At 71.8% G+C, this 56,100-nt stretch carries 53 protein-coding genes and 4 pseudogenes (2 of these 57 running past the window's edge); 40 read left to right on the top strand and 17 right to left on the bottom strand.

The genetic code is table 11. The features are described 5' to 3' along the window. The 3 genes and pseudogenes from ACIQAK_RS23310 to ACIQAK_RS23320 all read left to right on the top strand — a co-directional run. Positions 1–1,067, top strand: a pseudogene (locus tag ACIQAK_RS23310) (glycine betaine/L-proline ABC transporter ATP-binding protein); its annotated part reaches 8 nt to the left of the window's first position; the annotation flags it as partial. 469 nt (positions 1,068–1,536) lie between these two features. Beyond that, positions 1,537–3,525, top strand: a complete 1,989-nt coding sequence (locus ACIQAK_RS23315; protein ID WP_366391371.1) for an ABC transporter permease subunit — start codon at positions 1,537–1,539, stop codon at positions 3,523–3,525. A 1-nt stretch (position 3,526) separates the two neighbouring features. After that, complete coding sequence (locus ACIQAK_RS23320; protein WP_366391372.1) at positions 3,527–4,501, top strand: ABC transporter substrate-binding protein; 975 nt, start codon at positions 3,527–3,529, stop codon at positions 4,499–4,501. A gap of 132 nt (positions 4,502–4,633) precedes the next feature. Here ACIQAK_RS23320 and ACIQAK_RS23325 read toward each other — a convergent pair. Then, positions 4,634–5,273: pseudogene (locus ACIQAK_RS23325) on the bottom strand (cytochrome P450); the annotation flags it as partial. Between the two features lie 428 nt (positions 5,274–5,701). Here ACIQAK_RS23325 and ACIQAK_RS23330 point away from each other — a divergent pair. Next, complete coding sequence (locus ACIQAK_RS23330) at positions 5,702–5,917, top strand: DUF6243 family protein (protein WP_366391373.1); 216 nt, start codon at positions 5,702–5,704, stop codon at positions 5,915–5,917. Positions 5,918–6,092: 175 nt separating this feature from the next. On the opposite strand, the gene xylB is transcribed toward ACIQAK_RS23330, so the two are convergent. Further along, positions 6,093–7,574: a xylulokinase gene (xylB, locus tag ACIQAK_RS23335; protein WP_366391374.1), complete on the bottom strand. Its 1,482-nt coding sequence runs from the start codon at positions 7,572–7,574 to the stop codon at positions 6,093–6,095. A 243-nt stretch (positions 7,575–7,817) separates the two neighbouring features. On the opposite strand from xylB, the gene xylA reads away from it, so the two are divergent. Then, on the top strand, positions 7,818–8,984 hold the full coding sequence (gene xylA, locus ACIQAK_RS23340; protein ID WP_366391375.1) for a xylose isomerase: 1,167 nt from the start codon (positions 7,818–7,820) through the stop codon (positions 8,982–8,984). Between the two features lie 44 nt (positions 8,985–9,028). On the opposite strand, the gene ACIQAK_RS23345 is transcribed toward xylA, so the two are convergent. The 4 genes from ACIQAK_RS23345 to ACIQAK_RS23360 form a co-directional block, all read right to left on the bottom strand. Then, the gene (locus ACIQAK_RS23345) at positions 9,029–10,276 is read right to left on the bottom strand and encodes an ROK family protein (protein WP_366391376.1); all 1,248 of its coding nucleotides are present in this window, start codon (positions 10,274–10,276) and stop codon (positions 9,029–9,031) included. Positions 10,277–10,397: 121 nt separating this feature from the next. Then, a complete protein-coding gene (locus ACIQAK_RS23350; protein WP_401848871.1) occupies positions 10,398–11,015 on the bottom strand; it encodes a DUF305 domain-containing protein in 618 nt (205 codons plus the stop codon). A gap of 35 nt (positions 11,016–11,050) precedes the next feature. Then, on the bottom strand, positions 11,051–11,701 hold the full coding sequence (locus ACIQAK_RS23355; RefSeq protein ID WP_366391378.1) for a DUF3105 domain-containing protein: 651 nt from the start codon (positions 11,699–11,701) through the stop codon (positions 11,051–11,053). A gap of 131 nt (positions 11,702–11,832) precedes the next feature. Beyond that, a complete protein-coding gene (locus tag ACIQAK_RS23360) occupies positions 11,833–12,267 on the bottom strand; it encodes a hypothetical protein (protein ID WP_366391379.1) in 435 nt (144 codons plus the stop codon). A 115-nt stretch (positions 12,268–12,382) separates the two neighbouring features. Here ACIQAK_RS23360 and ACIQAK_RS23365 point away from each other — a divergent pair. After that, positions 12,383–12,579: pseudogene (locus ACIQAK_RS23365) on the top strand (FUSC family protein); the annotation flags it as partial. Between the two features lie 49 nt (positions 12,580–12,628). On the opposite strand, the gene ACIQAK_RS23370 reads toward ACIQAK_RS23365, so the two are convergent. Next, on the bottom strand, positions 12,629–13,393 hold the full coding sequence (locus ACIQAK_RS23370) for an IclR family transcriptional regulator (RefSeq protein ID WP_366391380.1): 765 nt from the start codon (positions 13,391–13,393) through the stop codon (positions 12,629–12,631). 568 nt (positions 13,394–13,961) lie between these two features. Between ACIQAK_RS23370 and ACIQAK_RS23375 the strand changes: the two genes are divergently transcribed. The 6 genes from ACIQAK_RS23375 to ACIQAK_RS23400 all read left to right on the top strand — a co-directional run bounded on the left by ACIQAK_RS23375 (position 13,962) and on the right by ACIQAK_RS23400 (position 20,137). Further along, complete coding sequence (locus tag ACIQAK_RS23375; RefSeq protein ID WP_366391381.1) at positions 13,962–15,617, top strand: ATP-binding protein; 1,656 nt, start codon at positions 13,962–13,964, stop codon at positions 15,615–15,617. Then, positions 15,614–16,021: a roadblock/LC7 domain-containing protein gene (locus ACIQAK_RS23380; protein ID WP_006128841.1), complete on the top strand. Its 408-nt coding sequence runs from the start codon at positions 15,614–15,616 to the stop codon at positions 16,019–16,021. Before ACIQAK_RS23375 ends, ACIQAK_RS23380 begins: the two co-directional genes overlap by 4 nt. After that, complete coding sequence (locus ACIQAK_RS23385) at positions 16,018–16,389, top strand: DUF742 domain-containing protein (RefSeq protein ID WP_026241710.1); 372 nt, start codon at positions 16,018–16,020, stop codon at positions 16,387–16,389. The genes ACIQAK_RS23380 and ACIQAK_RS23385 overlap by 4 nt, the downstream gene beginning before the upstream one ends. Further along, the gene (locus tag ACIQAK_RS23390) at positions 16,370–16,984 is read left to right on the top strand and encodes an ATP/GTP-binding protein (protein WP_366391382.1); all 615 of its coding nucleotides are present in this window, start codon (positions 16,370–16,372) and stop codon (positions 16,982–16,984) included. Before ACIQAK_RS23385 ends, ACIQAK_RS23390 begins: the two co-directional genes overlap by 20 nt. Positions 16,985–17,119: 135 nt before the next feature. Then, a complete protein-coding gene (locus ACIQAK_RS23395; protein WP_366391383.1) occupies positions 17,120–18,691 on the top strand; it encodes a cytochrome P450 in 1,572 nt (523 codons plus the stop codon). Between the two features lie 99 nt (positions 18,692–18,790). Further along, positions 18,791–20,137, top strand: coding sequence for a 6-phospho-beta-glucosidase (locus ACIQAK_RS23400; protein ID WP_366391384.1), 1,347 nt, complete (start codon positions 18,791–18,793; stop codon positions 20,135–20,137). A 19-nt stretch (positions 20,138–20,156) separates the two neighbouring features. Here ACIQAK_RS23400 and ACIQAK_RS23405 read toward each other — a convergent pair whose 3' ends face one another. Together ACIQAK_RS23405 and ACIQAK_RS23410 are read right to left on the bottom strand one after the other, a co-directional pair. Next, positions 20,157–20,582 (bottom strand): hypothetical protein, encoded by a 426-nt coding sequence (locus ACIQAK_RS23405; RefSeq protein ID WP_366391385.1) that lies wholly within the window; start codon positions 20,580–20,582, stop codon positions 20,157–20,159. Further along, on the bottom strand, positions 20,576–21,034 hold the full coding sequence (locus tag ACIQAK_RS23410) for an ATP-binding protein (RefSeq protein WP_366391386.1): 459 nt from the start codon (positions 21,032–21,034) through the stop codon (positions 20,576–20,578). The genes ACIQAK_RS23405 and ACIQAK_RS23410 overlap by 7 nt, the downstream gene beginning before the upstream one ends. 208 nt (positions 21,035–21,242) lie before the next feature. On the opposite strand from ACIQAK_RS23410, the gene ACIQAK_RS23415 reads away from it, so the two are divergent. The 3 genes and pseudogenes from ACIQAK_RS23415 to ACIQAK_RS23425 all read left to right on the top strand — a co-directional run. Beyond that, complete coding sequence (locus ACIQAK_RS23415; protein WP_366391387.1) at positions 21,243–22,103, top strand: helix-turn-helix transcriptional regulator; 861 nt, start codon at positions 21,243–21,245, stop codon at positions 22,101–22,103. After that, a complete protein-coding gene (locus ACIQAK_RS23420; protein WP_366391388.1) occupies positions 22,103–22,339 on the top strand; it encodes a DUF397 domain-containing protein in 237 nt (78 codons plus the stop codon). The genes ACIQAK_RS23415 and ACIQAK_RS23420 overlap by 1 nt, the downstream gene beginning before the upstream one ends. A gap of 74 nt (positions 22,340–22,413) precedes the next feature. Then, positions 22,414–22,674: pseudogene (locus ACIQAK_RS23425) on the top strand (SAM-dependent methyltransferase); the annotation flags it as partial. Positions 22,675–22,684: 10 nt separating this feature from the next. Here the strand turns inward: ACIQAK_RS23425 and ACIQAK_RS23430 are convergent. After that, entirely contained in the window at positions 22,685–23,110 is a 426-nt protein-coding gene (locus ACIQAK_RS23430; protein ID WP_366391389.1) for a cupin domain-containing protein, read from the bottom strand. 52 nt (positions 23,111–23,162) lie between these two features. On the opposite strand from ACIQAK_RS23430, the gene ACIQAK_RS23435 reads away from it, so the two are divergent. Beyond that, complete coding sequence (locus ACIQAK_RS23435) at positions 23,163–24,128, top strand: helix-turn-helix domain-containing protein (RefSeq protein ID WP_366391390.1); 966 nt, start codon at positions 23,163–23,165, stop codon at positions 24,126–24,128. Between the two features lie 101 nt (positions 24,129–24,229). After that, a complete protein-coding gene (locus tag ACIQAK_RS23440) occupies positions 24,230–24,664 on the top strand; it encodes a YchJ family metal-binding protein (RefSeq protein ID WP_366391391.1) in 435 nt (144 codons plus the stop codon). A gap of 206 nt (positions 24,665–24,870) precedes the next feature. On the opposite strand, the gene ACIQAK_RS23445 is transcribed toward ACIQAK_RS23440, so the two are convergent. The 4 genes from ACIQAK_RS23445 to ACIQAK_RS23460 all read right to left on the bottom strand — a co-directional run bounded on the left by ACIQAK_RS23445 (position 24,871) and on the right by ACIQAK_RS23460 (position 29,685). After that, the gene (locus tag ACIQAK_RS23445; protein ID WP_366391392.1) at positions 24,871–26,964 is read right to left on the bottom strand and encodes an MDR family MFS transporter; all 2,094 of its coding nucleotides are present in this window, start codon (positions 26,962–26,964) and stop codon (positions 24,871–24,873) included. 57 nt (positions 26,965–27,021) lie between these two features. Then, positions 27,022–27,870 (bottom strand): hypothetical protein, encoded by an 849-nt coding sequence (locus ACIQAK_RS23450; RefSeq protein WP_366391393.1) that lies wholly within the window; start codon positions 27,868–27,870, stop codon positions 27,022–27,024. A gap of 135 nt (positions 27,871–28,005) precedes the next feature. Next, positions 28,006–28,269, bottom strand: coding sequence for a hypothetical protein (locus tag ACIQAK_RS23455; protein ID WP_366391394.1), 264 nt, complete (start codon positions 28,267–28,269; stop codon positions 28,006–28,008). 201 nt (positions 28,270–28,470) lie between these two features. Continuing rightward, entirely contained in the window at positions 28,471–29,685 is a 1,215-nt protein-coding gene (locus tag ACIQAK_RS23460; RefSeq protein ID WP_366391395.1) for a helix-turn-helix domain-containing protein, read from the bottom strand. A 643-nt stretch (positions 29,686–30,328) separates the two neighbouring features. Between ACIQAK_RS23460 and ACIQAK_RS23465 the strand changes: the two genes are divergently transcribed. From ACIQAK_RS23465 to ACIQAK_RS23560, 20 genes are all read left to right on the top strand, one after another. After that, entirely contained in the window at positions 30,329–31,261 is a 933-nt protein-coding gene (locus ACIQAK_RS23465; RefSeq protein ID WP_366391396.1) for a hypothetical protein, read from the top strand. Positions 31,262–31,460: 199 nt separating this feature from the next. Further along, positions 31,461–32,117 (top strand): hypothetical protein, encoded by a 657-nt coding sequence (locus ACIQAK_RS23470; RefSeq protein ID WP_366391397.1) that lies wholly within the window; start codon positions 31,461–31,463, stop codon positions 32,115–32,117. 310 nt (positions 32,118–32,427) lie between these two features. After that, the gene (locus ACIQAK_RS23475; RefSeq protein WP_366391398.1) at positions 32,428–33,969 is read left to right on the top strand and encodes a DUF6801 domain-containing protein; all 1,542 of its coding nucleotides are present in this window, start codon (positions 32,428–32,430) and stop codon (positions 33,967–33,969) included. A gap of 114 nt (positions 33,970–34,083) precedes the next feature. After that, positions 34,084–35,082, top strand: coding sequence for an ATP-binding cassette domain-containing protein (locus tag ACIQAK_RS23480; protein ID WP_366391399.1), 999 nt, complete (start codon positions 34,084–34,086; stop codon positions 35,080–35,082). Next, positions 35,079–35,933, top strand: coding sequence for an ABC transporter permease (locus tag ACIQAK_RS23485; protein ID WP_366391400.1), 855 nt, complete (start codon positions 35,079–35,081; stop codon positions 35,931–35,933). The genes ACIQAK_RS23480 and ACIQAK_RS23485 overlap by 4 nt, the downstream gene beginning before the upstream one ends. 3 nt (positions 35,934–35,936) lie before the next feature. Beyond that, a complete protein-coding gene (locus ACIQAK_RS23490; RefSeq protein ID WP_366391401.1) occupies positions 35,937–36,740 on the top strand; it encodes an ABC transporter permease in 804 nt (267 codons plus the stop codon). Continuing rightward, the gene (locus ACIQAK_RS23495; protein WP_366391402.1) at positions 36,740–38,017 is read left to right on the top strand and encodes an MCE family protein; all 1,278 of its coding nucleotides are present in this window, start codon (positions 36,740–36,742) and stop codon (positions 38,015–38,017) included. Before ACIQAK_RS23490 ends, ACIQAK_RS23495 begins: the two co-directional genes overlap by 1 nt. Continuing rightward, on the top strand, positions 38,014–39,045 hold the full coding sequence (locus ACIQAK_RS23500; RefSeq protein WP_366391403.1) for an MCE family protein: 1,032 nt from the start codon (positions 38,014–38,016) through the stop codon (positions 39,043–39,045). Before ACIQAK_RS23495 ends, ACIQAK_RS23500 begins: the two co-directional genes overlap by 4 nt. Beyond that, positions 39,042–40,058, top strand: coding sequence for an MCE family protein (locus ACIQAK_RS23505; protein ID WP_366391404.1), 1,017 nt, complete (start codon positions 39,042–39,044; stop codon positions 40,056–40,058). Before ACIQAK_RS23500 ends, ACIQAK_RS23505 begins: the two co-directional genes overlap by 4 nt. A 1-nt stretch (position 40,059) precedes the next feature. After that, on the top strand, positions 40,060–41,199 hold the full coding sequence (locus tag ACIQAK_RS23510) for an MCE family protein (protein WP_366391405.1): 1,140 nt from the start codon (positions 40,060–40,062) through the stop codon (positions 41,197–41,199). Then, positions 41,196–42,449, top strand: a complete 1,254-nt coding sequence (locus tag ACIQAK_RS23515) for an MCE family protein (RefSeq protein ID WP_366391406.1) — start codon at positions 41,196–41,198, stop codon at positions 42,447–42,449. Before ACIQAK_RS23510 ends, ACIQAK_RS23515 begins: the two co-directional genes overlap by 4 nt. Beyond that, positions 42,446–43,747 (top strand): MlaD family protein, encoded by a 1,302-nt coding sequence (locus tag ACIQAK_RS23520; protein WP_366391407.1) that lies wholly within the window; start codon positions 42,446–42,448, stop codon positions 43,745–43,747. The genes ACIQAK_RS23515 and ACIQAK_RS23520 overlap by 4 nt, the downstream gene beginning before the upstream one ends. Continuing rightward, entirely contained in the window at positions 43,744–44,265 is a 522-nt protein-coding gene (locus ACIQAK_RS23525; RefSeq protein ID WP_366391408.1) for a hypothetical protein, read from the top strand. Before ACIQAK_RS23520 ends, ACIQAK_RS23525 begins: the two co-directional genes overlap by 4 nt. Next, the gene (locus ACIQAK_RS23530; protein WP_366391409.1) at positions 44,262–44,861 is read left to right on the top strand and encodes a hypothetical protein; all 600 of its coding nucleotides are present in this window, start codon (positions 44,262–44,264) and stop codon (positions 44,859–44,861) included. Before ACIQAK_RS23525 ends, ACIQAK_RS23530 begins: the two co-directional genes overlap by 4 nt. A 20-nt stretch (positions 44,862–44,881) precedes the next feature. Next, positions 44,882–45,412, top strand: coding sequence for a hypothetical protein (locus ACIQAK_RS23535; RefSeq protein WP_366391410.1), 531 nt, complete (start codon positions 44,882–44,884; stop codon positions 45,410–45,412). Positions 45,413–45,469: 57 nt separating this feature from the next. Continuing rightward, a complete protein-coding gene (locus ACIQAK_RS23540; protein ID WP_366391411.1) occupies positions 45,470–46,228 on the top strand; it encodes a hypothetical protein in 759 nt (252 codons plus the stop codon). A 37-nt stretch (positions 46,229–46,265) separates the two neighbouring features. Next, on the top strand, positions 46,266–47,615 hold the full coding sequence (locus tag ACIQAK_RS23545; protein ID WP_366391412.1) for a lytic murein transglycosylase: 1,350 nt from the start codon (positions 46,266–46,268) through the stop codon (positions 47,613–47,615). 175 nt (positions 47,616–47,790) lie between these two features. Beyond that, complete coding sequence (locus ACIQAK_RS23550) at positions 47,791–49,452, top strand: PP2C family protein-serine/threonine phosphatase (protein WP_366391413.1); 1,662 nt, start codon at positions 47,791–47,793, stop codon at positions 49,450–49,452. Next, positions 49,449–50,540 (top strand): cobalamin B12-binding domain-containing protein, encoded by a 1,092-nt coding sequence (locus ACIQAK_RS23555; RefSeq protein WP_366391414.1) that lies wholly within the window; start codon positions 49,449–49,451, stop codon positions 50,538–50,540. The genes ACIQAK_RS23550 and ACIQAK_RS23555 overlap by 4 nt, the downstream gene beginning before the upstream one ends. Beyond that, positions 50,537–50,941, top strand: a complete 405-nt coding sequence (locus ACIQAK_RS23560) for an STAS domain-containing protein (protein WP_366391415.1) — start codon at positions 50,537–50,539, stop codon at positions 50,939–50,941. Before ACIQAK_RS23555 ends, ACIQAK_RS23560 begins: the two co-directional genes overlap by 4 nt. A 36-nt stretch (positions 50,942–50,977) precedes the next feature. On the opposite strand, the gene ACIQAK_RS23565 is transcribed toward ACIQAK_RS23560, so the two are convergent. Further along, positions 50,978–51,397, bottom strand: coding sequence for an ATP-binding protein (locus tag ACIQAK_RS23565; protein WP_366391416.1), 420 nt, complete (start codon positions 51,395–51,397; stop codon positions 50,978–50,980). A gap of 229 nt (positions 51,398–51,626) precedes the next feature. Between ACIQAK_RS23565 and ACIQAK_RS23570 the strand changes: the two genes are divergently transcribed. Next, on the top strand, positions 51,627–52,337 hold the full coding sequence (locus ACIQAK_RS23570; RefSeq protein WP_366391417.1) for a hypothetical protein: 711 nt from the start codon (positions 51,627–51,629) through the stop codon (positions 52,335–52,337). Positions 52,338–52,469: 132 nt separating this feature from the next. Here the strand turns inward: ACIQAK_RS23570 and ppk2 are convergent, their stop codons facing one another. Both ppk2 and ACIQAK_RS23580 read right to left on the bottom strand, forming a co-directional pair. Then, positions 52,470–53,435 carry a polyphosphate kinase 2 gene (gene ppk2, locus ACIQAK_RS23575; RefSeq protein WP_366391418.1) on the bottom strand — a complete coding sequence of 322 codons (966 nt, stop codon included), beginning with the start codon at positions 53,433–53,435 and terminating at the stop codon, positions 52,470–52,472. 102 nt (positions 53,436–53,537) lie between these two features. Then, complete coding sequence (locus ACIQAK_RS23580) at positions 53,538–54,602, bottom strand: ATP-dependent DNA ligase (protein WP_366391419.1); 1,065 nt, start codon at positions 54,600–54,602, stop codon at positions 53,538–53,540. A gap of 76 nt (positions 54,603–54,678) precedes the next feature. Here ACIQAK_RS23580 and ligD point away from each other — a divergent pair, with 76 nt between their 5' ends. Both ligD and ACIQAK_RS23590 read left to right on the top strand, forming a co-directional pair. Continuing rightward, positions 54,679–55,701: a non-homologous end-joining DNA ligase gene (gene ligD, locus ACIQAK_RS23585; protein ID WP_366391420.1), complete on the top strand. Its 1,023-nt coding sequence runs from the start codon at positions 54,679–54,681 to the stop codon at positions 55,699–55,701. 179 nt (positions 55,702–55,880) lie between these two features. Further along, positions 55,881–56,100, top strand: the start of a protein-coding gene (locus tag ACIQAK_RS23590) for an ABC transporter permease (RefSeq protein WP_366391457.1). Its footprint extends 812 nt past the window's final position; 220 of the gene's 1,032 nt are visible here — the first part of the coding sequence; its start codon is at positions 55,881–55,883; its stop codon lies beyond the right edge, outside the window.

Raw genomic sequence — 56,100 nt, forward strand, 5'->3', positions numbered from 1 at the left:
AACCAAGGCCGCTGAGACCTCTGTCGAGACCGACGGGAACGCCGTCTTCTCCGTACGCAACCTCTGGAAGGTCTTCGGCCCCAAGGCCGACCGCGTCCCCGGCAGTGAGCACGCCTCCCTGCCGCCCGCCGAACTGCGCGAGGCCACCGGCTGCACCGCCGCCGTCCGCGATGTCTCCTTCGACGTGCGCAAGGGTGAGGTCTTCGTCGTCATGGGCCTGTCGGGCTCCGGCAAGTCCACCCTCGTACGCTGTCTGACCCGGCTGATCGAGCCCACCAGCGGCACCCTCGCCATCGACGGCGAGGACGTCCTGGCGATGGACCGCGCCCGGCTGCGCGAACTGCGCCGCCACCGCGCCGCGATGGTCTTCCAGCACTTCGGGCTGCTGCCGCACCGCACGGTGTTGGACAACGTCGCCTACGGCCTGGAGATCCAGGGCCTGGGCAAGGCCGAACGCCGCGCCAAGGCAGCCGAGTTGGTGGAGAAGGTCGGTCTGGCCGGGCTGGAGGACCGCCGTCCCTCCCAGCTCTCCGGCGGCCAGCAGCAGCGCGTCGGCCTCGCCCGCGCACTCGCCGTCGACCCGTCCGTCCTCCTCTTCGACGAGCCGTTCAGCGCGCTGGACCCGCTGATCCGCCGCGAGATGCAGGACGAAGTGATCCGGCTGCACCGCGAGGAGGGCCGCACCATGGTCTTCATCACCCACGACCTCGGCGAGGCACTGCGTCTGGGCACCCGGATCGCCCTCATGCGCGACGGCGGCATTGTCCAGCTCGGCACGCCCGAGGAGATCGTGGGCTCGCCCGCCGACGACTACGTGCGGGAGTTCGTGCGGGACGTGCCGCGCGAGCAGGTCCTCACCGTCGCCACCGCCATGCGCCCCGCGCTCGCCGGGGAGAGCGAACGCGGCCCGGCCGTGCGTCCCGACGCCACCGTCTCCGAGGCCATCGAGGCGGTCTCCCGCTCCGGCGACCCCGCCGCCCGGGTGATGGACGCCGGCCGGCTCGTCGGCGTCGTCGACCAGGCGTGCCTGCTGGACGTCGTCGCCGGGACGACCGGCACCGCCGGTACGGGCAAGGCCTCCCGTACGACCGGGTCCGCCGGTCGGAGGGGAACCGACAGTGCGACCGGGTCCGCCGGTGCGACCGGGTCCGCCGGTGCGACCGGGTCCGCCGGTCGGATGGGAACCGACAGCGCGACCGCGTCCGCCACCCCGGATGCCCCCGCCGCCCCCAGCGCCCCCGCCGCTTCGGACGCCCCCGCCGCCCTCAGCGCCCCCGCCGCCCCCGCCGCCCCGGACGCCCCCGCCGTTCCCGCCGCCCCGGACGCCCCCGCCGTTCCCGCCGCCCCGGACGCCTCCGCCGCCCTCAGCGCCCCCGCCGCCCCGGACGGCCCCGCCGCCCCGGACGCCCCCGCCGCCCCGGACGCCCCCGCCGTTCCCGCCGCCCCGGACGCCCCCGCCGTTCCCGCCGCCCCGGACGCCTCCGCCGCCCCCAGCGCCCCCGCCGCCCCGGACGGCCCCCGCGAGGTGAACGCCTGATGGCCACCGCCCAGGCCACCCCGGCCCGCCGCCCCGCGCGGGCGGGCGCGCGGCGGGGGCCGCTGGCCGCCCTGCGCGAACGCCCGGCCGCCGCCAAGCTCCTGCTGCTCGCGCTCGCCGCCGTCGTCCTCGTCCCGCTCGTCCACAGCCGCTGGGGCGGAGGCGTCTGGCCCGACGCGCTCACCGCCGACCTCTCGGCGCCTCTCGGCGAGGTCACCGACTGGATCGTCTCCAACCGGGACAACCACCCGCTCTTCCTCTACTTCTTCGGCCACATCAGCAACGCCGTCGTGCTCTCCGTACGCGGGGTCTACCTGGTCCTCCTGGCCCTCGGCTGGGCCGGAGTCACCGTGCTCGCCGCCGCCGTCGCCTGGCGGGCCGCGGGCATCAGGCTCGCCCTCACCGCCGCCGTGTCGTTCCTGGCCTGCGGGCTGCTCGGCATGTGGGTGCCGACCATGCAGACGCTCGCCCTGATGGTCGTGGCCGTCCTCGCCTCCGTCGTCCTCGGGCTCCTCCTCGGCCTGGCCGCCGGGCTCTCCGACCGCGTCTTCCGCGTGCTGCGCCCGGTGCTGGACACCATGCAGGTGCTGCCCGCCTTCGCGTACCTGCTCCCCGTGGTGCTGGTCTTCGGCATCGGCGTGCCCGGAGCGGTCCTCGCCACCGTCGTCTACGCGGCTCCGCCGATGGCCCGGCTCACCGCGCTGGGCCTGCGCGGCGCGGACGGCGGTGTCATGGAGGCCGTCGCCTCGCTCGGCGCCACCGGGAAGCAGCGGCTGCTCACGGCCCGGCTGCCGCTGGCCCGCAAGGAGCTGCTCCTCGGCCTCAACCAGACCATCATGATGGCGCTCTCCATGGCCGTCATCGCCTCGGTGATCGGCGCGGGCGGTCTCGGCGACCGCGTCTACCAGGCGCTGTCCTCCGTCGACGTGGGCGCCGCCCTCGCCGCCGGCATCCCGATCGTGCTGCTGGCCGTCGTCCTGGACCGTACGACGGAGGCGGCGGGCCGCCGCATCGGCGCCGAGCCCACCGGCCCGGCGTTCCTCCGCGGCCGGCGCGGCTGGACCCTGGCCGCCGTAGTCACCGCTGTCGTCGCCCTCGTGGGACGCGCCACCGACGGCCGGGTCTGGCCGGACGACACCACCGTGGCGATCGCCGGACCGGTCAACACCGCCAAGGACTGGATGGTCGACCACCTCTACACCGGCGTGCCCGTCGTCGGCGGCACCGCCGACCTGGCCTCCCACTTCACCAGCGGCGTCCTCAACCCGCTGCGCGGCGGACTCACCGGGCTGCCCTGGTGGTCGGTGCTGCTCATCGTGGCCGCCCTCGCCTGGACCATCGGCACCTGGCGCACCGCCGCCACCGCCGTCCTCGCCATGGCCGCGGTCGGCGTCCTGGGCGTGTGGGAGCCCTCGATGGACACCCTCAGCCAGGTGCTCGCCGCCGTCGCCGTCACCCTGGTCCTCGGCTTCGGCATCGCCGTCGGGGCGGCCCGCAGCGAACGCCTCGAACGGTTCCTCCGGCCCGTCCTGGACGTCTTCCAGACCATGCCGCAGTTCGTCTACCTGATCCCCGTCGTCGCCCTCTTCGGCGTGGGCCGCGCACCCGCCGCCGCAGCCGCGGTCGTCTACGCGCTGCCCGCCGTCGTCCGCATCACCACCCAGGGCCTGCGGGGTGTCGACCCGGCCGCGATGGAGTGCGCCCGCTCGCTCGGCGCCACGCCGGGCCAGCAACTGCGCCAGGTGCAGATCCCGTTGGCCCGGCCCTCCCTGCTGCTCGCGGTCAACCAGGCCGTGGTCCTGGTCCTCGCCGTCGTCATCATCGGCGGGCTCGTCGGCTCGGGCGCGCTCGGCTACGAGGTCGTCCTCGGCCTCGCCCAGGGCGACCTGGCCACCGGGCTCGTCGCCGGAGCGGCGATCGTCTGCCTCGGCCTGATGCTCGACCGGGTCACCCAGCCCACCACCCGCCGCCAGCGACAGGAGAGCTGAGATGAACCGCTCCCGCATCCGCCTGCTCGTGGCGCTCGCCTCGGCCACCGCCCTGCTCACCACGGCGGGCTGCGGCGCCGCCGACATGACTAAGCAGTCCTCCCCGTTCGCCGCCCCCGCCGGGGTCAAGACGGTCACCCTCTCGGTCCAGTCCTGGGTCGGCGCCCAGGCGAACGTCGCCGTGGCCGAGCAGCTCCTCAAGGAGAAACTCGGCTACCGCGTCGACCTCGTGCAGACCGACGAGGTCCCCGCCTGGGACGCCCTCAGCCAGGGCCGGGTCGACGCGATCCTGGAGGACTGGGGCCACCCGGACCAGGAGAAGTTGTACGTCGACGAGAAGAAGACCATCGTCCGTGGCGGCGACCTCGGGGTGACCGGCCACATCGGCTGGTACGTCCCCAAGTACTGGGCAGACGAGCACCCCGACGTCACCGACTGGCGAAACCTCGACAAGTACGCCGACGAGCTGAGGACCGCCGAGAGCGGCGGCAAGGGCCAGCTCATGGACGGCTCACCGTCCTACGTCACCAACGACGTGGCCCTGGTGAAGAACCTGGATCTGGACTACAAGGTCGTCTTCGCCGGCTCGGAGGCGGCCCAGATCACCCAGATCCAGCAGTTCGCCAAGGAGAAGAAGCCCTTCCTGAGCTACTGGTACCAGCCGCAGTGGCTGTTCAACGAAGTGCCGATGGTCGAGGTCAAGCTCCCGGAGTACACGGACGCGTGCGCGGCCAAGGACCCGGCGGACATCGACTGCGCCTACCCGACGACGCCGTTGCAGAAGTTCCTCAACGCCGACTTCGCGGAGCGTGGCGGCGACGCGGCCTCGTTCCTGAAGGAGTTCCACTGGTCGCAGAAGGACCAGAACGAGGTCTCCGAGATGATCGCCTCGCAGCGGCTCACGCCCGAGGAGGCGGCGGAGCGCTGGATCAACCGCCACCCGGACGTCTGGAAGAAATGGCTCCCCCGGAGCTGAGGACCCGGCGCCCGGCTCCGTCGCGGAGCCGGGCGTCCCCCGGGCCGGCTACCGCGCCCGCACGATTCGGGCGCCCTCCGGGCCGGGGCTACCGCGCCCGCACGATTCGGGCGTCCCCCGGGCCGCCTACCGCGCCCGCTTCCTGATCCGCGCCCGGCCCGGTGTCGGTACCCAGTCGGGCAGCAGCGCCCCGATCCCGGCGAACTCCTTGCCGATCTCGAGCTGGGCGACATCCATCCCGGCCCATCGCCTCCGAGTCCGCCGGGGTGTCCACGCCGAAGATGGTGCGCACCGCGATCTTCTGCGTCAGGGCCGCCATCTCGCGCTTGATGTCGACGCGTGCGCCGTCCGACCAGGTGTCGGCCAGCTCCACCGCGGAGCTCGCCATGGTCGCCGCGTACGACCTGACCTGCTTGGGCCGCACCGAGGGCTGCACCAGCGAGCGTTTGCGCCGCCAGTCCCGGCCGCGCGCCACGATGATCCCGTTGCCCATCACCGCCCGGAACGCCACGCCGAGCCTGGGCTGGTCGAAGGTGCGCTCCGTCTCGGTGAGGAGCTCGCCTATGCACTCCGGGTCGGAGACGAAGACGCATCGGTTGCGCCCGAACCGCCAGCGCACCATGTCCCCGTGTCCCCGCAGGAGCTCGAAGAAGGCGAGCGGGTTCTTCCCGAACCGCGGCAGGTTCCCGAGCAGCGGCAGCCCCTTGGGGCCCGGTACGAGCGCATGGCCACGCGACGGGGTGTCGAGCGCCGGGCCGGTCTGCGTGGACATCGAAAAGCTCCGCTCCCTGGGGCGCGCCATCGGGAGGCGCGCGATCGTTCGATCCTCATCGAACGTGATGAGGGAGGTACTCCGCCAGAGCACTGGACCGGTGTGGCCGGAATCCGTCATCAGCCTTGTGTGATACGCGAGTTGTCGAGCGTAAACGCACCGGCCGCCGGATTCGAACAGGGAAGGGAGGCGGAATTCCCGGAACGGCCGACCTCGCGCGCTCGCCGCCGAACGCCCGGCCGGCGCCGGGGGCGGCGGAAGGGGTGGTGTCCGGGGCCGACGGAACCGGGTAACGTCTTCGTCATATTCTTCCAGGAGCCGATGTGCGAGTGAGAGCGTGATGGGCCTCTGCTGACGTCCTTCGGCGTCGCCGCCCGTCCCTCATCGATGAATCCGCAGATCACTTCACATCACCACCGGGAGAACCCGTGACCGTCAGCAAGAACATCAACAACCCGGTGGGCATGGGCGGCGGCCAGCGCAAGCGGCTGTCCCGCGCCGAACGGCAGAACAACGGCCCGCACCGCAACCTCGACCGCCAGGGTGCGGCCGACCGGAAGGCGGAGCTGGTGCGCAAGATGCGCGAGAAGTCGGGCGCCGCCGAGGATGCCGGGCGGACGGGCGACGGCACCGCACAGAGCTGACCCGCCGCCGCGGGTCGGCACCGCACCGGGCGCCAGGTGTGCCCGACGGCCTGCTCGGGCCCTGATGCTGCCGGGCCCGTGGCCCGAGAGGGAACGCTCGCGGCCGTGCTGCTCCACGCCCTCTTCGCCGCCGCCGACCGGCCGAGGCCCGCCGGTTCCCGGGTGGGGCCGCCCGTCAGCCGCCGAGCAGCGGCTCGGCTGCGCGGTCCAGCACCGAAGTGACCCGCTGCCAGGTCTCCCCGTCCCTCTCCCGGGCTTCGAGCCGGCTGCCCGGGTCGCCCGCGCCCCAGGAGGTCGCCAACGCCACCGGGTCCCCGCCACCCGCGGCGGAGGCGGCCAGCGCGGCCGCTCCGCGGGCGACCAGTTCGCCGCCCGCGGGGAGGACGAGCGGACGGCCGGAGAGCCGGCGGACCGTCTCCACCCAGCTCCGCCCCCGCGCCCCGCCGCCGATCAGCCGCAGCGGGCGGGCGGCCACCTCGGGGGCGTCCGGGTCGAGACCGCAGGCCCGCAGCAGCGCGTCCAGCGCCCGCAGAACGGTGACGGCCGCACCCTCGTAGGCGGCGCCGAGCAGTTGCTGCGGGGTGGTGTCGTGGCGCAGGCCGGTGAGGAGCCCGGATGCGGTGGGCAGGTCGGGGGTGCGTTCGCCGTCGAGGTAGGGCAGCAGTACGGCTTCGCCGCCCGGTGCCGTGTCCTCGCGGTGCAGGCCGAGCAGGGAGGCGACCTTGTCCACGGCGAGCGTGCAGTTGAGGGTGCAGGCCAATGGAAGGTACGTACCGTCGGCGGCGGCGAACCCGCAGAGCGCGGGGGCGGTGGAGCGGGTCCGGGAGGCGGCGAAGACGACGCCCGAGGTGCCGAGGGAGAGGACCGGGTGGTCCAGCAGCCCGGCGCCGCCGAGGCCGAGGCCCACGGCCGCGCTCATGTTGTCACCGGTCCCCGCCGCGACGGCGATCCCGGCGGGCAGCCCGAGCGCTTCGGCCGCCGCTTCGGTGAGTGAGCCGACCCGGGCCGCCCCCGTGGGCGCGACCTCGGGGAGGAGGGCCGGGTCCAGGCCGAGGAGGTCCAGCAGTTCGGGGTCGTAGGCGCCGGTCGCGGTGGCGTACCAGCCGGTGCCGGAGGCGTCCCCGGGATCGGTCGCCGCGACGCCCGCGAGGCGCTCGGTCAGGAAGTCGTGGGGCAGCCGCACGCCCGCGACGGCCTTCGCGGAGTCCGGGTCCCTCTCGCGGAGCCACTGCCACTTGGAGGCGGTGATCGAGGCGACCGGCACGGAGCCGGTCCGCGCGGTCCAGGCGTCCGGTCCGCCGAGCGCGGCGGTGAGCGCGGCGGCCTGCGGGGCGGAACGGGTGTCGTTCCACAGCAGGGCGGGTCGCAGCGGACGACGGGACCGGTCCAGCACGACGAGCCCGTGCTGCTGTCCGGCCACGGCGATCCCGGTGACGGAACGGGCGGGCAACCCGGACTCCTTCAGTCCGGCCGTCACCGCGTCGCCCAGCGCCCGCCACCAGATCTCCGGATCGCTCTCCCGGGCCCCGCCCTCCCCGGTGACGACGTGCGGGGCGCGCCCCACCGCGAGCTGTTCGCCCGTCACGGCGTCGATCACGGCTGCCTTGGTGGACTGGGTGGAGCTGTCCACGCCGATGACGACGGTACGTGACGACATGGGCGGCCTCTTTCGCGTTACGGATGCACGTGACGGGTTCACCTATTCGGTTCTGCCGCGAACAAATTACGTGATCCGCAGCGCCGGGAACAGGTCCCGAGCCCCTTCGCCGTGAACCGATTGGCGATTGGGGGGGTTACGCCGGACGGAGGCCGTGTGCTTGATTAGTCATGACAGTGAACAAATAGAGGAGACGGGCCTGTCGCCTCGGCTCCCGACGGCAGGCGAAGGCGGTCGGACGACATGACGGAACGCTGCACCCCCACCCCCGAGGACAAGTTCAGCTTCGGTCTGTGGACCGTCGGCTGGCAGGGCCGGGACCCCTTCGGCGACGCGACCCGCGCGGCCATGGACCCCGTCGAGTCCGTGCGGCGGCTCGCCGAGCTCGGCGCCTGGGGCGTGACCTTCCACGACGACGACCTGATCCCCTTCGGCTCGACCGGCACGGAGCGCGAGGCGGTCGTCAAGCGGTTCCGGCAGGCCGTCGACGCGAGCGGGCTCGTCGTGCCCATGGTGACGACGAACCTCTTCACCCACCCGGTCTTCAAGGACGGCGGGTTCACCGCCAACGACCGCGACGTACGCCGTTACGCGCTCCGCAAGACCCTGCGCAACATCGACCTCGCCGTCGAGCTCGGCGCCACCACCTTCGTCGCCTGGGGCGGCCGGGAGGGATCGGAGTCCGGCGCGGCGAAGGACGTCCGCCTCGCCCTGCACCGGATGAAGGAGGCCTTCGACCTGCTGGGGGAGTACGTCACCGAACAGGGGTACGACCTCCGTTTCGCCATCGAGCCCAAGCCGAACGAGCCGCGCGGCGACATCCTGCTGCCCACCATCGGTCACGCCCTCGCCTTCATCGAGCGCCTGGAGCGCCCCGAGCTCGTCGGCGTCAACCCCGAGACCGGGCACGAGCAGATGGCCGGGCTCAACTTCCCGCACGGCATCGCGCAGGCGATGTGGGCGGACAAGCTCTTCCACATCGACCTCAACGGCCAGTCCGGCATCAAGTACGACCAGGACCTCCGCTTCGGCGCGGGCGACCTGCGCCAGGCGTTCTGGCTCGTCGACCTGCTGGAGAGCGGCTACGAGGGGCCGCGCCACTTCGACTTCAAGCCCCCGCGCACCGAGGACCACGACGGTGTCTGGGCCTCGGCCGCCGGCTGCATGCGCAACTACCTGATCCTCAAGGAGCGTACGGCGGCCTTCCGCGCCGACCCCGAGGTGCGGGCGGCGCTGCGCGCCTCCCGCCTGGACGAACTGGCGCGCCCCACCGCGGGTGACGGCCTGGCGGCCCTGCTCGCCGACCGCACGGCGTACGAGGAGTTCGACGTGGCCGCCGCCGCGGAACGCGGCATGGCCTTCGAGGCACTGGACCAGCTGGCCATGGATCACCTGCTCGGGGTGCGCTGACCTGGCCGGTGAGCCGTGGGGGCAGGCCGTCCCGCCCCCCCGGCTCATCCCCCCGACGGCTCCGCGTACGCCACCGGGTCGGCCAGCACGTCCTGCACCACCAGGGCCGCCGCTCCCCGCGCCGCGTCCCCCGCCACCGACGACGCGCGGAGCCGGCCGCTGCCCGGGGACCAGAGCCCCGACACCACCCGGCCGGTCAGCTCCGCGTCGGCCGGCGGCGACAGCCACGGCATCAGGCCCCGGTAGATCCCGCCGAGCACCACCGCGTCCGGGTCGACCAGGTTCACCGCGCCCGACACCACGCGGCCCAGCATCCGCCCGGCCTCGGCGATCGCCGACACCGCCCGCTCGTCCCCGGCCCGCGCGCGCCGTTCCAGCTCCAGCACCCCGGCGCCGCCCCCGGCCCCCTCCACCCCGGCCGTCCGCAGCAGCGCGGTCTGCCCCGCGTACTGCTCCAGGCAGCCCCGGGAGCCGCACCGGCACCCGGGCCCGTCCGGGTCCACCACGACATGGCCGATCTCCCCGGCGAACCCGTGCGCGCCCCGCAGCAGTTCGCCGCCGATCACGAGCGCGCCGCCGACCCCGATCTCACCGGTCAGATACAGGAAGCTGCGTACGCCACCGAGGTCGCCGAACCACAGCTCGGCCAGCGCCGCGAGATTGGCCTCGTTCTCCGAGGCGACCGGCAGCACCCCGAGGCCGGGGCGCAGCGCGGCGAGCGCGTCGGCGAACAGGTCCTGAGCCGGCACCTCGTTCCAGCCGAGGTTGGGGGCCTGGCGCACCGAGCCGCCGGAGACCAGACCGGGCAGCGCCAGCGTGGCACCCACCGGACCGAGTTCCTGCTCGCGCGCCGAGTCCAGGGTCCGCGCGGCGATCCGGGCCGCGCGGGCGAGGACCTCCTCGGCGGGGGCGCCCCGGTTGTCGAGGTGCTCGGTCTGCCGGACCCGGCCGGTGCCCGCGAGGTCGACCACGCAGACCGAGACGTAATCGACGTTGATCTCCACGCCGAGCCCGGCGGGACCGGTGCGGGCCACCTTGAGCGCGGTGCCGGGGCGCCCGGCCTGCCCGCTGAACGTCTTGCCGGACTCGGTGAGGAACCCGCTGTCCATGAGCTGCTCGACGAGCGAGGAGACCGCGGCCCGGGTCAGGCCGACCCGGGCCGCCACTCCGGCGCGGGTCGCCTCCCCGCTCTCGCCCTCGTCCCGCACGGCTCGCAGAACCAGGCTCAGATTGTGCCGTCGCACGGTGGCCTTGTCGGCCTTGGGCCCCAGCGGAGTGAGGATGCTCTTCATGTCGTCGCCGAGCCTATGCGATGGCGGGCACGGCAGGCAGGGCGGTGGAGGCGGCCCCCTCCGGCAGGACCCACCCGGCGACACCCGGGAGGACCACGTCACCGTAGGGGGCCGCCCGCCGTCAGGGCTTCGCGCCCCGGGCTTCCAGCATGTCCGTCATCAGCCCGATCTCGGAGCGCTGGCCGCTGACCATGCCCTTCGCCAGGTTCCGGACGACGTCCGTCCCCGCCGCTTCCGCGCCCGCCCGCGCCATGTCGACACCGGCGCGGTGGTGCACGGTCATCAGCCGCAGGTACAGCACCTCGGCCGCCCGGCCCTCGGCGCTCTCCAGGGCCTTCAGCTCGGCGTCGGTGGCCATGCCCGGCATCAGCGAACCGTCGCCGGCCGGCTCGACGGTGTGCCCCATCCACGCCATCGGTGGCTTCGCCGAGCTCTTGGGCAGGTGCCACTGCTCCAGCCAGCCCAGCATCATGCCGCGCTGGTTGGCCTGGGTGTTGATGATGTCGTACGCCAGGCGCCGTACGTCCTCGTCATCGGTGCCGTCGCGCACGATGAACGACATCTCCACCGCCTGCTGGTGGTGGATCACCATGTCCCGGGCGAACCCCGCGTCCGCCGACCCCTCCGCCGGAGCGGACCGCGCCGCCTTCGCGGACGGAGAGGCCGCGGACGGCCGTACCACCATCAGCGCCACCAGACCCACCGCCAGCAGCAGCACGGCGGCCCCGGCGAACACCATCCGGCGGGTCGAGGAGAACGGGCCCGTCACCGAGGTCACTTGTCGAGTCCGCCGGTGCAGGCGGCACCCGGCTCGGGGGTCTGCGGGCCCTGCACGTACTTGGTGAAGAACTGCCCCACCCGGGCGTCGGAGGCGTTCTTGACCGTGACCTGCTTGCCCCACGCGCTGAGCATCAGCGGTTCCTTCTGGTCCTTGACCGGGCTGATGAAGGAGTACGGGGTGGACTCGACCTTCTCCGTGAGCGCCTTGACGTCCGCCTCCGGGGCCTTGTCGTTGTACGTGACCCATACGGCGCCGTGCTCCAGGGAGTGGACGGCGTTCTCCTTCGGTATCTCGGCGGTGTAGACGTCCGCGTTGCAGTTCATCCAGACCTGGTTGTGGTCGCCACCCACAGGCGGGTTCATCGGGTAGTCGACCTTCTTCGCCACGTGCTCCCGGCCCAGGTCGTCCCAGCTGCGCTCACCGGTGACGGGGGAGGTCTTGGCCTGCTGCTCCTTCTCCTCCTTCTCGTTCGCCTGGGACATCAGGTAGCCGCCTCCGGCGACCAGCGCGGCGACCACGGCCACCGACGCGCTGATGGTGATGATGCGGACCCGGCGCTCGCGGGCGCGCTCCTTGCGGCGGGCCTCCTCGAGCTTGGCGCGACGGGCGTTGGCGGGGGAGTTCTGGTTCTTGGCGGAAGCCATGGCAGGTCCTCGTCGTTCAGCGGATGCGGGGGATGCAGACGGTCGTGCAGGAAAGCGGAAGGGAGACAGGGCATACGGGCAGCCGCTCCCGCCCTCCGCGCGAGGCAGGAGGAGAGGGAGCGGACCCGGCTCTAGATCCGTTGGACCTGAAGACGCAGCTGATCGACGGAGCACACGCCGTCATGGGCCGGCCCCCGGATGGCGGCCGCCCCGGTCAGCGGGGCGACGGGCACGACGGCCACGGGGGAGGGGAGCGCCACGGGGGCGGACGACACCGGGAGCACGATGGCCGCCGGGTGGGTCGAGTCGCTGTGGCACGAGGTTCCGAGCCCCCGGTCGGCGGGGGTGGCCATGACAACCGGATCGATGGCCAGGCCGGGCACCGGCGTCAGCGTCCGTACGGGGGCCGGGCCGGAAGCCTCCGCCGTCACCGGCACGGTGGCGGCGGCCGAGGTGGCGACCGAGCAGCAGAAGAGCAGGGACAGCACGGCGAACATCCAGCCCAGTGAGGCGGGCACGCGGGAGCGGCACCGCTGCCGGTCGGTCCGAGCGCTCACCCTGGTCATGGCCCGTCATCGTAGTGGCCGTATGAAGATGCGAAGAAGATGGGTCACCCATTCCGTGGAGCCGAGTTTCGGCGAGGAGATCATTTACAGGCGTGATACCGGTTAACGGGTATGGGTGAGTGATACAGGCATCCTGGCTCGGGGGCCCCTCCCCCGCAGCCTTCCCCTCGCCGCCCCGTTCCGTCTCGGCCGCCCCTCGGACTCCTGGTTCACGCCCGCCAAGCCGCGCTGAGCCAGGTCGTCGCCTCCGCCGTACCGCATCTGACGCTGCTGGCCGGGCGGCTCGACCTCGTCATGTACACGATGGCCGGTCGGGGCCCGGCGCTGACCCCGGTGGTGCGGGCCGGGGCGGGGCGCCCGGTCAGGGCGGGGTGGCCGGGTCCAGCAGCGCGGCCGACTCCCGTAGAAGCTCGGCCCGTTCGGCCACCGCGGCCTCGCCCGACCGGTCCGCCGGAGCGGCGGCCACCAGGGCGAGCCGGTCCCGCCAGCTGGACCCGCCCAGGGAGACGGCGACCGTGGTCATGCCCGGGACGGACGCTCCCCGGCTGACCGCGTGGCCGCTCCGGCGGATCAGCTCGAGCTCGTCCAGCAGGGCCGTCCGCGAGGTGAGGGTGGCCGGGGTGACCGGCTCCAGCTCCTCGTACGGATACAGCGCGCACACCTGGTCCGCCGTCATGCGGGAGAGCAGCAGCAGGCCGCCCGAGCCCGCGTGGGCCGACCCGGTCCGTCCCACCTCCAGGGCCACCCGCACCGGATGGGCCGACTCGCGGCCGTCGGTGACGATGACCTGGTCGCCGAGGAGCGCCGCACTCCACACGGTCTCACCGGTCCGCCGGGCCGCGTCGTCGAGGGCGGGTCCCAACCGGTCGCGGGCCGCGCGGCCGAGACCCGCGGGCCGGCCCAGCCGCACCAGCTCCGGGCCCGCCGCGTAGCCGCGCCCCGACGTGTCCCGGATCGCGAACCCGCGCCTCTCCAGGGTGCTCAGCACCCGGTGCGCGGTGGACCGTCCGACCGAGAGCCGCTCGGCGGCCTCGGTGACCGTGAGCGTGTCATGGGTGAGGAAGAGCCGCATGGCGCGGAGCCCCGTATCCAGCGAAGCGATCGTGTAGTCACCCGTCGCCGTCATGCTTCCGCCCGCTCCCTCTCGTCACTCCCGGTATGCCGCCGACGCCACCGCGGGGTGGTGCCGACGGCCATGATCCCCGCTGCGGCACCGTATGCGCCGGGTGCTCCGGAGGGTCGGTGGAAACCGCGGCCGTATACGCGTCAGCACGGCGATTTTTCGTTTCACCCGCCGGGAGTTCAGGAAACTGTTCGTTTCGAGCCGGTTCGATCATCTGTGCTTCTGTCCTGTTCTGCGGGACGAAAGCACGGTGGGACGCGACATATTGAGCTGTTATCGGGTCTTTCCGGCTCTTCTTTGTCCTGACAGGCGGTACAGGAGGGGGAAAACGGTGGCTGATTCTTGGCTGCCGTCACTCCCCGCACACGCTCCACAGCGCTGCGTACGAAAACTGGCGAGTGTATTCCTCTTCGCGGACCGCCGCAGGGGGTTGGGCGAATATGCCGATCCCCTGTTCTGATCTGGCTAAGCTCACGCGCAGTGAAGTCGAGTTGATACGAATTCGAGCACTTGTTCATGAGTCTCCGCTCACGTGCGTATACATCCCGGAATCAACCGCCAGAGGGTTTAGATGGTCCGTGTTGAATCACCGCCGACCGACAGAGAAGTCTCCGTCGTCCGCGTAGTCCTGCCGCCCGTGGTCCTGCTGGCCGGCGCCACCGCCGCCGGTGCGGTCCTGGTGGTCCCGGCCGCGCGGATACCAGTCGCCGTGTGCGGCGCGATCGCCACGCTCGTGGCCGCCGTGCTCACCGTGGCGCTGCACCGCCGCCGGCGCGCCATGGGCGCCCAGCGCGCGGAGTACGAACAGCGCATCGCCTACCTGGAACACCGCATCCTCAGCCACGACTCCGAGACCGTGCGGCTCACCAAGGAGGTCATGCCGGCCGCCATCCGGCGGCTGCGGGCGGGCAACTCGCCCGAGGAGGTCATGCGCGACATCGTCGACGCGGATGTGGCCAACCGGCATCTGCCCAAGGCGCTGCGCGAGCAGATCTACCAGGTCCTCGAAGTCATCGACAACGAGGAGGCCCGGCGTGACTCCGCCCAGCGCGCCTTCGTCAGCGTCGCCCGCCGCGTCCAGGCGATCGTGCACCGCCAGGCCAGTGAACTGCGGGAGATGGAGGACCACTACGGGCGCAACCCCGAGGTCTTCGACGACCTGCTGCGCATCGACCACGGCACCGCGCTGATCGGCCGGCTCGCCGACTCCATCGCCGTCCTCGGCGGTGCCCGTCCGAGCCGTCAGTGGCCCAAGCCCGTACCGCTGTTCAGCGTGCTGCGCGGTGCGATGTCCCGCATCCTGGAGTACCAGCGCGTCGATCTGCACTCGATCGCCAAGGTCGCCATCGTCGGTACCTCGGTCGAGCCGCTCATCCACGCCTGCGCCGAACTCCTCGACAACGCGACCCGCTACTCGCCCCCCCAGACCCGGGTGCACGTCACCGCGGTCGAGGTGCAGACCGGCATCGCCATCGAGATCGAGGACGGCGGGGTCAGCCTCAGCGAGGAGGCCCGCGCCCGGGCCGAGAACATGCTCGCCCAGGCCCAGGCCGGCATCAACATGAACGACCTCGGGGAGTCCCCGAGGCTCGGCATGGCCGTCGTCGGACGGCTCTCACGGATGTACCAACTCCAGGTGTCCCTGCGCCAGTCGGCGTACGGCGGTGTCCGCGCGGTCCTCATCGTGCCGCGCGACATGATCACCACCGGCCCCGCCCCGGGCATCGCCCACGGCATCGGCGCCACCTCGCGGCCCACCAGCTCGCTGGACATGTCGCAGCTCCAGCATGTGGTGCCGCCGCCCGGCAAGCGCAAGCCCAAGCCCAAGCCCGCCGTCACCGGCCCGGTGCCCTCCGTGGTCGCACCGGCCCCCGCCACCGCCCCCGCGGCCGCGGCACGTCCGGCCGTGTCCGCCCCGGCCATGGAGGACGACGTCCCGGTGGTCACCGAGTGGACCGAGAACGGACTGCCGCAGCGCCGCAGCCGGGGCCGCGCCCCGCTCGGCTCGCACAACCTGCCGCAGCAGCCCCCCGCGTCGCCCGCCCCCGTCAACGGGGGACTGCCCGGCCGGGGCGGGACCCCGGACGGCGGACCCGGCGGGTCCGGCGGCGAGAAGCCCCCCGGCCTCTGGCTGGAGGCCTTCACCAAGGCCGTCAACGGCGTACCGCAGGAACCGAAGCACGGCGAAGACTCCGATGACGCGTGGGACAAGGGAGACCTGAAGTGATCCAGCAGCGGGGAAACATGGACTGGATGCTCAAGGAGCTGGCCGACGACGTGCCGAGCATCCACCAGATCGTGGTGCTCTCATCGGACGGTCTACGCATCGCCATGCACGGCGGCGACCCCGACGTGGCCGACCGGCTGGCGGCGGCCTGCGCCGGGCTGCAGAGCCTGGCCGCCGCGGTGGCCACCGAGATCCCGTACAGCGACGGCCTGATGAAGCTCGTGGTCATCGAAGTGACCGGCGGGTTCTTCTACTTGATGGCGGCCGGGACCGGCGCGTATCTCGCCGTGCTGGCGGGCGAGACCGTCGACGCCGGACTGGTCGGCGCCAGGATGCGGGACATGGTCGTGCGGATCGGCGCCCACCTGACCAGTCCGCCCCGCCACGGCGGGCAGTCCGGATGAGCGGACCCCGACGAGAACGCCGCAAGACCGATCCGGCGCTCAGCGATCCGGAACGGCTGTACGTGATCACCGGTGATCTCGACGACAGTGAGCGGGCCGCACTCGACCTGGTCACGATGGTCGTCGCGCAGGCCGAGCCCTCGCCGACGTTCCAGCCGGAACAAGCCGCGATCCTGCGGCTCTGCCAGGCGCCCTTATCGGTCGCCGAGATCTCCGCCTACCTCAGCCTGCCGTTCAGCGTGGTCACCTCGCTCCTGAGCGATCTCCTCGCGACCGAACTCATCGAGTCGCGTGCGCCGATCGTCCGCGCCACCCTCCCCGACAGGTCCCTTCTCGAAGCGGTGATGCATGGACTTCAGAAGCTCTGACACGATCACCGGACCCCGCAGCGAGGATGTCCTCCCCACCACGGCCACCGCCGCGGTGAAGGTCGTGATCGTCGGCGGGTTCGGCGTCGGCAAGACGACCATGGTCGGCTCGGTCAGCGAGATCCGGCCCCTGACGACCGAAGAGACCATGACCCAGGCCGGTGTCGGCGTGGACGACAACGCCGGGGTGGAGACGAAGACCGCCACCACCGTCGCCATGGACTTCGGCCGGATCAGCCTCAGCGAGGAGCTGATCCTCTACCTGTTCGGCACCCCCGGCCAGGAACGCTTCTGGTTCCTGTGGAACGGCCTCTTCGAAGGAGCCCTCGGCGCCGTCGTCCTCATCGACACCCGGCGGCTCGAGGTCAGCTTCGACGTCATCGGCCGCCTGGAGGAGCGCGGAGTGCCGTTCGTGGTGGCCGTCAACACCTTCCCCGACGCCCCGCACCACCCGGTCGAGGCCCTGCGCAGAGCCCTCGACCTGCCGGACGAGGTCCCGATGATCGACTGCGACGCCCGGCTGCGGGTCTCCAGCCGCGATGTGCTGATGACCCTGATGCGCTATCTGCACAGCCTGGCCGTCCCGCTCGCCTGACGGCCCGGGGCCCCCCGGCCGCCCCGGGGCCGGGGGCGCGTGCCGTTCCCCCGGCGCGCGCCCCGTGCCCCTCGCCCACCTGTGCTCGATCCCTGGCCGCACTGATCCCCGGCCGACCTGATCCCTGGAGCCACTGTGACGACCCCCTTCCACCACGAACCCGGCGCCGCCCCGCCGCCCCGGTGCCCGGCCCACGACCTGGGCACCGGCCCCGGAGGACTCCGTCGGCTGTACGGCCCCGAGGCGGAGAACGACCCCGCCGGCCTCTACGACAAGCTCCGCGCCGAACACGGCACGGTCGCCCCGGTCCTGCTCCACGGCGACGTGCCCGCCTGGCTGGTCCTCGGCCACAGCGAGAACCTCCACCTCACCCGTACGCCGTCCCAGTTCTCCCGGGACTCCCGGCGCTGGCGGGCCCTCCAGGACGGCAGCGTCGCCCCGGACCACCCGCTCGCCCCGATCTTCACCTGGCAGCCCGTCTGCGTCTTCGCCGACGGCGCCCAGCACGAGCGCCAGCGGGGCGCGGTCACCGACAGCATGGAGCGCATCGACACCCGCGGCGTGCGCCGCCACATCAACCGCTTCAGTAACCGCCTGGTCAACGACTTCTCCGAGAAGGGCAGCGCCGACCTGGTCGGCCAGTTCGCGGAGCACCTGCCGATGATGGTGATGTGCGCGATCTTCGGTATGCCCGAGGAGTACGACGAACGGCTCGTCCAGGCGGCCCGCGACATGACCCGCGGCACCGAGACCGCCGTGGCCAGCAACGCCCACATCGTCGGCGTGCTGACGCGTCTGGTGGAGCGCCGCCGCGCCGAACCCGCCCCCGACTTCGCCAGCTGGCTCGTCGAGCACCCCGCGACGATGACCGACATCGAGGTCGTCGAACACCTGCGCCTGACCCTCATCGCCGCGTACGAGTCCACCGCCAACCTCATCGCCAACGTGCTGCGCATGGTCCTCACCGACCCGCGCTTCCGCGCCCGGCTCAGCGGCGGCCACATGACCGTGCCGGAAGCGGTGGAGCAGACCCTCTGGGACGAGCCGCCCTTCACCGCGGTCTTCGGCCGCTGGGCGGTCGGCGACACCGAGCTCGGCGGCCAGCAGATCAAGGCCGGCGACGCCCTGCTCGTCGGCATCGCCCCGGCCAACACCGACCCCACGGTCCGCCCGGACCTCACCGCCAACATGGAGGGCAACCGCGCCCACCTCGCCTTCAGCGGCGGCCCGCACGAGTGCCCCGGCCAGGACATCGGCCGGGCGATCGCGGACGTGGGCGTCGACGCCCTCCTGATGCGCCTGCCGGACCTGGAGCTCGGCGTCCAGGAGAGCGAGCTGCGCTGGGTGGGCAACATCATGTCCCGCCACCTGGTCGAGCTGCCGGTGAAGTTCGCCCCCAGCCCGCAGCAGAAGCTGGACTCCGATCCGCTCTCGGTGATGGCCCGCGCCACCCGGCCGGCGGGCGACTGGGAGATCTCCTCCCCGGCCCGCCCGGTTCCCGAGCCCGCGCACTCCGTCGCGGGAACGCAGCCCGCGCACGCCCCGGGCGCGGCCCCGCAGCCCCGGCCGGTCGCCGCTCCGGCGGACGCGCCCGCGCCGGAGACCGGTGAGCCGGGCCCCGGCACGGCCGTGGTTCCCCGGCAGCGCCGCCCGGGCGCGCCCGCCCGGCTCCGGCAGGCGGTCTCCCGCTGGTGGAACGGGTACTGACCTGCCCGGTGGCCCCGGACCCGTACATGTGGGGTCCGGGGCCCCGCCGCACGCGAGCCGGAATCACCGCGCCGAGCCACCCCCGTACCATCGAGCAGCGTGAAGCTGACAATTCTTGGCGGTGGCGGATTCCGGGTGCCTCTCGTGTACGGGGCCCTGCTCGGCGATCACGCCGAGGGCCGCGTCTCCCACGTCACCCTGTACGACACCGACGCCGACCGGCTCACCGCCGTCGCCCGGGTCCTCGACGAACAGGCGCGCGGTGTCCCGGACGCGCCCGCCGTCGTCGCCACCACCGAGCTCGACGAGGCGTTGCGCGGCGCCGACTTCGTCTTCTCCGCGATCCGCGTCGGCGGCCTCGCCGGACGGGCCGCCGACGAACGGGTCGCCCTGGACCTGGACGTACTCGGCCAGGAGACGGTGGGCGCCGGGGGGATCGCGTACGGGCTGCGGACCGTCCCCGTCGCGTTCGAGCTGGCCCGGCGCATCGCCCGGCTCGCCCCACGCGCCTGGGTCATCAACTTCACCAACCCGGCCGGGCTGGTCACCGAGGCCATGTCCCGCCACCTCGCCGACCGGGTCATCGGCATCTGCGACTCACCGGTCGGGCTCGGGCGCCGCATCGCCCGCACTCTGGGCGCCGACCCGGACCGTGCCTGGATCGACTACGCCGGACTCAACCACCTCGGCTGGGTGCGGGGCCTGTACGTCGACGGGCGGGACGAACTGCCCCGACTGCTCGCCGACCCGGCGCTGCTGGGGTCCTTCGAGGAGGGGCGCCTCTTCGGCACCGAACTGCTCCGGTCGCTCGGCGCGATCCCCAACGAGTACCTGCACTACTACTACTTCAACCGCGAGGCCGTCCGGGCCTACCAGGACGCCGACCGGACCCGGGGCGCCTTCCTCCGCGACCAGCAGGAGGCTTTCTACACCCGGATGCGCGAACCCGGCACCCCGGCCCTGTCCGCCTGGGACCGCACCCGCGCCGAGCGTGAGGCCACGTACATGGCGGAGAACCGGGACGTCGCCGGGGCGGGGGAGCGGGCGGAGAGCGACCTGGAGTCCGGCGGCTACGAGCAGGTGGCCCTCGCGCTGATGCGGGCCATCGCGCGCAACGAACGCACCTCGCTGATCCTCAACGTCCGCAACCGCACGGCCCTTTCCGGCCTGGACGCCGAAGCCGTCGTGGAGGTGCCCTGTCTCGTCGACGCCAACGGGGCCCACCCGGTGGGGCTCTCGCCGCTCCCGTACCACGCCGTCGGTCTCGTCACCGCGGTGAAGGCGGTGGAACGGGCCGTGCTGGAGGCGGTGGAGAGCGGGTCGCGGGCGGCCGCCGTGCGGGCCTTCGCGCTGCACCCGCTGGTCGACTCCTTCGCGGTGGCCCGGCGGCTGGTCGACGGATACCTGGCGGTGCACCCGCAGCTCGCCTACCTCGACCGTCCCTGAGCCCTTGGGCCGGCTCGGCTCAGGGGGTGGAGACGATGCTCCTTGCCCAGGTCGGAACGGTGCCCGCCACCTGGCAGACCATCAGGAACAACGGGATGGGCGGGGTGTACGGCGTGAGGCTGTCGGGTGAGTGGATCAGGCGGGGGCGTACGGCGGGGACGTCGGCGCCCGGGGCGTACAACACCTGCTCGGGCCAGTCCAGATCCAGGTCGGAGCCGGCCGGGACGATCCACCACCAGCGGTCCGCGTCGGCGAACACGCAGCCGGTGCGCGGGAGGTGGGACATCAGGCGGAAACCGTGCCGTGCGGGCACACCGACCGCGTCGCACCCCAGGCTGGCCGACATCGAGGGCGGCAGCGTCAACCGCACCCGGCCGCCGCGGGGTTCATCGGCGGCGCGCGGGCGGTGCCCGCCACGCAGCCGGGACAGCGCGTTCCTCAACATGGCTGCTCCACGCCGTGCGGGAGCTCCGCCCACACGATGCGGCCGGAGTCGTCCCCGGCGTCGTGACTGCCCCACGCGCTGCTCATCGTGTCGACCAGCAGCAGGCCGCGCCCGTGCTCGTCGTCGGAACAGCGGCGCAGCCGAGGGCCCCCGGGCTGGTGCCCCTGGTCCTGCACGGCTATCCGCAGACGTCTGCCGAGGCAGCGCAGCTCGCACACCACACGGGTGCTCGCGGTGTGCACAACCGCGTTGGTGACCAGCTCGGACACGATGAGAACGGCCGCGTCGTACACATCGCCGCCCAGCTTCCAGGTCTCCAGCCTGGCCCGGGTCAGCTGCCGTGCGCCGGCCACCGACTCCGGGTGCGCGGGCAGCGCGAAGCAGTAACGGAGCGCTTCCGTCCCGGGGCTGAGGTCCATGAGCCGGGGGATGAGCGCACTGCCAGGTGCCACGACCGATTCCTCACAGTGGGGGCTGCGTCACGCTTCGTTCCCCGGGTGAGAGAGGAGCGGTCATGACTGAGCGAACTGGTTCGGTGACCAACTTTCCCCCTGCCGAGGACACTTGGCAAGGGGCACTCTGAAATTTCCAGAGTGACTGTGTCGTAGGGGGCGCACGCGTGGCACACTGCTCGCAAAACAGCGCATGGGGAGGTCTGAAGTGAGCGAACCGCGGTCCGCCCCGACCGTGGGCCAGGTCGTGCTCGGCAAGCGCCTGCAGGATCTGCGGGAGCGCGTCGGCCTGACCCGCGACCAGGCGGCGAAGGTGCTCAGGGTCGCTCCCGCGACGATACGCCGGATGGAGACGGCCGAGGTCGGCCTCAAGATCCCCTACGTCCAACTGCTGCTGAAGGCCTACGGCGTCGCCGACGACGAGGCCGAGGCCTTCGTCGAACTGGCCGAGGAGGCGAACAAGCCCGGCTGGTGGCAGCGGTTCCATGACGTCCTGCCCGACTGGTTCAGCATGTACGTCAGCCTGGAGGGCGCCGCGAGCCTGCTGCGCATGTACGAGCCGCACTTCGTCCCCGGGCTCCTCCAGACCGAGGACTACGCGCGCTCCGTGATGCGCACCGGAGCGGTCGGCCAGACCCGGCCCGAGGACATCGAGCGCCATGTCGCCCTGCGCATGGAGCGGCAGTCCCTGCTCGCCAAGGAGGACGCGCCCCGGCTGTGGGTGATCATGGACGAGACCGTCCTGCGGCGGCCGGTGGGCAGCGTCCAGGCGATGCGCGCCCAGACCGACAAGCTGCTCGAAGCCACCGAACTGCCCCATGTCACCCTGCAGATCGCGGAGTTCGCGAGCGGCCACCACCCCGGCACCTACGGGCCGTTCGTCCTCTTCAGGTTCGCCGTTCCCGAACTCCCGGACATGGTCTTCAGCGAGTACCTCACCGGAGCGGTCTACTTCGACGCCCGCCCCGAGGTGGCCTCGTACCTCGAAGTCATGGACCGCATGGCGGCCCAGGCCGCGACTGCACTACGCACGAAGGAAATCCTCCGGGACTTCCGCAAGGAGCTGTGATGAACCACATATACAACGGCATGCCGGCCGCCGACCTCGGCCCCGAGGGCTGGTACAAGCCCTGGAGCGGTGGGAACGGGGGCAACTGCGTCGAGGCGATGAAGCTCGCGGACGGCCGGGTCGCCGTGCGCCAGTCCGCCGATCCGGACGGTCCCGCGCTCATCTACTCCAACGGCGAGATCGCCGCGTTCATCCAGGGTGCGAAGGCGGGCCAGGCGGATTTCCTTCTCACCTGACGCACCACCACTTGTTCTGTCCGGCAGCTGCTCGAGCTGGACGCCCGGGGCCGGGACATGGCCCGGGTCAACCGGGCGTTCATCTGGTCCTCTCGCACACCACCGGTGACTTCAACCCGGAGGGCGCGGCGCAGGCCCGCGCCATGTACGAGGAGCGCGGGATGACCCTGCGCCCCCGTTCGCGCGCCGAGCTCGCGGCCTTCTTCGACGGCCTGGAACTCGTCGAGCCCGGCGTCTCGCTCTCCGCGGACTGGCATCCGGAGCTCGGTGAGGTCATCGACGTACCGGGTGACGAGCCGATCCCCGGTCACGCGGGAGTCGCCCGCAAGCCCTGAGCGGCCTGCCTCACCGGGTGAGCGGGTGGCCCGTGGTCGCGTCCACATGGTCCGGTACGGGGTCGTGGGCGTCGCCCACCGTCGACGTACCGGAGGGTTCGAAGAGCATCAGGCAGGCTCCGTCCGTCGAGCGCGGGCGGTGCCAGGTGCCGCGCGGTACGACGAAGACCGCGCCGCGGTGGAGCGTCACCGTCCGCTCGTCCTCCTGAGCCACCCCGTCGCGCAGCGCGATGTCCAGGGTCCCCTCCACCACCAGGAAGAACTCGTCCGTGTCCTCGTGCACATGCCAGATGTGATCACCGCGCACCTTGGCGACGCGTACGTCGTAGTCGTTGACGCGGGTCATGATGCGCGGGCTCCACAGCGCGTCGAAGGAGCTCAGCGCGTCGTCGATCAGGATCGGTTCCGTGGCGGGTCGTGCCGTGTCCGTGGTCATGGACCCATGTTCGGCGCTGGGCCGCCGCGCCCGTGAGTGCTACGAATCGCAAATGACGAAAGAATCCTCGCACCGGGTCGTCATGATCGTCTCGGCCGGTTCGAACCCCTTCGAAATGGGGGTGGCGACCGAACTCTTCGGCCTGCGCCGCCCCGAGCTGCCCGTCGACTGGTACGACTTCGCGCTCTGCTCGGCCACGCCCACGGTCACGATGCACGCGGGCTTCTTCCAGCTCTCCGACGTATCGGGGCTCGACGCCGTGGACCGCGCCGACACCGTCATCGTCCCCAACCGTCCCGACCCGCTGGAGGACCCCGCCCCGGAGGTCCTGGCGGCGGTCCGACGGGCCTCCGAGCGGGGCGCCCGGCTGGTCAGCTTCTGCACGGGGACGTTCACGCTCGCCGCCGCCGGCGTCCTGGACGGCAGGCGCGCCACCACACACTGGCGTTGGGCGTCGGCGTTCACGGCCCGCTTCCCGCAGGTGGACCTCCAGCCCGACGTCCTCTTCGTCGACGACGGGCAGGTGATCACCGCGGCGGGCAGCGCCGCCGCCCTGGACACCGGCCTGCACCTCATCCGCGCCGACCACGGGTCCGAGATCGCGGCGGCCGTCAGCAGGAGACTGGTCCACCCGGCGCACCGGGACGGCGGCCAGCGCCAGTTCATCGAGCACCCGCTCCCCGAGGTGGCCGACGCCTCGCTCGCCCCGCTCCTGGCCTGGGCCGCCGAACACCTGGCCGAAGGCCTGGACGTGTCCGCGCTCGCGGCCCGCGCGGCCGTCAGCCCCGCCACGCTCCACCGCCGCTTCCGGGCCCAGCTCGGCACGACCCCGCTGGCCTGGCTGACCGAGCAGCGGACGACTCTGGCGTGCCGCCTCATGGAGCGCGGCGAGGAACGCCTCGACGTGATCGCCCGCCTCAGCGGCCTCGGTACGGCGACCAGTCTGCGCACCCAGCTCCGGCGCCGTACGGGGCTGACGCCCACGGAGTACCGGCGCCGCTTCGCGGCGGGCGGCTGAGGCGGGGGCCGGGAGCACCGGGGCGCCGGCGCTCGGCTCGCCGCACCGGAGTCCGGGTCACCCCCGGCCCGCCGCCCGCGCCCCCGGGTCACAATGGACCCATGTCACGACGCACCTCCCGGCCCCGGCAGCCCGCCGCCCCGCGCATCACCGACGCCTCGCCCTGCCCCTGCGGCCTCGGCGCGGCCTACGGGGAGTGCTGCGGCCGCTTCCACTCCGGCAGCGCCGCCGCCGCGACCTGCGAGGCCCTGATGCGCTCCCGGTACACGGCCTTCGTCGTCCAGGACGCGGCGTACCTGCTGCGCACCTGGCACCCGGAGACCCGGCCGCCGGGCGTCGACTTCGACCCCGCGATGCGCTGGACGGGACTGGACATCCTGGACACCACCGAGGGCAGTGCCTTCCACACCACCGGGACCGTCACCTTCCGGGCCCACTACACCGACGACGGGCGCCCCGACTCCCTCCACGAGCAGAGCCGCTTCGCCCGCCACGAGGGGGCCTGGGTCTACGCGACGGCGGTCTTCGTCGACTGAACCGGACTGAGCACGACCGGACTGAGCACGACCCGACTGAGCACGACCGGACTGGCACAACCCGACTGAGCGGACCTGACTCAGCACAACCCGACCGAGCTGACCCGACCGGGCAGGGCGGCCCCGAAGACCTCTCTCAGGCGGGGGAGGCACCGACCCGCCCCCGGTCCTGAAACCCGTCCGACCCGGTTCACGTCCGACCCGGTTCAGGCCGGTGCGCCCACCCGCGTCGAACCGCCCGGGTGGGGCGCGGGGGACAGCTCCTGGGCCAGGTCCTCCGCCAGCAGCCGCTTTGCGATCATGTCCACGGCGATGCGGAGCTGCCCGTCGTCGGGCCGGGCCCCGTCCTCGGCGAGCCGTTCGTTGAGCCAGCGGCCCCAGGCGTCGGAGATCACCGCCGCCTCGCGCCGGCCGGCCGCCGTATGGGAGAAGATCCGGCCGTCCCCGGTGAGATAGCCCTCCTCGATCATCCGGTCGAAGACGGGGACCAGCACCTCCGGCGGGATCCGGTGCCGGGCCGCGATCAGTCGCAGGCCCGCGTGGCCGACCATCCGGGTGAACAGGTCCACCTGCATCACCGCCCAGGCCCCCGCCACGTCCAGCCGGGTGTCGGACTCGGCGGTGATCCGCCGGGCCGTGTCGGGCCCCGCGCCGTGCAGGATCGTGGCCACCGCGATCTCGAGGAGCTTCTCGGAGTCGCCGCTGCCGGGCTGGGCGAAGCCGTCGCCCATGTCCGTCGACGCGAGCCGGGCCGAGTCCCGCAGCTGCACCTCCTTGAGGAACAGGGCGACGACGAAGCCGATCAGCGCCACCGGAACCGTCCAGAGGAAGACGGTGTGCAGGGTCTGCGCGTACGCCTGCGCCAGCGGCTCCGCCTGGGCCGCGGGCAGCGCGTGCAGGGCCTGCGGGCTCTGCGACGCACGCGCCAGGACCGCCGGGTCGCCGCCGGCCGCCACGGCCCCGGCGACCCCGTCGGCCAGATTGGGCGTCAGCGCGTTGGCGTAGATGGTCCCGAACACGGCCGTGCCGAAGGCGCTGCCGAGCGTACGGAAGAACGTCACGCCCGAGGTCGCCGTACCCAGGTCCGCGTAGTCGACGGTGTTCTGCACGGCGATCGTGAGCACCTGCATGGCCAGCCCGATCCCGAGGCCCAGCACCACCATGTAGAGCGATTCCAGCCACACCCCGCTCTCCGGGCCCATCCGGGAGAGGAGGAACAGCCCGGCCGCCATGACCAGCGTCCCGACGATGGGGAAGAGGCGGTAGCGGCCGGTCTTGCTGACCACGTTGCCGCTGAAGATCGAGGCGACCAGCAGGCCCGCGACCAGGGGCAGGGTCCGTACGCCGGAGAGGGTCGCCGAGTCCCCGTCCACGTACTGGAGGTAGGTCGGCAGGAAGATCATCGAGCCGAGCATCGCGAAGCCCACGATGAAGCTGAGGATCGAGCAGACGGTGAACACCGGGTTCCGGAACAGCCGCATCGGCAGCATCGGTTCCTTCACCCGCGTCTCCACCCGGCAGAACACCGCCAGGGCGATGATCCCGGCGACGAACAGCCCGATGACCATGGGCGAGCCCCAGGCGTACTCGTTCCCGCCCCAGCTCGTAGCGAGGATCAGCGCGCTCGCGCCGATGGCGACCAGCGCGATGCCGGTGTAGTCGATGACCGGCCGGCCCGCGGCCCTGACGGACGGGATGTTCCGGGCGGCGGCGACCACCACGACGATGGCGATCGGTACGTTGACGTAGAACGCCCAGCGCCAGGTCAGGTGGTCGGTGAACAGGCCGCCGAGCAGCGGACCGATCACCGTCGAGATACCGAAGACCGCCCCGATCGCGCCCTGGTACTTGCCCCGCTCGCGCAGCGGGATCACATCCGCGATGAGCGCCATCGACGTGACCATCAGGCCGCCCGCGCCGATGCCCTGCATACCGCGCCAGATGATCAGCAGCAGCATGTCCGAGGCGAGACCGCAGAGGAACGATCCGGTGATGAAGACGATCGCCGACACCTGGAAGACCAGCTTCCGCCCGAACAGGTCACCGAACTTGCCGACCAGGACGGTGGCGACGGTCTCGGCGAGCAGATAGGCGGTGACCACCCACGACATGTGCGCCGCGCCGCCCAGGTCCGCGACGATCGTCGGCAGGGCCGTGCCCACGATCGTCTGGTCCAGCGCGGCCAGCAGCATGCCCAGCACGATGGTGGCGAAGACGATGTTCCGCCGCCGCCGGTCGAGGACGGGCGGCGGCGCGGCGGCACTCTGCGCGGCGGGGGCTTGCTCGCTGGCAGTGGTCACGTCTGCACCCTCACACCGGCCCCCGCCGCCCGCATGCGGGGACAGGCCGGACGGGGGTCAGCCTGCCAGCGAGGCCAGGGACCTCTTCAGCCGCGCCACGAACGCCTCCCGGGCCTCCGCGCCCACCCGGTCGAGCGAGAGATACGGATTGAGGTCCTCCAGCTCCACCAGCAGCAGCTCGCCCTCCGCCGTACGGCAGGCGTCGACCCGCTGGATGCCGTGCGCCAGGGCGTTCCACGCGATGAAGCGGCGAGCGAACGCCAGGTCCTGCGCGCTCGCCGCGTACGGCTCCAGCACCCACCGCCGCTCCGGATCCGGCGCGTGCAGCGCGTACTGGAAGTCGTGGTCGACGAAGTAGAAGGACACCTCGTAGCGGAAGCCGATCCGCGGCTGCACGAGCAGCACCCCTTCGTCCTCCTTCTCCAGCTCGGCCCCGACCCCGGCCCCCGGGACGAACCGCAGCCCGACCGAGTCCGCCCCCAGCTTCGGCTTGACCGCGTACTCCCGGGCCTGCGGCAGCAGCCCCAGGTCCGCGGCCCGGTCCACCGTGGGGATCACCGGGAACCCGTCCCGGCTCAGCTCCACCAGATACTCCTTGCCCGCCATGTCCCCGCGCCCGCCCAGCGGGTTGTAGACCGGCACGCCCCGTTCCAGGGCACGGGCCCGGAACGCGTCGTACGCCTCCTGGTAATGCAGGACGGGCCCGCTGTTGCGTACGAGGACGAGGTCGAACCGGTCCAGCAGCGCGGCCGCCTCCCGGGGGTGGCAGAGCGCCACGTCGAAATCCTCGCGCAGCCGGGAGCCGAGGAAGATGTCCTCGTCGCAGTAGCGCCGCCCGCGCGCCTCGTAGCCGAGATCGGTGACGAGCAGGAGGGACGGACGGCGGGCACCGGCAGGGGCGGTCATGGATTCTCCGGGTGAGCGAGCGGCTGGAGGATCACTATCCCCGACCGCCCGGTCCAGGCCGGCCGCCGGGGTGCCGGTGCGGCCGCCCGCACCGGCCTGCCCGCGGTGCGGGAGCCGGCTCGGCGATGCGGGATGTCAGGAGAACGAGCCCGGCCCCACCGCCAGCCGGGGGTGGTGGGCGGCCAGGATCTTGTTGGCCCGGGCCAGTTCGGACAGGGCCTGCTCGCGGTCGGCCTGGTCCTCGACGCCCAGCCGGGGCCCCCGGAACCTGCGGACCTCACGGGCCGCGCAGTCGGCCTCGAACTCCGCCTCAAGGATGTGCGGCGGGATGCACGAGCCGATCAGCGCGGCGACCCGGTCCGGGATCGGCACGGGGACGAGGAGGTGCGAGGCGGTCATGGGGTGTTCCCTCTCGGATGGTCGGCCAGGAGGCGGTACGTGAGTGCTGCCGCCGGATGAGCGGCGGACTCCTCCCTGTGTACGGGACGCGGTTCCGGGTTTCTCGCCGGGTACGTCTCCGTGTCGCAACCGTTTGGGACTGACCGCCTATTTCGCCTTACGCGCGGGTAAGTTGACCCGCCGCGCCGAACGTGATCCGGATCAGGGGGAGGTGCCGGCCGAGCGGGCGCGCAGCCGCAGTGCGCGCAGCACGGCCTCGGTGGCGAAACGGCTTTCCGGGTCGACGAGTTGATCACCGAAAATAGTCTCCAGGCTGCGCATGCGGTAGCGCACGGTCTGCGGGTGCACATCGAGCAGTTCGCCCATCTGGGCCGCCGTGCCCCGGGTGTCGAGCCAGATCCGCAGCGTCTCGATCAGCCGCTCACGGCGGGTGGCGCTGATCCCCGCCACCGCGGCCAGTTCCCGCTGGGCGAGCTGGTCCAGCAGGGCGGGGTCGGACAGCAGCCACAGGGTGATGAGGTGGTCCTCGCAGCGGATCAGCGGGGCGTCGTCGATCACGCCGGAGTCGACGAGCTCCAGCACCCGGCGGCCCCAGCGGATCGAGTCGCAGGCCAGGGCGGTCGGGACGGTGAGTCCGATCGCCGTGCGGCCGGCCGGCAGGGCCGCTTCCAGCATGGATCGTCGTGCGGCGTCCACCGGGCCGGGGACGAGCAGGTGCGGCTGCGGGTCGCTGAGATCGAGGAGGATGTCCCGGTCCGCGCTGAGCCGGTCCAGTGCGGCCGGGGCGCGGACGGCGACCAGGGTGACCTCGTCGGGCAGCGTCCAGCCGGTCTGTTCGCACAGGTCGGCGATGGCGCTGCGGGGGGCGGGGCGCCCGGCGAGGATGAGGTGGAGCAGGCGCCGGCGCAGTGCCTCGCTCTGCTCCCCGGACTGCGACTGGACCTCCAGGAAGCCTTCGCGGGAGAGCGCTTCCAGCTCGTCGACGTAGGTGAAGAGCGCGTCGGCGAAGCTGAGCATCAGGGTGGGGGAGAGGTGGTAGCTCTGGCCGACCTTCTTGGCCCGCCGCAGCGCCACCCGGGCGCCGAGCCGGTAGGCCCCCTGGAGCGTGTCCATGGTCCGGCCCTCGTACGCCTCGAACCGCCCGAAGCGCCGGCACATGTCGTCCCGCAGCGTCGTGGGCGCGTTGGGCTCGGCCACCAGATCGACGAACGAGGAAAGGCTCTGCTCCACGCCCACCCGGATCGCCTGGCCGTTCGGGCCGTCCAGCAGCCGCGCGTATTCCGGGTAGGCGCGGGTGACCTCCACACCGATTTCCTTGATGAGGCTGGGGAGTTCGGGCCGCATGATCGCGGCGAATTCCTGGGGGAGCGGCCCCAGGGGGTCTTCGGTGTCCAACGGCTGTACGAGGTGTGCCATGCCATGTCCCCTCTGCTCTCGGCGCCCGGTGGTGGGGTGAGACGGTGGGGGAAAGCGCTCCCACGAACCGACAGGTGCGTACCGAGTCCGCGACGAAAGATAGACCAAGCGACAGGCACTGCACACCACTTGGACAAGATCGGAGTGCAGGGGGCACGCATCGCGTCCGCGCGCTGCGCCTTTCGTGCAGGTCGGGCGGTACTACACGCTTTCGGACAATGAATTTCGGCCGCCTGCTCCAGCGATGGCAAGACGGCGAGACCCGCACCTTCCTCCGGCGGAGCCGTTCCGGGCGGGCGCTCGGCGACGAGGTGCCGACCGGTGGCCCCTATTCCGGTGGGTCCGGATGCGCATTCCTTGATAAAGGGTGACCCCCGGTTACTCATCTACGGATCAAAAACAGCGCGTGCCAAAAATTCTTGGGCGGACGGATTGTGCCGCTGTGTTTCCCGCGAGTAACATCCTGCCTCGTTCAATTCGGCCGAGAAATCTGCCCGAAATTTGACGCTCAGATCTTCCTCCCCCGGGTCCACCCCGCGGCTCCACCACCGTCGACGATCAACGCCACGGTGCGGGCATGCGTCGGAGAACCGGTCAACTTCGCGCACGAGGCCGCAACCCGGCGGCCACAAGAGGGGACGACATGAGATCCGTTTCCAACCGCACCCGCATAGGGATGCTCGCGGCCCTGACGGCGTTCAGCGCCGTACTGTCCACCGGCTCGGCAGCCGCGACACCCCAGCTCAACGGCGACTGGGCGCCGTTCGACCGCTGCCCGGTGGACGCGCCCGCCATGCTCGCGGCGGACGGCATCAACACCATCGCCACCTGCATCTCGTCGAGTTCGGTCACCGGCTCCATCACGCTCGGCAAGAGCAAGGTGCCCACCGGCAACAGCGATCTGCAGCTCGGCGTCATCCAGCGCGGCGACGGCACCAACGCGCTGGTGGCGCCCCCCGAGGGAGCGCTCACCGCCGACCCGGCCGAGGTTCCCGGCGGGCTGCTCGGGCTGATGTGCCCCAGCGCGATTCCCTTCGTCTCCGCGATCTGCCGCCAGCTGACGGACAACAACCTCAACCGGATCACGGCCACCATCGAACCCGCCGGTGCGCCCAGGGACTTCAATATGGTGGCGGCCTTCTCCACCGGTGAGCCCATTCTCACCATTCCGGTCCGCATTCGCCTCAAGAACCCGTTCCTCGGTGACAAGTGCTACATCGGCACCACCGCCAATCCCGTGCTCCTGAAGCCGCAGAATCTGAACGCGCCGAGCCTCTCGCTCCAGCGGTTCGCGGCCGACGGAACACGCGATGACGAAGGGGAGATGGGCCGGTACACCTTCGCGGGCGCCGACCAGGGTGATTCCACGTTCGCGGTTCCGGGGGCGAGCGGCTGCGGCGCCGGTCTCCTGGACTGGGCGGTGAACCTCAAGACCGGTCTCCCGTCCGCCGCCGGGAAGAACAGCGTGAAGCTCAACGACACCTCGACCTACTTCGGCAGCCCCTACGACCCGGCCGGCCTGGCGCCGAACGAGGGCAGGAAGCTGTCGGAATTCTGGCACTCCGCGGTGCGGTAGCGGCCGATGCCCTCGAATACCCCGAGGGCATTGCGGAACCGGAAGAAGGGGGTGGTGCCACAGCCACCTGAGCACTCCTGACAGAAGGCGCCCCGCAGCGAGCCGCGCCTTCGCCAGTCCAGTTCGAAGCGTGTCACCCCGATTTCCCGGGCGCACGTCCACTCGTATCCCCAACGGGACATGAAAAGGGAGTCATTCCATGATCAAGCGATCCGGTGTACTGACCGCGATCGGTGCCGCCGTGGCATCCGTCGCCCTGGCCGTGCCGTCGGCCGTCGCCGCGCCGACCAGCTGGACCATCACGCCGACCGGCGCCTTCACCGGCAGCGCCGGCGTGACCGTCCTGACCGACAACAACGGCAACAAGATCCAGTGTGCGACCTCCGCGGCGTCGGGCTCGGCCCCCACGTCCCCGGTGGCCGGGTCCCCGGCACAGCTCGCCTCCATCTCGGCGATCTCGTTCAACTCGCCCTGCACCGGGCCGTTCAGCTCGACGTGGACCGTGACCACCACGCCTCCGTGGCAGATCTGGGGTCTCGACTACACGGCGGGCGCCGGCACCAACTCCACCGGCCAGGTGTCCGGTGAGATCAGGGCGATCAAGGCGAAGGTGTCCGGCAGCAGCCTGCTGGGCCCCTGCACCTTCGACGTCACCGGCAAGGTGGCGGCCAAGTACAACAACCCGAGCACCGGCGGGGCGAACGGGACGCTGAACACGGCGGGCGGCGGTCTCACGCTGACCATCGCCAACAAGGTCGGCGGCGGCTGCGGCATCGTCGGCACCACGGCCAGCTTCCAGGGCCTGTACACCATCAAGAACACGGCCACCGGCAAGTCCCCGGTCATCAGCGGCTGATCCACGCCCCTGACGTCCAGCACGTGAGCGTGGTGCCCGGCCGTGCGTCCCCGGCGGCCGGGTGGCCACGCTCTTTTCCACTCACTCGCCGACAACTTCGCGGGACGGAATTATCACCGCTTGCCAAAAACCTCGCTCCCGTGAAACGGCGGAATTCCCGACTCTTCCCAGGTGCCCGATGGTGTGCGTAGCGTACCGGTCGGTAGGAGGATCATTCCGAGTCCGCCCGAAAGGCCGTTGCCGAGAAGTGGACCCCATTTCGCAGCCATCGAAGCGATGGGCCCGCGCGCGCCGGAAGGACACCATCCGTATGACCGTCGATGCACGCGCCGCGGCGCGGCGACCGCTCCACCTGGCCGTGGGCGGGGCCCTCGTCGTCGCCACCGCGCTCATTCCGAGCGCCGAATCGGTGGCGGCCGATCAGACCTCCGAGGTCACCATCCCCTATACGTGCCTCTTTCCCTCGGGCCCGGAAAAGGTGGACGTCGTGATCAAGGCGGTGCTGCCCGTCTCCGCCCGGACGGGGCAGGAGATCCGCCCCGGTGACGTCTCCGTCGAGGCGGGTCTGGAGCAGTCGGCGCTCGCCCGGTTCACCGCGCTGGAGGCGTCCACCCTCTCGGCCGTCGCCGAGCTGACCGTACGCAACACCATCGGCGAGCACACCGCCGACGCCTCGTGGCAGGAGCTGCGGGCTCCCGCGGTCGCCCTGCCCACGACAGGAGAAGGAGAAGGCGGAGAGGAAGCCGGAGGCGAGGGCGGCGTGGTGCTCGCCGCCACCGGTGACGTACCCACTGTCGCGTTCGGCAGCCCCGGCCGCGCGACCGTCACACCCGCCGCACTCAACCTCACCCTCGCCTCCTTCACCCAGGACGGCACCCCGACCTCGCCCCCGAAGTTCACCGTCGCCTGCGAGCCCGCCGACGACGAGGAGCGCCCGCTCGCCGGCATCACCGTCCGCGACGGCGCCGGCCCGACGGCCCCCGCGCCCGGGCCGAGCGACCCCGCACCCGGGGAGGGAACCTCCGGACCTCCCGCGAAGCCGACCCGGCCCGCTCCCGGACTCGACCCGGACGCCCACCGGAAGATCGACGACCTCACCGAGGCGCGGCTCGACGCCCTCGACGACGAGGACCCCGGAAGCTGCCCGATCGAGATCCCTCCCGAGTGGGTGATGACCACCGCCGAGACGTACGCCGCCGGGTACGCCAACGCCGTGAAGTTGGACGGGGCCGCGGCGCTGGGACCCGCGTTCATGAAGGTGGTCCTGAACAAGCGGTACATCAACGACTCCTGTGCCTCGACCGTCGACGTCACCTCCGAGGTGCAGTTCGAGTACGAGGGCAAACGGCAGCTGCCCCCGACCAAGGCGACGTTCCTCAGCTACGGGTTCATGCCGACGACCGCCACGATGGTGCTGGAGCAGGTGGGCCCGCCGGCCGTCGTCCAGACGCACACCGTCACCAACACCCCGACCTACCCCGAAGAATCGACGGTCACCGCCCAGCTCTCCATGCGCCTGTACGACGTGAAAGTGAACGGCGTGCCACTGGACGTGGGCCCGAACTGCCGCACGGAGCGCCCCTTCGAGCAGGTCCTGAAGGGATACGGCCAGAGCTATCCGCCGGCCGGCTATCTCGTGGCGTACGGCGGAAACCTCACCGGATACGCGCACATCCCGCCGTTCAAGGGGTGCGGGGTCGGCGAAGACCTCGACCCGCTCTTCACGTCGGCCATCTCCAGCGTCGGCAAGAAGGCCGACAACTACACCAAGATGACGCAGGCTCCGCTCTGCGTGGCGACCAACCCGGACGGCCCCGACTGCCCCCCGAAGGTGCCCGAGCCCGAACGCTGACCGCTTGTCCCACCGAGCGACAAGTGACTCCACCCCAGCACCACGCCTCACTGACTTCCGACAGCCGGAGCACCGACAGATGACGATGGCCACCACCACTTCGAAGGAGGGCCGATGGGAATCGAAGTAGTCGTCGAGGGCCTGACGAAGTCCTTCGGCAAGCAGAACATCTGGCAGGACGTCAGCCTCACGCTGCCCGCCGGTGAAGTGAGTGTCATGCTCGGTCCTTCCGGCACCGGAAAGACCGTGTTCCTGAAATCCATCATCGGACTGCTGAAACCTGAACAGGGACGCGTTCTCATCAACGGCGTCGACATGGTGAACAGCCCTGAGCGCGACATCATGGAGACGCGCAAGCTCTTCGGCCTCATGTTCCAGGACGGGGCCCTCTTCGGCTCGATGTCCCTCTTCGACAACATCGCCTTCCCCTTACGCGAACACACCCGCAAGAAGGAGTCCGAGATCCGCCGCATCGTCATGGAGCGGATCGACATCGTCGGACTGCTCGGCGCCGAGGGGAAGCTCCCGGGCGAGATATCCGGCGGCATGCGCAAACGCGCCGGCCTCGCCCGCGCCCTCGTCCTGGACCCGCAGATCATCCTCTGCGACGAACCGGACTCCGGACTCGACCCCGTGCGCACCGCGTACCTGTCGCAGCTCCTCATCGACCTCAACGCGCAGATCGACGCGACGATGCTGATCGTCACCCACAACCTCGACATCGCGGCGACCGTCCCGGACAACATGGGGATGCTGTTCTGCCGCGACCTCGTCACCTTCGGGCCGCGCGAGGTGCTGCTCACCAGCGACACCCCGGTCGTCTCCCAGTTCCTCGCCGGACGCCGCGAGGGCCCGATCGGGATGTCCGAGGAGAAGGACGCCGCGACCCTCGCCGCCGAGCGGCAGCTCAGCGACTCCCTCGGCTCCACCCGCACGATCGCCGCACCGAGGACCGTCGTCCCGCAGCTGGAACCCTCGCCCGGAATGCCCGTACGCCAAGGGGCGCTGCGCCGCCGGGAGCGGGTCATGGCGATGATGGGCCAGCTGCCGGAGGCCGCCCGTACGGCCATCCTGGACAGCTACGCCCCGGCCGCGGGGGGTGCGAGAGCGTGACCGCCCCGACGCCGGTGCGGCCGCCCGGGCCGCCCGAGGGACCCGTACCCGCCCCCGCCGAGGCTCCCGTGCAGCGGCGCCCCAGCCGGCTGCTCGCCCCGCTCAGGGAGACCGGAAAACTCTTCGCGCTCGGCCTCGCCGTTGGCCGCGCCATCTTCCGCCGGCCCTTCCAGTTACGGGAGTTCGTCGAGCAGTTCTGGTTCGTCGCAAGCGTCACGATCCTGCCCGCCGCCCTCGTCTCCATCCCGTTCGGCGCGGTCATCGCCCTCCAGGTCGGCTCGCTCACCCAACAGCTCGGCGCCCAGTCCTTCACCGGCGGCGCCAGCGTCCTCGCGGTGATCCAGCAGGCCAGCCCGATCATCGTGGCCCTGCTCATCTCGGGCGCCGCGGGCTCCGCGATCTGCGCCGACCTGGGCTCCCGCAAGATCCGCGAGGAGCTCGACGCGATGGAGGTCATGGGCGTCTCGCCCATCCAGCGTCTCGTCGTCCCCCGGGTCCTCGCCACCATGCTCGTCGCCGTCCTCCTCAACGGCCTGATCTCCGTGGTCGGCACGCTCGGCGGCTACTTCTTCAACGTGATCATGCAGGACGGCACCCCGGGCGCGTACCTGGCGAGCTTCTCCGCCCTCGCCCAGCTGCCCGACCTGTACGTCAGCGAGTTGAAGGCCCTGATCTTCGGCTTCATCGCGGGCATCGTCGCCGCCCACCGCGGCCTCAACCCGCGCGGCGGCCCTAAGGGCGTCGGTGACGCGGTCAACCAGTCCGTCGTCATCACCTTCATGCTGCTGTTCTTCGTGAACATGGTCCTCACGGCGATCTACCTCCAGATCGTCCCCGCGAAGGGGGGCTGAGAGATGGCGATGCTCAGCTGGCTCGACCGGTCCGGCGACCAACTCACCTTCTACGTCAGGGCCCTGGTCTGGATTCCACGCACCCTGCGCCGCTATCTCCGGGAGGTGCAGCGGCTGCTCGCCGAGGTCGCCTTCGGCAGCGGCGGACTCGGTGTCATCGGCGGCACCATCGGCGTGATGGTCGCCATGACCCTGTTCACCGGCACGGTCGTCGGCCTCCAGGGGTACGCGGCCCTCGACCAGATCGGCACCTCGGCGTTCACCGGGTTCATCTCCGCCTACTTCAACACCCGGGAGATCGCCCCCCTGGTCGCCGGGCTCGCCCTCTCCGCCACCGTCGGCGCGGGCTTCACCGCCCAGCTCGGCGCGATGCGGATCAACGAGGAGGTCGACGCCCTCGAAGCGATGGGCGTGCGGTCCATGCCCTATCTCGTCACCACCCGGATCATCGCCGGGGTCGTCGCGATCATCCCGCTGTACGCGATCGGGCTGCTCTCCTCGTACCTCGCCTCCCGCTACATCACCATCTTCTTCAACGGGCAGTCGGCCGGCACCTACGACCACTACTTCAATCTCTTCCTCTCCCCGGCCGACGTGCTGCTGTCGGTGCTCAAGGTGCTGATCTTCAGCGTGCTGGTGATCCTCGCCCACTGCTACTACGGCTTCCACGCCACCGGCGGCCCCGCCGGGGTGGGCGTGGCGGTCGGCCGGTCGGTGCGCAACGCGATCGTGATCATCAGCGTCACCGACTTCTTCCTCTCGCTCGCCATCTGGGGCGCCACGACGACGGTGAAGGTGGCCGGCTGATGAGTCCACGTGCCACCCGAACCGTCCGCCGCAGACTCGCCGGTGTCACTTTCCTCCTGGTCCCCGCCGTCCTCGTGTGGGTCTCGGTCTCGGTGTACGACAAGGACTTCGCCGACGACGCCACCGTCACGGTCCGCACCGGCCCGGTGGGCAACGAGATGCACGACAACGCCGATGTGAAGCTGCGCGGCGTCGTCATCGGGCAGGTCCGCTCCATCGCCACCGACGGTGAAGGGGCCCGCCTCACCCTGGCCATCGACCCGGAGAAGCTGCCCCACGTCCCCGCCGACGTCACCGCGCAGATGCTGCCCACCACCCTCTTCGGCCAGCGGTTCGTCGCCCTCGTCCCGCCCCGCATCCCCTCCGGGCGGTCCCTGAGCGCGGGAGCGGTGATCCCGCAGGACCGCTCCAGCAACGCCATCGAGCTGGAACAGGTCCTGGACAACGTCCTGCCGCTGCTGACCGCCGTCAAGCCGGAGAAGCTCTCCGCCACCCTGAGCGCGGTCTCCCAGGCGCTCGAAGGGCGCGGCGAGAAGCTCGGCGAGACGCTGGTCACGCTGGACGGGCACCTGGAGAAGTTCAACCCCCAACTCCCCACACTCAACGAGGACATCAAGCAACTGGTCAAGGTGAGCACGCTCTACGCGGACGCCGCCCCCGACGTGCTCGACGCCCTCACCGACGCCACCACCACCAGCGGCACCATCGCCGAACAGGAAGGCCGGCTCGCCGAGCTGTACGGCACCACCAGCGCCTCCGCGCGCGACGTCACCAACTTCCTGCGGGAGAACAAGGACAACCTCATCCAGCTCTCCTCCTCGGGCCGTCCCACCCTCGAACTCCTGGCGAGATACGCCGACTCCTTCCCCTGCACCCTGCGCACGGTCGCCGGATTCGTACCCGCCATGGACAAGGCGCTCGGCAAGGGGACCGACGAGCCCGGACTGCACGTGACGGTCAAGTCCGTTCCCTCCCGGGGGAAGTACGTCCCGGGCAAGGACACCCCCGTCTACGGCGCCACCGGCGGCCCCCGCTGCTACTCGGTGCCCTACGTCGGCAAGGGCGCCCCGACCGCCGACACCCGCCGGGCGGCCGACCTCACCGCACCGCCCCCGGGCAAGGACACCGCGCTCGGCCTGCCCAACTCGCCCCAGGAGTCCCAGCTCGTCAACGAACTGGTCGCCCCCTCACTGAAAGTGCAGCCGCAGACCCTGCCCGACTGGAGCAGCGTGCTCATCGGACCGGCCTTCCGCGGTGCGGAGGTGAAGCTCGGATGAAACGCCGCTCGCTCGCGGGACCGCTCACCAAGTCCCTCGTCTTCGTCCTGGTGACCGTCCTCGCCACCACCGTCCTCGGGCTCTCCATCGCCAACACGAGCGTGGGGGACACCGCGACGTACAAGGCGCGGTTCACCGACGCCACCGGGCTCATCCCCGGCGACAGCGTCCGCATCGCGGGGGTGAAGGTCGGCCAGGTCGAGTCCGTGCGGGTCGCGGACCGCAGGGTCGCGGAGGTCACCTTCGGCGTCCGCAAGGGGCGTACGCTCCCCGCCTCGGTGACGGCGTCCATCAAGTACCTCAACATGGTCGGCCAGCGCTATGTCGACCTGGACCGGGGCGCCGGGCCGGTCGGCCGGACCTTCGCCGCCGGGTCCACCATCCCGCTCTCGCGCACCACCCCGGCGCTCGACCTCACCCAGCTCTTCAACGGCTTCCAGCCCCTCTTCGAGGGGTTGTCCCCACCGGACGTCAACCAGCTCGCCGGCTCCATCGTCCAGGTCCTCCAGGGCGAGGGCGGCACCGTCGACAGCATCCTGCGCCACGTCGGCTCGCTCACCACCACCGTCGCCGCCAAGGACAAGGTGATCGGCGAGGTGATCAGGAACCTCAACACGGTCCTCAAGACGGTCAACGACCGGGAGGCCGGGTTCGACGACCTCGTCGTGACCCTGGAGAAGCTCGTCTCCGGCTTCTCCGGCGACCGTCACCCGCTCGGTGAGGCGGTCACGGCGATGGGCGCCCTGACCACGGTCACCGCCGACCTCTTCCAGGACGGCCGGAAGCCCCTCAAGGACGACATCCACCAACTGGGGCGCCTCAGCGAACAGTTGGACAAGGGGACACCGCAGATCGAGAACTTCCTCGACAAGACCCCGGCCAAGATGGAGGCCATCGGCCGCCTCACCTCCTACGGCTCCTGGCTCAACCTCTACCTCTGCGAGGCCAAGGTCGGCGGGGTGGCCACCGACGACGGCTCCACGCCCCCCACCGGCATCGCCATCACCCAGCCGAGGTGCCTGGCATGACCCTCACCCCCATCCGGGAACGCGACCCGGTCGCCGTCTCCATCGTCGGACTCCTCGTCCTGACCCTGCTGGCCCTCGCCGCCTGGCGCGCCGACTCCCTCCCCTTCATCGACGGCGGCACGACCTACAGCGCCGACTTCACCGAGTCCGCCGGACTCTCCGACGGCGACGAGGTGCGCATCGCCGGAGTGAAGGTCGGCGAGGTAACCGGGGTCTCGCTCGACGGACCCCGGGTGAAGGTCGACTTCACGGTCGAGGACGCCTGGATCGGCAACGCCTCCACCGTGGGCATCGCCGTCAAGACCCTCCTGGGCGAGAAGTACCTCGCCGTCGACCCGCTCGGCAACGCACCCCAGGACCCCGGCTCCCGCATCGCCGCGAGCCGCACGACCTCCCCGTACGACGTCACCCAGGCGTTCAACGGGCTGGGGGAGACCATCGGGGAGATCGACACCGAGCAGCTCGCCCGGAGCTTCGAGACGATCTCCGCCACCTTCAAGGACTCCCCGCCCCACGTCCGCAGCGCCGCCGAGGGGCTCTCCGCCCTTTCCCGTACGGTCTCCCAGCGCGACGCCCAGCTCGCCACCCTGCTCCAGGGCAGCAAACGCCTCACCAAGACCCTCGCGGGGAAGAAGAGCAGCTTCGAGATCCTCCTGGAGGACGGGAACCTGCTGCTCGGCGAGATCCAGGCCCGCCGCGACGCCATCCACCTGCTGCTCACCGGCACCCGCAGCCTCGGCGTCCAGCTCACCGGACTCGTCCAGGACAACGAACGGCAGCTGGGGCCGACCCTGGCCTCCCTCGGACGGGTCACCGCCGTCCTCGTGAAGAACCGCAAGAGCCTGGACAAGGTGCTCGCCATGACCGGCTCCTACAGCCGGCTCGTCGGCAACACCCTGGGCAACGGCCGTTGGTTCGACACGTACGCCTGCGGAGTCGTGCCCAGGAACTACCTCCCCGCCGGTACGCCCCCGGCGACCGGTTGCATGCCACCGAAGCAAGGCGGCCGCTGACATGAGACGCACACGCATCATCGGCATCGGCGCCGGGCTCGCGGTCGTCGCCGTCGCCGCCACCACCGGGGTGTCGGCCCTGGAGGAGGACTCCCGGACCACCGTCACCGCCTACTTCAAGCAGGCGACGGGCGTCTACGCCGGTTCCGACCTACGGGTCCTGGGCGTCCGGGTCGGCACGATCGCCTCCGTCACCCCCAAGGGCGAGGAGGTCGAGGTCGTCCTGCGCCTGGACGAGGGGATCAAGGTGCCGAAGGACGCCCACGCGGTCGTCGTCGCCCCCAGCCTCGTCGCCGACCGGTACGTCCAGCTCGCCCCGGCCTACGACGGCGGACCGCTCCTCGCGGACGACGCCGTACTGCCCGCCGCCCGCAACGCCACCCCCGTGGAGGTCGACCAGCTGTACGCCTCGATCACCGAGATCACCACGGCACTCGGCCCGAACGGGGCCAACGCCGACGGGGCGCTGGCCCGGCTCCTGGAGACCGGCGCGAAGAACATGGACGGCAACGGCAAGGCCATCGGGGACTCCGTCGAACAGTTCGGCAAGGCCGCCAAGACGCTCGACAGGAGCAGCGGCGACCTCTTCGACACCCTCGCCCACCTCCAATCCTTCACCACCATGCTCAAGGAGAACGACAGCCAGGTGCGCACCGCCGAGCAGCAGCTCAACTCGGTCACCTCGTTCCTCGCGGACGACAAGAAGAACCTCAGCGCGGCACTCAAGGAACTCGGCGCCGCGCTCGGCCAGGTCAAGACGTTCATCGCCAAGAACCGCGGCGCGCTGAAGAAGAACGTCGACGCTCTGGTCCCCATCACCCAGGCCCTGGCCGACCAGCGCGCCTCGCTGGCCGAGGCCATGGACACCCTGCCGCTGGCCGCGGGCAACGCCCTGAACGCCTACGACCCCGCCAACCGGACCCTCAACGGCCGGGCCAACCTGAACGAACTCTCCATGGGCGGCCCCCTCGTCGACCCGGACGCGGCCGCCGGTCCTCCGGCCGGCCTCGCACCCGTCGACGCCGACCGCCGCAAGGCTCTGCCCGTCCTGCCGCTGCCGGAGGTCGGGACGGTCTTCGGGACCCCGGAGAAACAGCCGGCGAAGCGGAAACCGGACGACAAGAAGGGGGCGGGACGATGAGCGCATCCCTGCGCACCACCGGCGCCCGGGCGGCCACCGGAGCCGTCGCCCTGCTGGCCACCGGCGCCCTCATCGCCCTGGTCGTGGTCCGTACCGACGGCCCGGTCTTCACCGGCATCGAACAGATCCCGCTGCCCGGCGGGGCCGACCTCGGCGAGGACCCGTACGAGATCACCGCCGAGTTCGGCGACGTCCTCAGCCTGGCACCGCAGTCCTCGGTCAAGGTCAACGACGTGTCCGTCGGACGCGTCACCCACATCGCCCTCTCCCCGGACGGCTGGCGAGCCAAGGTCACCATGCAGGTCAACGGGGGCATCGACCTCCCCGCCAACGCCTACGCCCGCCTGGAGCAGTCCAGCCTCCTCGGCGAGAAGTTCATCCAGCTCTCCCCGCCCGCCGAGGGCGCCGCCCGCGGCTCCCTGGCGCAGGCCGGCCGCATCCCGCTCATCCGCACCAACCGCAACCCCGAGGTCGAGGAGGTCTTCGGCGCACTGTCCCTGCTCCTCAACGGGGGCGGGGTCAACCAGCTCAAGACGATCACCACCGAGCTGAACAAGGCGCTCACCGGCCAGGAACCGCAGATCCGCTCGATGCTGAACCGGGTCGACACCCTCGTCACCGACCTGGACGCCAACAAGGGTGACATCACCCGGGCCCTGGACGGCGTCAACCGGCTCGCCGCCACCCTCGCCACCCGCGAGCAGGACGTCGGCACGGTCCTCACCGGGCTCAGCCCCGGACTGAAGGTCCTGGAGAAACAGCGCGGCTCGCTGCTCACCATGCTGCGTTCCCTCGACACCCTCTCCACCGTGGCCGTCGACACCATCAACCGGAGCAAAGCCGACATGATCGCCGACCTCAAGGCGCTCGCCCCGACCCTCAAGGCGCTCGCCGACTCCGGCAAGGACCTCCCCGACGCGCTGCAGGCCTCGCTCACCTACCCCTTCACGGACGAGGTGCTGCGCGGAGTGAAGGGCGACTACCTGAACGTCTATCTGGACGTCACGGCCGCACCCGGCACCCGGATCATCCCGGCGCTGACCCCGGACGACCCGACCCTGCCCCCGCCGCCGCACGAGCCCGGCGCCAAGGGGGCGGCGGCGGCCCGCGACGCGCTGCCGCTCCCGCTGCCCGCCGTTTCCGGCACCTCGGGGCCCGAGCCGTCCCGTACACCGGTGTCCGAGCCGTCCGGTACGCCGGGGGCCGAGGGTTCCGGCACGCCGGGACCCGAGAAGGGGAGCACCCCGTGATCACTCCAGCCATCCGGCTCAAGAACATCGCCTTCCTCGTCATCGCCGTGCTCGTCCTGGGCTACCTGGGCGTGCGGTACGCCGGTCTCGGCCACTACGTCGGACTGCGCAGCTACTACAGCGTCACGGTGCAACTCCCGCAGACGGGCGGCCTCTACACCCACTCCAACGTCACCTACCGGGGCGTCTCGGTGGGCCGGGTCGGCCCCATCGAGCTGACCGACGACGGGGTCGAGGCCGAGCTGCGGATCGAGAAGGACACCCCGCCCATCCCGGACAGCCTCCAGGCCGTCGTCGCCAACCTCTCGGCGGTCGGCGAGCAGTACGTCGACCTGCGCCCGACCCGTTCCGACGGCCCCTACCTGGGCAACGGTTCGGTGATCGACGAGGCCGATACCACCCTCCCGGCTCCGCCCACCGAGGTCCTCACCAGCGTCGACGACTTCGCGAGCTCGGTCGACCTGGAGCATCTGCGTACGGTGGTCGAGGAGTTCGGCACCGCCTTCGAAGGGCGCGGCGACGACCTCCAGGTGCTGCTGGACAACGGGGCTTCGTTCATCGACGCGGCCGACCGGGCCCTGCCGACGACCACCCGGCTGATGGCCGACGGCGAGACCGTGCTGCGCACCCAGGCCGAACAGGGCGCGGCACTCAAGGGCTTCGCCTCGGGGGCGAAGGAGCTCGCCGCCGAACTCAAGGGCTCCGACGGCGACCTGCGGCGGCTGATCGCCACCACGCCGGACGCCGCCGTTCAGATCAGCGGACTGCTGCGCGACCTCGACCCCGGCTTCGGCGTCGTCGTCGCCAACCTGCTCACCACATCGGAGGTGGCCGTCACCCGCCAACGAGGCCTGGAGGAACTGCTGGTGAAGCTGCCGGCGGTGGTGGCGGCCGGATCGAGCGCGGTCGACGAGGACGGCGCCCGGTTCGGGATGTCCGTCACCTTCTTCGAGCCGCTGCCCTGCACGGCCGGGTACGGCGCCACGACGTACCGCAACGGTCTGGACACCTCGCCCGCGCCCGCCCTCAACACCGGTGCGCGGTGCGCCTCTTCACCCGGCACGGGCATCAACGTCCGGGGCAGCGCCAACGCCCCGAGGGGCGGCCCGGTGCCCGCACCCGCCAAGCCCGGCTCGATGCTGCTGGGCGACGGCGTGGGCGTCGGCGACGGCGGTGGCAACGGCAGTGGTGGCACGGCCGCGAAGGACCGGCTGCCCGGGGCGCTGGGCACCGCGCCCCGCACCGCGCCGCCCGCCGCCGGCATGGCCGGGTTGCTCGGCCTGGGAGGCGGCTCATGACGCTCCGTACCCGGCACCTCGGCGGCTGGGCCCTCCTGCTGGCCGCTGCCCTGGTCTGCTCCCTCGGCGCCTGGTCGTACGCCCAGGCGCGCGGCGACCGCACCCTCTCCTACGCCCAGGCCCGCGACGCGGCCCTGGCGCAGGGCAAGCGGCACCTCGCCACGCTGAACAGCCTGGACGGCAAGGACGCCACCAGCGTCTCCACCGGCCTGCGGGCGTGGCGCGACTCCTCCACCGGGCCGCTCCACGACCAGCTGAAGCGGACCTCGGCGGCCGACGCGAAGACGCTCACCACGGCGGGCGACACCGCCGAGGGCGAGGTGACCTCGGCGGCGCTCACCGCCCTGGACGACCGCACCGGCACGGCGGAGCTGATCGCCACCGTGGACGTCCAGGTCACCCCGCGTACCGGCGCGCCCGGCACCCAGCGCAAGCGCTTCACCGCCACGCTCGCCCGCACCGGGGACGGCTGGAAGGTCAAGGCGCTCACGGCGATGGCGGCGGGAGAGGCTGGATGAGCGAGCGAACAGTGCTGGACGGCAATGCTGTTGAGGCCGAGGAGCGCGTCGGCGGCGTCGAGCCGGAGCCGGAGCGAGCCGACGACCCCGGCCGCCGCCCCAGGTGGCCCCGGGTCCTCGGCGCCCTCCTGACGGTCGCCCTGGTGGCGACCGGGGGCGTTCTCTTCGCACAGGGACAGCAACTGCGCGACATCCCCGCGACGGCGAACCTCGCCCTCACGGACACCGAGGCGACCACCCGGGTCACCGGCGACGTCAGCAACGCGCTCGGCAGGATCTTCTCGTACGGCCCCGAAGCCACCGCCCTCGCCAAGGACGCGGCCCAGCAGGTCCTCGCGGGCAAGGCCCTCCGGCAGTACGCGGCGCTGTTCGGCCAGGTCGAGAAGCAGGCCGCCGACCAGAAGCTGACGCTCACCACCCACGTGGTACGGGCCGGGGTGACCCGGCTGACCGGCACCAGCGCCCACCTCCTGGTCTTCCTCGACCAGGTCTACGAACGCCGGGGCCGGCCGGCCACCACCGCCTCCGCACAGCTTTCCGTCACCGCCGAGCTCCGGGACGGACGCTGGCGGATCGTCGAGATCAGCTCCACATGAGGGCAGGGGAGAGGCAGCACATGGCACGGGCAGGAACGACGAGGAACCCGCTGGTGCTCGCGGCGACGGCGCTCACGATCGCCGCCACCGCGGCGGCGGGCTGGGGCGGCTGGCAGCGCTACGACGCCGCCCACGACGACGCGGCCTCCTACGCGCAGGCGCGGGACGAGGCGCTGGCGGCGGGGGAGCAGGCGGTGCAGAACATGAACACCTTGGACCACCGCACCCTGGAGAGGGGCCTCGACAGCTGGGAGGAGTCCACCAGCGGCGACCTGCACCGCCAACTCGTCCAAGGACGGGACGCGTTCGCCGAGCAGATCGCGGCGGCGAAGACGGTCAGCACCGCGAAGGTCCTCTCCGGCGCGGTGACCGAGCTCGACGAACGGGCGGGCCGGGCCGGAGTCATGGTGGCGCTGCGGGTCACCGTCACCGTGCCCAAGGGCGAACCGGCGGTCAAGGAGAGCCGGATGCTCGGCACTCTCACCCGGACCTCCGAGGGGTGGAAGCTCAGCGCGCTCGGCCAGGCCCCCGTCGGCTCCACGGCCGGCTGAAACCCGCGCCCGCGCCCCGTACCCGCTCCCGCCCCGCATCCGAGAGGACCCCCTCCCATGTCGACGACCCGCCACCTCGTCAACCGCCGCCGCAGGCTGGCCACTTCTCCCTCGCCACCGAGGCGGCCCGAGCCAGAGCCGGACGCCGTGACCGAGCCTGAGACGCAGCCGGTGGCGGAGGCAGCAGCAGAGACGGGTACCGAGGGAGCAGCAGAGACAGAGGCAGCGGCAGCGGCGGAGACAACGGCCGAGGCCCAGGCGCCCGTCGCCCCGGCCGACCGTCCGCGCCCCGCCGCCCGTCGCCTCCCCATCACCCTCCCCGCCGTCCTCTGCGCTCTCACCGTCCTCCTCGGCGCCTTCGCCGCCTGGGCGTTCGCCTCGGCCGCGAGCCTGCGCGACGAGCCCGCCCGGCAGAACACCGCGCTCACCGACATCGCCCGCACCAGCGAGGTGAAGGGCCGGATCGGCGAGGCGGTCGGTGCTGTGTTCTCGTACGACTACGCCTCGCCCGCCCGCTCCGACCGTGCGGCGAAGACCCATCTCACCGGCAGAGCCGTTCGGCAGCACCAGGACATGCTCGCCGAGGTACGGGAGCAGGCGCCGAAGCAGAAGCTCGTCCTCACCACGACCGTCACCGGGAGCGGAGTGGAGTACCTGGACGGCGACCGGGCCAGGCTGCTGGTCTTCGCCGACCAGAGCAACACCCGTACCGGCAAGGACGAGGAGACCACCTACGCGGCGGCCATGTTCGCCGTGGACGCCGTCCGTCGCGGGGACACCTGGCGGATCGCCGCCATCGACACGTTCACCCGCTGAGCCGACGATGCCGGACAGCAGGGAGAGGGGACCAGTCATGAAGTTCAACGGTGCGGTACGCCGCCAGTTCACCGGGACGGTCACGGCGGTGGCCGCGATGGCCGCGCTCACCGCGTCCCAGGCGCCCGACTTCACGGACGCGGTGACGGCGGCGTCGCGTGCGGAGCGGACCGGGTCGGGCACGGACGACGTGGTGTGGAGCGAGGTGCCGGGCGACGACTCGTACCACACCGAGCTGCCACCGCTGGCGAGCCCGCGGCCGCCGGGCCCGCTGATGCCGCCACGGCCCGGGGCGCAACCGTCGGCCCCGCTGGTGGACCGCGCCCGGCCGGAGGCGGGCATCCCGGCGACCGTGCTCGCCGCCTACCGGAACGCCGAGGGTGCCCTGCGCCGCGGCGACCCCGGCTGCCGGCTGCCGTGGCAGCTCCTCGCGGCGATCGGCAAGGTGGAGTCCGGGCAGGCGGCCGGTGGCCGGGTCGACACGCGGGGCACGACACTCACCCCGATCCTGGGGCCCGCGCTCGACGGGGTGGGCTTCGCGCTGATCCGGGACACCGACAACGGGGTGCACGACGGCGACCGGACGTACGACCGGGCCGTCGGGCCCATGCAGTTCATCCCCTCCACCTGGGCGAACTGGGCCAAGGACGGCAACGGCGACGGCCGCACCGACCCGAACAACATCTACGACGCCGCCCTCGCCGCCGGGCACTACCTGTGCGCCGGGGGCCGTGATCTGAGCGTCCGGGCCGACCTGGACCGGGCGATCCTCAGCTACAACCGTTCCGACGCCTACCTCCGTACGGTGCTGTCCTGGCTGGAGTTCTACCGCGAGGGCACCCACCCGGTCGCCGACGGCCGGGGTGTCCTTCCCACCAGCCCCGGGCCGGGTGGCACCGACCGCCCCACGGCGCCGGTCGGCTCCGGCGGCCCCGAGAAGCCGGGCAAGGGCGGCGGCATCGTCATCGGCCCGCAGCCCACCCGCCCGCCGGGCCCCACGCCCACGCCCGGCCCCACGAAACCCGGTTCACCGAGTCCGACCCCCACCGACCCCGGCTCCCCGACCCCGACCGACCCGGGCCCCAGCCCCGACCCCACGGACCCGGGCCCTACCGACCCCGGTCCCACGGATCCGGGTCCGACCGACCCCGGTCCCACGGACCCGGACCCTACCGACCCGGGTCCCACCGACCCCGGTCCGGCTCCGACGCCCGATCCGACGGACCCTGCCCCCGGCCCGAGCCCGGACCCCGGCACCACCGAGCCGGGCTGCCCGGGCGGTGTCCCCGCCCCGCCCCCGCCCGAGGGCTCCACGGCCACCGCGAGCCGGGCCGGCGAGGCCGGGGAGGAGGAGCCGTGCGCACCCGATGACGTCCCCGCAACGTGAGCCGATAGTGTGAGGCCTCGAAAGAGCGACGTGATCATCCTGTGGCGCAAGGCACCCAGGCGGTGGACGAGGCCGGGATCGGGTTGATATTTCGGGCACCCTCCGAGATGTTTGCCCGAGGGAAACATTCGTCCAACCGGAAGGTGGTGCGACTCGCCGCAGGCGGGTACCCCACATGGTTTCACCCAAGGGAAAGACCGCCACACCCACCAAGGAGCGGTTCACTCCGGCCTCCTGGGGCAGGCCACCGCACGCGGTGGTCGTCGTCGACCGCGCCGGTACCGCCGCGCAGGTCGACGGGGAGCTGAACCTGCTCCCAGGCGTGGAGCAGGGCGTTCCGTTGCCGGACGGCCTCTCCTGGCTGGCCCGGGCGACGGCGGAGATCGCCGGCGACGCCGTCCACCAGGGCGGCCCGGAGCGGCCCGCCGTCGCGGGGGAGTTCCGGGGCCGCCGTTTCGAAGCCCATCCGACCCGGCGGGCGGACGGCGACGTCGTGTGGTGGCTGGTCGACCACACGGCCCGGCACACCGCCGAGGAGGCCCTGACCTCCGAACGCGAACGCACCAGGTTCCTCGCCGAGGCGTCCAACGTCCTGCTGTCCTCGCTGAACGCCGACCGGTGCATGGCCGCCACCGCCCGGCTGGCCTCGGGATTCCTCGCCGACACGGCCGTCGTCGTGGCCCCTGCCGCGGGCCGCCAGCTGCCCGTGACCCGCGCCGTGCGGGGCGGAGAGGCCGTGCAGGCCCTCATCGCGGCTGATCCCTCCACCGTGCCGGGCCTGGCCGAGGCGCTGAAGGGCTTCCCGCCCGTCCCCTCGCGGTGGATCGACCCGACGTCCCTGCCCGACTGGCTCGTGCCCGAAGGCTTCGGCACCGCGGTCGGCTCGGTCGTCGTCACCCCGCTGCCCGGGCACGGTGTACCCGCCGGGGCGCTCATCCTGCTCCGTACGGACACCCGGCGCGAGTTCACCGAGAACGAGGAGATGTTCGCCCGGCTGTTCGCGGCCCGCGCCGGAGCCGCCTTGTCGGCGGCCCGGCTCTACGCCGAGCAGCACAGCATCACCAAGACTCTGATGCGCGAACTCCTGCCGCCCCGGCTCCACCGCGTGCACGGCGTGGAGTTCGCCGGAAGCTACCGGCCCTCCGACGCCCGCGAACGGGTCGGCGGCGACTTCTACGACGTCCATTCCGGCCCCACGGCCTCCGACCCGTCCCTGGTGGTGCTCGGGGACGTCTGCGGCAAGGGCCTGGACGCCGCAGTCCTCACCGGCAAGATCCGCAACACGCTCCAGGCCCTGATGCCGATGGCCGACAACCACGAGCGGGTGCTGCAACTCCTCAACGGCGCCCTGCTGAACGCCGACAACACCCGGTTCGCGACCCTGGTCCTCGCCTCCGTCCTGCGCACGGAGAACCAGGTGCACCTCCGGCTCACCTCCGCCGGCCACCCGGCACCCCTCGTGGTGCGCAACGACGGCCGGGTGGAGGAGATCCCCACCCGCGGCACCCTGGTGGGAGCGCTGGACCACATCACGGCCCACACCGTCCGCACCGCCCTGCTGCCCGGTGAGACGTGCCTGCTCTACACCGACGGGATCACCGAGGCGCGCGGTGGTCCGCTCGGCGGCGAACTCTTCGGCGAGGAACGGCTGAAGCGGGCCCTGGCCGAGTGCGGCGGCATGCCCGGCGAGGCGATCGTGGAGCACGTCCGGATGCTGGCCTCCCAGTGGTTGCGGGACGGTGGCCACGACGATCTGGCGGTGGTCGCCATCACCGCGCCGCAGACCACCCATCTCAGTGCGGTGGACGGGCACACCCGGGGCAGGTACACCTCATGACCACCGCCGTCGACGCCACCTGCCTCGACACCCTGCGCAGCGACCTGTGGACCGCGGTGACCACCCGCGACGAGTACCGGGCCGCGGACATCGTGCTGACCGCCCTGGACGCCGGGACCCCGGCGGAGACGGTCCTGCTCGACGTGATCGCCCCCGTACAGGCGCGGGTGGGCCACGCCTGGCAGGAGGACCGGCTGACCGTCGCCCAGGAACACGCGGCGACCGCGATCGCCGAGCGGGTCATCGCCGCGCTCGCCCACCACCCCGCCCACCGGCCCGAACCCTGCGGCGGGCGCGTCACCGTCGCCTGCGTGGATCAGGAGTGGCACGCCCTGCCGGCCCGACTGCTCGCCGAAGTGCTCACCCTGCGGGGGTGGAAGGTCGACTTCCTCGGTGCCCAGGTGCCGACCCCGCACCTGGTGACGCACCTGCACAACACCGGCGCGGACGCGGTGGCCCTCTCGTCGTCCCTCGCCACGCGGCTGCCCACCGCGCACTCCGCGATCACCGCGTGCCAGGCCGTGGGGGTGCCCGTGCTGGTGGGGGGTGCGGCGTTCGGCCCGGACGGCCGCTACGCCCGCCTGCTGGGCGCCGACGCCTGGGCCCCCGACGCGCGCGCCGCGGCCCGGCGGCTGGCCGACGGCATCCCGGCCCCCGACCTGGCGGCGGGCCGACGGGAGACCGACGGCCTGACGCACCTCGCCGACCAGGAGTACACCCTCGTCGTACGGGCCAGGGCCCGGCTCGTGCGGGTGGTGCTGGCGCACCTGGAGCGGGACTTCCCGGCGATGGCCGAGTACTCCGGCCCGCAGCGCGAGCGCACCGCCGAGGACATCGCCCATATCGTGGAGTTCCTCGGCGTCGCCCTCTACACCGATAGCGACGACCTCTTCACCGACTTCATCCGGTGGACCGCCGCCGTCCTGACGGCCCGCGGGGTCCCCGCCCGCTCACTGCGTCCCGCGCTGGAGTCCCTGGCCTTCGAGCTCAAGGACTTCCCACGGGCGACCCGCATGCTCGACCGGGCCTGCCGGCATCTGGACGAGGCTGTGACCACCACCGACCACCCATCCGGAGCATGCGCATGACCGCCCTGCCGAGTCCGTTCTTCACCGTCACCGCCGAGGAGGGCCGGGGCTGGGTCCGGCTGCGTCTCGCCGGGGACCTGGACTACGACACCAGCCACGAACTCGTGGCGCGGGCGACGGAGCGCATGGCCGCTCGGCCGGACGCGCGCGACCTGTACCTGGACTGTGCGGAGCTGAGGCTGTGCGACTCCATGGGCGTCTCCGCGCTGCTCCAGGTCCACCGGGACACGGCGACCCGGGGGGTGGGCCTGCACGTCGAGGACGCGCCGCCCTTCCTGGACCGCGTCATGCGGATCACCGGAATCCAGCACCTCTTCGCCCGCCAGGAGGACGAGCGGTCCGCCCGGGGCGCCGGCGAGGAAGCGACGTCCACCGAGCAGCGCCCCTCGCCCTCCCGCTGAGCCGCCGGCGCCAGGCCGAGGGGGCCGGTGCCGGCATCAGACCAAGGACACCACGGCGACGATGCGCTTGCCGCCCTGGTGGGGGGTGACGGACAGCTGCCGGGTGAGCCGGTGGACCAGCGACCAGCCGTAACCGCCCTCGCCGACCGACCCGGGAGCCGGCTCCTGCAGGACGGGGTGCCGGGGGTCCGCGTCATCGACGACGAGGCGGAGCCCGCCTTCGGTGATCCGTGCCGAGAAGCCGGTGATGCCCCCGCCGTGCCGCAGCGCGTTGGTCACGATCTCCGAGGTCACCAACAGGGCGTCCGCCACGACCACGTTCGCCAGGGTCTCGTCCGACAGTTCGCTGAACTCCGCTGCCAGCAGCCGGGTCACGGTGTCGCGCGCCTCGCCCGCGGTCCGCGGCATTTCCGTGGACGCGCCGTCCGCGTGACGTACGGGAGGGGTGCTGTACACGCCCGTACCTCCGTTCCATGCCGTCGGGGGTTTCTGCTGCCGTCGAAACCACCGCATTCCCCCTGTCGCCGTGTCCACACCTGGCACAACTCCAGCGGCTCGCCGCTCCGGCCGGACGGTAAATACATGAGTGATATTCCGTTTACTCCGGGTATTCGGGCCGCGGGAGGCCCGGACGGGCGACGACTGATCTCGGCTGGGGAAAGAAATGATGGCGAAGAAGTTTCTCATGGCGGCTGTTTCGGTTTCTCTCGGGGCGACCGCGCTGGCCGGATGCGGCAGTGAGAAGGGTGGCGACGAAGCGTTCGGCGACAAGAGCGCGGACACGATCGCGGCGGACGCCGTCAAGGCCACGCGGGACGCGAAATCCCTGCGGGTGTCGGGGAACGCGCGCCAGCCCGGCGGAAATGAGATAGGGATCGACTTCCATGTCGACGAGCAGGACCGGTGTACGGGCACGATGACCGGCGAGGGCGCCCAGGCCGACGTGCTCCAGGTGGGCCAGCAGGTCTATGTCCGCGGCGACGAGAAGTTCTGGCGGAACACCCTGCTGGGCAAGCCCGGCACCGACGCGGTCGTCGGGAAGCTCCAGGGCAAGTGGGTGAAGTCCGAGCCGGGGAAGTCGGGCACCGAAGGAATGTGTGACAAGCAGGCGCTGCTGGCCTCGCTCGACAGCGACAAGTCCGAGCGGAAGGGAATGAAGAAGGGCGGGACGACCGAGATCGACGGCCGTTCCGCGCTGGCCCTGGAGAAGAAGCAGCCGGGCGGCGAGAAGATCACCATGTATGTCGCCACCGAGGGCGAGCCGTACATCCTCAAGGCGGTCACCGTCGGCGGCGACGCGCCGGGCGAGGTCGTCCTGAGCGATTTCGACAAGAAGGTCGACGTCCAGGAGCCGGCCGGGGGAGATGTGGTCGACCCCGAGAAGACCGCCGCCTGACCCGCGGTATTTCCGCGCGCGACGGCGGCGTGGCCGAACAACCCGACACCGCAATTCCGTCCCGCGGCCCCGGAATCCTCCCGACTCCCAGGAAGCGGGAAGAAATCCGGTGCGCGGGGCGGAATTCCGCCGTCAGGTCTGCTCAGGATGGTCACCCGGGCCGTGGGCGCGGGTGGCCAGCGGGGTGGGGGAGAGGTCCGCCGCCTCCTCGCCCGGCTCCAGCAGGGTGTCCGCCGGACCGATGATCAGCGGATCGGGGGTCCCCACGGCTTTCTCGTCCTTGCTGTCGTAGCCCAGCCGCCAGAGCAGGCTGCGCATCGCCTCCAGACGGCCGCGCTTCTTGTCGTTGCTCTTCACCACCGTCCACGGGGCGTGTTCGGTGTCCGTGGCCCGGAACATGTCGACCTTCGCCGCGGTGTACTCGTCCCAGAGGTCGAGCGAGGCCAGGTCGGTCGGCGACAGCTTCCACTGGCGTACCGGGTCGACCTGCCGGATCGCGAACCGGGTCCGCTGTTCGTTGCGGGATACCGAGAACCAGAACTTCACCAGCAGGACGCCGTCGTCGACGAGCATCTGCTCGAACTGGGGCGCCTGCTCCAGGAAGTGCGCGTACTGCTCCGGCGTGCAGAAGTCCATCACCCGCTCCACGCCGGCCCGGTTGTACCAGGACCGGTCGAAGAAGACGATCTCGCCGGCGGTCGGCAGATGGGCCACGTACCGCTGGAAGTACCACTGCCCGGACTCCCGCTCGGTGGGCTTCTCCAGGGCGACCACGCGCGCGCCACGCGGGTTCAGACGCTCCGTGAACCGCTGGATGGTCCCGCCCTTGCCCGCCGCGTCGCGGCCCTCGCAGAGGACCACCAGTCGCTGCCCGCTCTCCCGGACCCAGCGCTGGAGCTTCAGCAGCTCGATCTGGAGGATGCGCTTCTCCTGCTCGTACTCCCTGCGCCGCATCCGCCGCTCGTACGGATAGTTCTCCCGCCAGGTCTCCAGCGGGCGGCCCCGCTCGTCGAGCAGCACCGGCTGCTCGGGCCGCCGCCCGTCGACGGTCAGCCCCTTCAGCAGCTCCGCCGGGTCGTCCTGCGGACCGTCGGTCATCGTCCTGTCCCCGTTCTCCTCGGCTTGTCCCCCGCCCGCAGCCTGGTTCCCCCGTCGGCGCCGCTCATGTATCCGGAGGCCACCGACCGACGGGCCACCGGGTCAGCCGCCTCCCGACAGCACCTCGGCCAGGTCATAGGAGACGACCTCCTCCAGCTGCGCGTAGGTGCAACTGGAGGGGGCCCGGTCCGGGCGCCACCGCCGGAACTGCGTCGTATGGCGGAACCGGTCGCCCTCCATGTGGTCGTACGCCACCTCGCAGACCCGCTCCGGGCGCAGCGGCACCCAGGACTGGTCCTTCTTGCCGGACCAGCGGTTCTGCGTCCCCGGCAGCCGGGAGGCCTCGTGCGCCGCCGCCTGGGCCCACGCCGCCCATGGATGGTCGGCGAACTCGACGCGCAGCGGTGCGAGTTCCCCGGCGAGCTCGGCTCGGCGCTTCATGGGGAAGGCCGCGCAGACCCCCACGTGCTGGAGCACGCCCGCGGTGTCGTACAGGCCGAGCAGGAGCGAGCCGACGACCGGGCCGCTCTTGTGCTCGCGGTACCCGGCCACCACGACGTCCGCGGTCCGCTCGTGCTTGATCTTGTACATCACCCGGGTGTCGGGCCGGTACGGCAGGTCCAGCGGCTTGGCCACGATCCCGTCGAGCCCCGCCCCCTCGTACCGGTCGAACCACTCCCGGGCGACCTTCACGTCCGTGGTGGACGGGGCGAGCAGGACGGGTGCCGAGGCGCCGGAGAGGGCGGCCTCCAGCACCGTCCGCCGGTCGGCCTGCGGGATGGGGAGGAGGGAGGTGTCGTCGACCGCGAGGACATCGAAGGCGACCAGGCTCGCGGGGGTCCGCTCGGCCAGCATCCGCACCCGGGAGTCCGCCGGGTGGATACGCTCGCTCAGCCGTTCGAAGTCGAGCCGCCCCTCGTGGGCGATGACGATCTCCCCGTCGATCACACAGCGCGGCGGGAGGTTCTCCCGGACGGCACCGACCAGGTCGGGGAAGTACCGGGTCAGCGACTTCCCGGTGCGGCTGCCGATCTCGACCTCGTCGCCGTCCCGGTAGACGATCGCGCGGAAACCGTCCCACTTCGCCTCGTACTGCATGTTCGGCGGAATTCTGGACACCGACTTGGCGAGCATCGGCTTCACGGGTGGCATCACCGGCAGGTCCATGGCCCGATTCTGGACCGCCTCCCCACCCATGTCTCCCGATGTGCGGCATATGTGCGACCGGCCTACGGTGGCCGACATGGGAGCAGCGGTGGAGCTGGACGCGGGCGGACGAGCGGTGAGACTGTCCAACCCGGACAAGGTGTACTTCCCGGAGAAGGGCTACACCAAGAGGGACGTGGCCGAGTACTTCCTGGCCGTGGGTCCCGGGATCACCCGCGCCCTGAACCACCGGCCGACCACGCTCCAGCGCTTCGTGGACGGGGTGGAGGGCGACTTCTTCTACCAGAAGCGCGCCCCGAAGAACCTTCCCGAGTGGATCCCCACCGCCACGATCGCCTTCCCCAGCGGCCGCTCCGCCGACGAGCTCTGCCCCACCGAACTCGCCGCCGTGATCTGGGCCGCCAACCTCGGCACCCTCACCTTCCACCCCTGGCCGGTCCGGGCCGGGGACACCGACCACCCGGACGAGCTCCGCATCGACCTGGACCCCCAGCCCGGCACCGACTACGCCGACGCGGTCGCCGCCGCCCACGAGCTGCGCTCGGTCCTGGAGGACCACGGCGTACGCGGGTGGCCCAAGACCTCCGGCGGGCGCGGGATGCACGTCTTCGTGCCCATCGAGCCCGCCTGGACCTTCACCGAGGTCCGGCGCGCCGCCATCGCCGCCGGGCGCGAGCTGGAGCGGCGGATGCCCGAGCGGGTGACGACGGCCTGGTGGAAGGAGGAGCGGGGCGAGCGGATCTTCGTCGACTTCAACCAGACGGCCCGCGACCGCACGATCGCCTCCGCCTACTCCGTACGCCCCTTCCCGCACGCTCCGGTCTCCGCGCCGCTGCGCTGGGAGGAGATCGACGACGCCGAACCGCGCGACTTCGACATCGTCACGCTGCCGGTGCGGTACGCCGAACTCGGTGACGTCCACGCCGACATGGACCAGGAGGCGTTCCGGCTCGACGGACTGCTGGAGCTGGCCGACCGGGACGAGAAGGAACGCGGGCTCGGCGACATGCCCTACCCGCCGGAATACCCGAAGATGCCCGGCGAACCCAAGCGCGTCCAGCCCAGCCGGGCCCGGCACGACGACGGCGAGATGGCGTGAGCGGGAGCGGCGAGCAGAGCGGGAGCGGCGAGTGGAGCGGGGGCGGCGAGTGGAGCGGGAACGGCGAGCGGGGCCGTAGCGGCGAGGAGACCGGGAGCGCCGAGCAGGCCGGCGCCGAGCAGTCCGGCAGCGGCGGGACGGGCGGCAGCGGCCAGAGGCACGGCGTCCACGGCCGCCCCCTGAGCCTGCGCGACCGCTGGGAGGCGTACAAGGACTCGCCGTTCCTCCCCGCGACCGTCCTGGTCCTCATCGTCGCCGCCGCGGCCGGCCTCTTCGCCGGCTCCTACACGTACGCCATGGCCGACCCCACACCGCACCGCATCCCGGCAGCGGTGGTCAGCCGGCCGGAGGTGGAGGGCGGCACCGCGTTCGTCGCCGGGATGGGGAAGGCGCTCGACG

It is taken from the genome of Streptomyces sp. NPDC088706, from assembly GCF_044752765.1.
GTDB lineage: Bacteria > Actinomycetota > Actinomycetes > Streptomycetales > Streptomycetaceae > Streptomyces.

Coding starts and splice junctions, on each gene's coding strand:
- ACIQAK_RS23510 (WP_366391405.1), top strand. CDS start 40,060: ATGAGACGCACACGCATCATCGGCATCGGCGCCGGGCTCGCGGTCGTC.
- ACIQAK_RS23555 (WP_366391414.1), top strand. CDS start 49,449: ATGACCACCGCCGTCGACGCCACCTGCCTCGACACCCTGCGCAGCGAC.
- ACIQAK_RS23390 (WP_366391382.1), top strand. CDS start 16,370: ATGGACTTCAGAAGCTCTGACACGATCACCGGACCCCGCAGCGAGGAT.
- ACIQAK_RS23490 (WP_366391401.1), top strand. CDS start 35,937: ATGGCGATGCTCAGCTGGCTCGACCGGTCCGGCGACCAACTCACCTTC.
- ACIQAK_RS23495 (WP_366391402.1), top strand. CDS start 36,740: ATGAGTCCACGTGCCACCCGAACCGTCCGCCGCAGACTCGCCGGTGTC.
- ACIQAK_RS23535 (WP_366391410.1), top strand. CDS start 44,882: ATGGCACGGGCAGGAACGACGAGGAACCCGCTGGTGCTCGCGGCGACG.
- ACIQAK_RS23360 (WP_366391379.1), bottom strand. CDS start 12,267: ATGACCAGGGTGAGCGCTCGGACCGACCGGCAGCGGTGCCGCTCCCGC.
- ACIQAK_RS23500 (WP_366391403.1), top strand. CDS start 38,014: ATGAAACGCCGCTCGCTCGCGGGACCGCTCACCAAGTCCCTCGTCTTC.
- ACIQAK_RS23430 (WP_366391389.1), bottom strand. CDS start 23,110: ATGACCACGGACACGGCACGACCCGCCACGGAACCGATCCTGATCGAC.
- ACIQAK_RS23450 (WP_366391393.1), bottom strand. CDS start 27,870: ATGACCGCCCCTGCCGGTGCCCGCCGTCCGTCCCTCCTGCTCGTCACC.
- ACIQAK_RS23420 (WP_366391388.1), top strand. CDS start 22,103: ATGAACCACATATACAACGGCATGCCGGCCGCCGACCTCGGCCCCGAG.
- ACIQAK_RS23460 (WP_366391395.1), bottom strand. CDS start 29,685: ATGGCACACCTCGTACAGCCGTTGGACACCGAAGACCCCCTGGGGCCG.
- xylA (WP_366391375.1), top strand. CDS start 7,818: ATGACGGAACGCTGCACCCCCACCCCCGAGGACAAGTTCAGCTTCGGT.
- xylB (WP_366391374.1), bottom strand. CDS start 7,574: ATGTCGTCACGTACCGTCGTCATCGGCGTGGACAGCTCCACCCAGTCC.
- ACIQAK_RS23550 (WP_366391413.1), top strand. CDS start 47,791: ATGGTTTCACCCAAGGGAAAGACCGCCACACCCACCAAGGAGCGGTTC.
- ACIQAK_RS23515 (WP_366391406.1), top strand. CDS start 41,196: ATGAGCGCATCCCTGCGCACCACCGGCGCCCGGGCGGCCACCGGAGCC.
- ACIQAK_RS23525 (WP_366391408.1), top strand. CDS start 43,744: ATGACGCTCCGTACCCGGCACCTCGGCGGCTGGGCCCTCCTGCTGGCC.
- ACIQAK_RS23580 (WP_366391419.1), bottom strand. CDS start 54,602: ATGGACCTGCCGGTGATGCCACCCGTGAAGCCGATGCTCGCCAAGTCG.
- ACIQAK_RS23320 (WP_366391372.1), top strand. CDS start 3,527: ATGAACCGCTCCCGCATCCGCCTGCTCGTGGCGCTCGCCTCGGCCACC.
- ACIQAK_RS23560 (WP_366391415.1), top strand. CDS start 50,537: ATGACCGCCCTGCCGAGTCCGTTCTTCACCGTCACCGCCGAGGAGGGC.
- ACIQAK_RS23455 (WP_366391394.1), bottom strand. CDS start 28,269: ATGACCGCCTCGCACCTCCTCGTCCCCGTGCCGATCCCGGACCGGGTC.
- ACIQAK_RS23540 (WP_366391411.1), top strand. CDS start 45,470: ATGTCGACGACCCGCCACCTCGTCAACCGCCGCCGCAGGCTGGCCACT.
- ACIQAK_RS23345 (WP_366391376.1), bottom strand. CDS start 10,276: ATGAAGAGCATCCTCACTCCGCTGGGGCCCAAGGCCGACAAGGCCACC.
- ACIQAK_RS23355 (WP_366391378.1), bottom strand. CDS start 11,701: ATGGCTTCCGCCAAGAACCAGAACTCCCCCGCCAACGCCCGTCGCGCC.
- ACIQAK_RS23315 (WP_366391371.1), top strand. CDS start 1,537: ATGGCCACCGCCCAGGCCACCCCGGCCCGCCGCCCCGCGCGGGCGGGC.
- ACIQAK_RS23350 (WP_401848871.1), bottom strand. CDS start 11,015: ATGGTGTTCGCCGGGGCCGCCGTGCTGCTGCTGGCGGTGGGTCTGGTG.
- ACIQAK_RS23480 (WP_366391399.1), top strand. CDS start 34,084: ATGGGAATCGAAGTAGTCGTCGAGGGCCTGACGAAGTCCTTCGGCAAG.
- ACIQAK_RS23435 (WP_366391390.1), top strand. CDS start 23,163: ATGACGAAAGAATCCTCGCACCGGGTCGTCATGATCGTCTCGGCCGGT.
- ACIQAK_RS23530 (WP_366391409.1), top strand. CDS start 44,262: ATGAGCGAGCGAACAGTGCTGGACGGCAATGCTGTTGAGGCCGAGGAG.
- ACIQAK_RS23370 (WP_366391380.1), bottom strand. CDS start 13,393: ATGACGGCGACGGGTGACTACACGATCGCTTCGCTGGATACGGGGCTC.
- ACIQAK_RS23545 (WP_366391412.1), top strand. CDS start 46,266: ATGAAGTTCAACGGTGCGGTACGCCGCCAGTTCACCGGGACGGTCACG.
- ppk2 (WP_366391418.1), bottom strand. CDS start 53,435: ATGACCGACGGTCCGCAGGACGACCCGGCGGAGCTGCTGAAGGGGCTG.
- ACIQAK_RS23440 (WP_366391391.1), top strand. CDS start 24,230: ATGTCACGACGCACCTCCCGGCCCCGGCAGCCCGCCGCCCCGCGCATC.
- ACIQAK_RS23385 (WP_026241710.1), top strand. CDS start 16,018: ATGAGCGGACCCCGACGAGAACGCCGCAAGACCGATCCGGCGCTCAGC.
- ACIQAK_RS23475 (WP_366391398.1), top strand. CDS start 32,428: ATGACCGTCGATGCACGCGCCGCGGCGCGGCGACCGCTCCACCTGGCC.
- ACIQAK_RS23470 (WP_366391397.1), top strand. CDS start 31,461: ATGATCAAGCGATCCGGTGTACTGACCGCGATCGGTGCCGCCGTGGCA.
- ACIQAK_RS23570 (WP_366391417.1), top strand. CDS start 51,627: ATGGCGGCTGTTTCGGTTTCTCTCGGGGCGACCGCGCTGGCCGGATGC.
- ligD (WP_366391420.1), top strand. CDS start 54,679: ATGGGAGCAGCGGTGGAGCTGGACGCGGGCGGACGAGCGGTGAGACTG.
- ACIQAK_RS23505 (WP_366391404.1), top strand. CDS start 39,042: ATGACCCTCACCCCCATCCGGGAACGCGACCCGGTCGCCGTCTCCATC.
- ACIQAK_RS23465 (WP_366391396.1), top strand. CDS start 30,329: ATGAGATCCGTTTCCAACCGCACCCGCATAGGGATGCTCGCGGCCCTG.
- ACIQAK_RS23405 (WP_366391385.1), bottom strand. CDS start 20,582: ATGTTGAGGAACGCGCTGTCCCGGCTGCGTGGCGGGCACCGCCCGCGC.
- ACIQAK_RS23375 (WP_366391381.1), top strand. CDS start 13,962: ATGGTCCGTGTTGAATCACCGCCGACCGACAGAGAAGTCTCCGTCGTC.